This is a genomic window from Geodermatophilus sp. SYSU D00700, from assembly GCF_054050255.1.
This window is the reverse complement of the sequence record NZ_JBJGZA010000030.1, coordinates 1-56,567: the sequence shown is the minus strand read 5'-3', so window position 1 is coordinate 56,567 and position 56,567 is coordinate 1. Positions and strand designations below refer to the sequence as shown.

Annotated in this window: 49 protein-coding genes, 2 tRNA genes and 1 other RNA gene; 21 read left to right on the top strand and 31 right to left on the bottom strand. The window is 76.2% G+C overall.

Going from position 1 to position 56,567, the window contains the following annotated elements:
• Positions 1–139: 139 nt before the first annotated feature.
• On the bottom strand, positions 140–1,948 hold the full coding sequence (locus tag ACI79V_RS18520) for an ABC-F family ATP-binding cassette domain-containing protein (protein ID WP_456891535.1): 1,809 nt from the start codon (positions 1,946–1,948) through the stop codon (positions 140–142).
• A 163-nt stretch (positions 1,949–2,111) separates the two neighbouring features.
• Between ACI79V_RS18520 and ACI79V_RS18515 the strand changes: the two genes are divergently transcribed.
• The 5 genes from ACI79V_RS18515 to ACI79V_RS18495 all read left to right on the top strand — a co-directional run bounded on the left by ACI79V_RS18515 (position 2,112) and on the right by ACI79V_RS18495 (position 6,991).
• The gene (locus ACI79V_RS18515) at positions 2,112–2,900 is read left to right on the top strand and encodes a hypothetical protein (RefSeq protein WP_456891533.1); all 789 of its coding nucleotides are present in this window, start codon (positions 2,112–2,114) and stop codon (positions 2,898–2,900) included.
• A gap of 55 nt (positions 2,901–2,955) precedes the next feature.
• The gene (locus tag ACI79V_RS18510; RefSeq protein ID WP_456891532.1) at positions 2,956–4,494 is read left to right on the top strand and encodes a Mur ligase family protein; all 1,539 of its coding nucleotides are present in this window, start codon (positions 2,956–2,958) and stop codon (positions 4,492–4,494) included.
• Between the two features lie 82 nt (positions 4,495–4,576).
• Positions 4,577–5,584 carry a pirin family protein gene (locus tag ACI79V_RS18505; protein ID WP_456891530.1) on the top strand — a complete coding sequence of 336 codons (1,008 nt, stop codon included), beginning with the start codon at positions 4,577–4,579 and terminating at the stop codon, positions 5,582–5,584.
• A 10-nt stretch (positions 5,585–5,594) separates the two neighbouring features.
• Positions 5,595–6,566 carry a pirin family protein gene (locus tag ACI79V_RS18500; protein WP_456891528.1) on the top strand — a complete coding sequence of 324 codons (972 nt, stop codon included), beginning with the start codon at positions 5,595–5,597 and terminating at the stop codon, positions 6,564–6,566.
• Positions 6,563–6,991, top strand: coding sequence for a PPOX class F420-dependent oxidoreductase (locus tag ACI79V_RS18495; protein ID WP_456891526.1), 429 nt, complete (start codon positions 6,563–6,565; stop codon positions 6,989–6,991). Before ACI79V_RS18500 ends, ACI79V_RS18495 begins: the two co-directional genes overlap by 4 nt.
• Before the next feature lie 42 nt (positions 6,992–7,033).
• On the opposite strand, the gene ACI79V_RS18490 is transcribed toward ACI79V_RS18495, so the two are convergent.
• Together ACI79V_RS18490 and ACI79V_RS18485 are read right to left on the bottom strand one after the other, a co-directional pair.
• Positions 7,034–7,780 (bottom strand): VOC family protein, encoded by a 747-nt coding sequence (locus tag ACI79V_RS18490; protein WP_456891524.1) that lies wholly within the window; start codon positions 7,778–7,780, stop codon positions 7,034–7,036.
• Positions 7,781–7,878: 98 nt separating this feature from the next.
• Positions 7,879–9,957 (bottom strand): TPM domain-containing protein, encoded by a 2,079-nt coding sequence (locus ACI79V_RS18485; RefSeq protein WP_456891536.1) that lies wholly within the window; start codon positions 9,955–9,957, stop codon positions 7,879–7,881.
• A gap of 123 nt (positions 9,958–10,080) precedes the next feature.
• On the opposite strand from ACI79V_RS18485, the gene ACI79V_RS18480 reads away from it, so the two are divergent.
• Positions 10,081–10,437 carry a Rieske (2Fe-2S) protein gene (locus ACI79V_RS18480; protein ID WP_456891522.1) on the top strand — a complete coding sequence of 119 codons (357 nt, stop codon included), beginning with the start codon at positions 10,081–10,083 and terminating at the stop codon, positions 10,435–10,437.
• A 42-nt stretch (positions 10,438–10,479) separates the two neighbouring features.
• On the opposite strand, the gene ACI79V_RS18475 is transcribed toward ACI79V_RS18480, so the two are convergent.
• From ACI79V_RS18475 to ffs, 10 genes are all read right to left on the bottom strand, one after another.
• Positions 10,480–11,619, bottom strand: a complete 1,140-nt coding sequence (locus ACI79V_RS18475; protein WP_456891520.1) for an ABC transporter ATP-binding protein — start codon at positions 11,617–11,619, stop codon at positions 10,480–10,482.
• Positions 11,616–12,686 carry an ABC transporter ATP-binding protein gene (locus tag ACI79V_RS18470; RefSeq protein WP_456891518.1) on the bottom strand — a complete coding sequence of 357 codons (1,071 nt, stop codon included), beginning with the start codon at positions 12,684–12,686 and terminating at the stop codon, positions 11,616–11,618. Before ACI79V_RS18470 ends, ACI79V_RS18475 begins: the two co-directional genes overlap by 4 nt.
• Before the next feature lie 4 nt (positions 12,687–12,690).
• A complete protein-coding gene (locus ACI79V_RS18465) occupies positions 12,691–13,632 on the bottom strand; it encodes an ABC transporter permease (RefSeq protein WP_456891516.1) in 942 nt (313 codons plus the stop codon).
• Positions 13,629–14,633 carry an ABC transporter permease gene (locus ACI79V_RS18460; protein ID WP_456891515.1) on the bottom strand — a complete coding sequence of 335 codons (1,005 nt, stop codon included), beginning with the start codon at positions 14,631–14,633 and terminating at the stop codon, positions 13,629–13,631. Before ACI79V_RS18460 ends, ACI79V_RS18465 begins: the two co-directional genes overlap by 4 nt.
• 97 nt (positions 14,634–14,730) lie before the next feature.
• Positions 14,731–16,434 (bottom strand): ABC transporter substrate-binding protein, encoded by a 1,704-nt coding sequence (locus tag ACI79V_RS18455; RefSeq protein WP_456891513.1) that lies wholly within the window; start codon positions 16,432–16,434, stop codon positions 14,731–14,733.
• Between the two features lie 225 nt (positions 16,435–16,659).
• Positions 16,660–17,259, bottom strand: a complete 600-nt coding sequence (recR, locus tag ACI79V_RS18450) for a recombination mediator RecR (protein ID WP_110004524.1) — start codon at positions 17,257–17,259, stop codon at positions 16,660–16,662.
• 32 nt (positions 17,260–17,291) lie between these two features.
• Positions 17,292–17,630, bottom strand: a complete 339-nt coding sequence (locus ACI79V_RS18445) for a YbaB/EbfC family nucleoid-associated protein (protein WP_456876780.1) — start codon at positions 17,628–17,630, stop codon at positions 17,292–17,294.
• A gap of 60 nt (positions 17,631–17,690) precedes the next feature.
• Entirely contained in the window at positions 17,691–19,994 is a 2,304-nt protein-coding gene (locus ACI79V_RS18440) for a DNA polymerase III subunit gamma and tau (RefSeq protein WP_456891511.1), read from the bottom strand.
• A 64-nt stretch (positions 19,995–20,058) separates the two neighbouring features.
• Positions 20,059–20,736 carry a YceI family protein gene (locus ACI79V_RS18435; RefSeq protein ID WP_456891509.1) on the bottom strand — a complete coding sequence of 226 codons (678 nt, stop codon included), beginning with the start codon at positions 20,734–20,736 and terminating at the stop codon, positions 20,059–20,061.
• Between the two features lie 73 nt (positions 20,737–20,809).
• An RNA gene (ffs, locus tag ACI79V_RS18430) (signal recognition particle sRNA small type) lies at positions 20,810–20,905 on the bottom strand.
• Positions 20,906–21,092: 187 nt separating this feature from the next.
• Between ffs and ACI79V_RS18425 the strand changes: the two genes are divergently transcribed.
• The gene (locus tag ACI79V_RS18425; RefSeq protein WP_456891507.1) at positions 21,093–22,061 is read left to right on the top strand and encodes a DMT family transporter; all 969 of its coding nucleotides are present in this window, start codon (positions 21,093–21,095) and stop codon (positions 22,059–22,061) included.
• A gap of 45 nt (positions 22,062–22,106) precedes the next feature.
• Here the strand turns inward: ACI79V_RS18425 and ACI79V_RS18420 are convergent.
• Positions 22,107–22,191 (bottom strand) — tRNA-Ser (locus ACI79V_RS18420).
• A gap of 178 nt (positions 22,192–22,369) precedes the next feature.
• On the opposite strand from ACI79V_RS18420, the gene ACI79V_RS18415 reads away from it, so the two are divergent.
• Together ACI79V_RS18415 and ACI79V_RS18410 are read left to right on the top strand one after the other, a co-directional pair.
• Positions 22,370–22,717 (top strand): hypothetical protein, encoded by a 348-nt coding sequence (locus tag ACI79V_RS18415; protein WP_456891505.1) that lies wholly within the window; start codon positions 22,370–22,372, stop codon positions 22,715–22,717.
• A gap of 41 nt (positions 22,718–22,758) precedes the next feature.
• Entirely contained in the window at positions 22,759–24,480 is a 1,722-nt protein-coding gene (locus tag ACI79V_RS18410) for a protein kinase domain-containing protein (protein ID WP_456891503.1), read from the top strand.
• A 55-nt stretch (positions 24,481–24,535) separates the two neighbouring features.
• Here the strand turns inward: ACI79V_RS18410 and ACI79V_RS18405 are convergent.
• The 5 genes from ACI79V_RS18405 to ACI79V_RS18385 all read right to left on the bottom strand — a co-directional run bounded on the left by ACI79V_RS18405 (position 24,536) and on the right by ACI79V_RS18385 (position 26,996).
• Positions 24,536–24,623 (bottom strand) — tRNA-Ser (locus ACI79V_RS18405).
• A gap of 10 nt (positions 24,624–24,633) precedes the next feature.
• Entirely contained in the window at positions 24,634–25,110 is a 477-nt protein-coding gene (locus ACI79V_RS18400; protein WP_456891501.1) for a nucleoside deaminase, read from the bottom strand.
• A gap of 97 nt (positions 25,111–25,207) precedes the next feature.
• Entirely contained in the window at positions 25,208–25,852 is a 645-nt protein-coding gene (locus ACI79V_RS18395; protein ID WP_456891500.1) for an HAD-IA family hydrolase, read from the bottom strand.
• Complete coding sequence (locus tag ACI79V_RS18390; protein ID WP_456891498.1) at positions 25,849–26,337, bottom strand: tRNA adenosine deaminase-associated protein; 489 nt, start codon at positions 26,335–26,337, stop codon at positions 25,849–25,851. The genes ACI79V_RS18395 and ACI79V_RS18390 overlap by 4 nt, the downstream gene beginning before the upstream one ends.
• Positions 26,334–26,996, bottom strand: coding sequence for an O-methyltransferase (locus tag ACI79V_RS18385; protein WP_456891496.1), 663 nt, complete (start codon positions 26,994–26,996; stop codon positions 26,334–26,336). The genes ACI79V_RS18390 and ACI79V_RS18385 overlap by 4 nt, the downstream gene beginning before the upstream one ends.
• Positions 26,997–27,039: 43 nt before the next feature.
• Between ACI79V_RS18385 and ACI79V_RS18380 the strand changes: the two genes are divergently transcribed.
• From ACI79V_RS18380 to ACI79V_RS18370, 3 genes are read left to right on the top strand one after another with little or no spacing between them, the layout of a single operon-like run.
• A complete protein-coding gene (locus tag ACI79V_RS18380) occupies positions 27,040–27,498 on the top strand; it encodes a PaaI family thioesterase (protein WP_456876771.1) in 459 nt (152 codons plus the stop codon).
• On the top strand, positions 27,495–28,442 hold the full coding sequence (locus ACI79V_RS18375) for a prephenate dehydrogenase/arogenate dehydrogenase family protein (protein ID WP_456891494.1): 948 nt from the start codon (positions 27,495–27,497) through the stop codon (positions 28,440–28,442). The genes ACI79V_RS18380 and ACI79V_RS18375 overlap by 4 nt, the downstream gene beginning before the upstream one ends.
• Before the next feature lie 14 nt (positions 28,443–28,456).
• Positions 28,457–28,690, top strand: a complete 234-nt coding sequence (locus ACI79V_RS18370) for a DUF2630 family protein (protein ID WP_456891492.1) — start codon at positions 28,457–28,459, stop codon at positions 28,688–28,690.
• 79 nt (positions 28,691–28,769) lie between these two features.
• Here ACI79V_RS18370 and ACI79V_RS18365 read toward each other — a convergent pair whose 3' ends face one another.
• Positions 28,770–30,008: a PucR family transcriptional regulator gene (locus ACI79V_RS18365; RefSeq protein ID WP_456891490.1), complete on the bottom strand. Its 1,239-nt coding sequence runs from the start codon at positions 30,006–30,008 to the stop codon at positions 28,770–28,772.
• A 170-nt stretch (positions 30,009–30,178) separates the two neighbouring features.
• On the opposite strand from ACI79V_RS18365, the gene ACI79V_RS18360 reads away from it, so the two are divergent.
• The 7 genes from ACI79V_RS18360 to ACI79V_RS18330 all read left to right on the top strand — a co-directional run bounded on the left by ACI79V_RS18360 (position 30,179) and on the right by ACI79V_RS18330 (position 38,315).
• On the top strand, positions 30,179–31,057 hold the full coding sequence (locus tag ACI79V_RS18360) for an ABC transporter ATP-binding protein (RefSeq protein WP_456891488.1): 879 nt from the start codon (positions 30,179–30,181) through the stop codon (positions 31,055–31,057).
• A complete protein-coding gene (locus ACI79V_RS18355; RefSeq protein WP_456891486.1) occupies positions 31,050–31,856 on the top strand; it encodes an ABC transporter ATP-binding protein in 807 nt (268 codons plus the stop codon). Before ACI79V_RS18360 ends, ACI79V_RS18355 begins: the two co-directional genes overlap by 8 nt.
• A 39-nt stretch (positions 31,857–31,895) precedes the next feature.
• Complete coding sequence (locus ACI79V_RS18350) at positions 31,896–32,777, top strand: branched-chain amino acid ABC transporter permease (protein ID WP_456876765.1); 882 nt, start codon at positions 31,896–31,898, stop codon at positions 32,775–32,777.
• Complete coding sequence (locus tag ACI79V_RS18345) at positions 32,774–33,946, top strand: branched-chain amino acid ABC transporter permease (protein ID WP_456891484.1); 1,173 nt, start codon at positions 32,774–32,776, stop codon at positions 33,944–33,946. The genes ACI79V_RS18350 and ACI79V_RS18345 overlap by 4 nt, the downstream gene beginning before the upstream one ends.
• Positions 33,947–34,056: 110 nt before the next feature.
• Complete coding sequence (locus ACI79V_RS18340; RefSeq protein ID WP_456891482.1) at positions 34,057–35,397, top strand: ABC transporter substrate-binding protein; 1,341 nt, start codon at positions 34,057–34,059, stop codon at positions 35,395–35,397.
• A 179-nt stretch (positions 35,398–35,576) separates the two neighbouring features.
• Positions 35,577–36,554: a UDP-glucuronic acid decarboxylase family protein gene (locus ACI79V_RS18335; RefSeq protein WP_456891480.1), complete on the top strand. Its 978-nt coding sequence runs from the start codon at positions 35,577–35,579 to the stop codon at positions 36,552–36,554.
• Positions 36,555–36,674: 120 nt separating this feature from the next.
• Positions 36,675–38,315 carry a VWA domain-containing protein gene (locus tag ACI79V_RS18330; RefSeq protein ID WP_456891478.1) on the top strand — a complete coding sequence of 547 codons (1,641 nt, stop codon included), beginning with the start codon at positions 36,675–36,677 and terminating at the stop codon, positions 38,313–38,315.
• 28 nt (positions 38,316–38,343) lie between these two features.
• On the opposite strand, the gene ACI79V_RS18325 is transcribed toward ACI79V_RS18330, so the two are convergent.
• Positions 38,344–39,870: a flagellin N-terminal helical domain-containing protein gene (locus tag ACI79V_RS18325; RefSeq protein WP_456891476.1), complete on the bottom strand. Its 1,527-nt coding sequence runs from the start codon at positions 39,868–39,870 to the stop codon at positions 38,344–38,346.
• 300 nt (positions 39,871–40,170) lie between these two features.
• Here ACI79V_RS18325 and ACI79V_RS18320 point away from each other — a divergent pair, with 300 nt between their 5' ends.
• The gene (locus ACI79V_RS18320; protein ID WP_456891474.1) at positions 40,171–42,828 is read left to right on the top strand and encodes a S8 family serine peptidase; all 2,658 of its coding nucleotides are present in this window, start codon (positions 40,171–40,173) and stop codon (positions 42,826–42,828) included.
• 3 nt (positions 42,829–42,831) lie between these two features.
• On the opposite strand, the gene ACI79V_RS18315 is transcribed toward ACI79V_RS18320, so the two are convergent.
• From ACI79V_RS18315 to ACI79V_RS18275, 9 genes are all read right to left on the bottom strand, one after another.
• Positions 42,832–43,785, bottom strand: coding sequence for a glycosyltransferase family 9 protein (locus ACI79V_RS18315; protein ID WP_456891472.1), 954 nt, complete (start codon positions 43,783–43,785; stop codon positions 42,832–42,834).
• Between the two features lie 59 nt (positions 43,786–43,844).
• A complete protein-coding gene (gene rfaE2 / locus ACI79V_RS18310; RefSeq protein WP_456891471.1) occupies positions 43,845–45,221 on the bottom strand; it encodes a D-glycero-beta-D-manno-heptose 1-phosphate adenylyltransferase in 1,377 nt (458 codons plus the stop codon).
• On the bottom strand, positions 45,218–45,883 hold the full coding sequence (locus tag ACI79V_RS18305; protein ID WP_456891469.1) for a D-sedoheptulose-7-phosphate isomerase: 666 nt from the start codon (positions 45,881–45,883) through the stop codon (positions 45,218–45,220). The genes rfaE2 and ACI79V_RS18305 overlap by 4 nt, the downstream gene beginning before the upstream one ends.
• A 20-nt stretch (positions 45,884–45,903) precedes the next feature.
• Complete coding sequence (locus tag ACI79V_RS18300) at positions 45,904–47,148, bottom strand: glycosyltransferase (RefSeq protein ID WP_456891467.1); 1,245 nt, start codon at positions 47,146–47,148, stop codon at positions 45,904–45,906.
• Positions 47,145–48,125: a glycosyltransferase gene (locus tag ACI79V_RS18295; protein WP_456891465.1), complete on the bottom strand. Its 981-nt coding sequence runs from the start codon at positions 48,123–48,125 to the stop codon at positions 47,145–47,147. Before ACI79V_RS18295 ends, ACI79V_RS18300 begins: the two co-directional genes overlap by 4 nt.
• The gene (locus tag ACI79V_RS18290; protein ID WP_456891463.1) at positions 48,122–49,132 is read right to left on the bottom strand and encodes a glycosyltransferase family 9 protein; all 1,011 of its coding nucleotides are present in this window, start codon (positions 49,130–49,132) and stop codon (positions 48,122–48,124) included. Before ACI79V_RS18290 ends, ACI79V_RS18295 begins: the two co-directional genes overlap by 4 nt.
• Positions 49,129–50,619, bottom strand: coding sequence for an HAD-IIIA family hydrolase (locus tag ACI79V_RS18285; RefSeq protein WP_456891461.1), 1,491 nt, complete (start codon positions 50,617–50,619; stop codon positions 49,129–49,131). Before ACI79V_RS18285 ends, ACI79V_RS18290 begins: the two co-directional genes overlap by 4 nt.
• 192 nt (positions 50,620–50,811) lie before the next feature.
• Positions 50,812–51,309 carry a MarR family winged helix-turn-helix transcriptional regulator gene (locus ACI79V_RS18280; RefSeq protein WP_456891459.1) on the bottom strand — a complete coding sequence of 166 codons (498 nt, stop codon included), beginning with the start codon at positions 51,307–51,309 and terminating at the stop codon, positions 50,812–50,814.
• Positions 51,310–51,334: 25 nt separating this feature from the next.
• The gene (locus ACI79V_RS18275; RefSeq protein WP_456891457.1) at positions 51,335–52,429 is read right to left on the bottom strand and encodes a hypothetical protein; all 1,095 of its coding nucleotides are present in this window, start codon (positions 52,427–52,429) and stop codon (positions 51,335–51,337) included.
• A 190-nt stretch (positions 52,430–52,619) separates the two neighbouring features.
• Here ACI79V_RS18275 and ACI79V_RS18270 point away from each other — a divergent pair, with 190 nt between their 5' ends.
• Positions 52,620–53,936 carry an alpha-hydroxy-acid oxidizing protein gene (locus ACI79V_RS18270; protein WP_456891455.1) on the top strand — a complete coding sequence of 439 codons (1,317 nt, stop codon included), beginning with the start codon at positions 52,620–52,622 and terminating at the stop codon, positions 53,934–53,936.
• Between the two features lie 227 nt (positions 53,937–54,163).
• Here the strand turns inward: ACI79V_RS18270 and ACI79V_RS18265 are convergent, their stop codons facing one another.
• Positions 54,164–56,395, bottom strand: coding sequence for an MMPL family transporter (locus tag ACI79V_RS18265; RefSeq protein ID WP_456891453.1), 2,232 nt, complete (start codon positions 56,393–56,395; stop codon positions 54,164–54,166).
• Positions 56,396–56,567: the final 172 nt, after the last annotated feature.

The following is a 56,567-nucleotide window of genomic DNA, read 5'->3' as shown; positions in this document are numbered from 1 at the left end:
CCCCCCCCCCCCCCCCCCCCCCCCCCCCCCCCCCCCCCCCCCCCCCCCCCCCCCCCCCCCCCCCCCCCCCCCCCCCCCCCCCCCCCCCCCCCCCCCCCCCCCCCCCCCCCCCCCCCGCTGCGGTGAGGGAGGACGCGGGTCAGCCCTCGGCGAGCTCCGCGGCGGCCAGCCAGTCGGTCTCGACCTGCTCCTTCTCGGCGTGCAGCGCCCGCAGCCGGGCGTCGAGCTCCAGCACCCGCGCGTGGTCGGTGGCCGCGGCCGCGAGGTCGGCGTGCAGCCGCTCCTCCTCGGCGCCGAGCCGCTCCAGCCGGCGCTCGAGCCGGGCGGCCTCCTTGCGGGCGGCGCGCACCTCGGCCGCCGACGGGCCCGCGGGGGCGGGAGCCGCGGCCGGGGCGGGCCCGGCGGCCGCCGACGGCAGGGCCGCCTCGCCGGCGGCCCGGCGCGCGAGGTACTCCTCGACGCCGCCGGGGAGCGCGGCCAGGGAGCCGTCGCCCATCAGCGCCACCACCGAGTCGCACACCCGGTCGACGAAGTACCGGTCGTGACTGACGACGAGCACGGTGCCGGGGAAGCCGTCGAGCAGGTCCTCGAGCTGGGTGAGCGTGTCGATGTCGAGGTCGTTGGTGGGCTCGTCGAGCAGCAGCACGTTGGGCTCGGCCATGAGCAGCCGCAGCAGTTGCAGCCGCCGGCGCTCTCCGCCGGAGAGGTCGCCCACCGGCGTCCACTGCCGCGACGCCGGGAAGCCGAACCGCTCGGCCAGCGACGACGCCGACACCTCCTGCCGGCCGATCCGCGCGATCCGGGCGACCTCCTGGACCGCCTCGAGCACGCGCAGCCGGGCGGGCAGCTCGGTGACGTGCTGGGACAGGTAGGCCGGCGCCACGGTCTGCCCGCGCACCACCCGGCCGCGGTCGGGCTCCACCTCGCCGACCAGCATCCGCAGCAGCGAGGTCTTCCCCGCCCCGTTCACCCCGACCACGCCGATCCGGTCGCCGGGACCGACGTGCCAGGTCAGGTCGCGGAACAGCGGTCGCGGTCCGGCGTCGGAGGGCACGGCGAGGTCGACGTCCTCGACGTCGTACACCGTCCGCCCCAGTCGCCGGGCGGCGAAGCCCTCCAGCTGCACGGTCTCCCGCGGCGGCGGCTCGTCGGCGATGAGCGCCTCGGCGGCCTCGATCCGGAACCGCGGCTTGCTGGTGCGCGCGGGCGGGCCGCGGCGCAGCCAGGCCAGCTCCTTGCGCACGAGGTTGAGGCGTCGTTCCTCGGTGGCCGCCGCCACCCGGGCCCGCTCGGCGCGGGCCAGGGTGTAGGCCGCGTAGCCGCCCTCGTAGGAGTGCACCGCGCCGTCGGCGACCTCCCAGGTCTGCGTGCACACCTCGTCGAGGAACCACCGGTCGTGGGTGACGACCACCAGCGCGCCCACCCGCCGCGTGACGAAGTCGGCCAGCCACGCGACGCCCTCGACGTCGAGGTGGTTGGTCGGCTCGTCGAGGGCCAGCAGGTCCAGCGGGCGGATGAGCTGCGCGGCCAGCGCGACCCGGCGCCGCTCGCCACCCGACATCGGCGCCACCGGGCTGTCGAGGCCCAGCCGGTCGAGCTCCAGACCGGTCAGCACGCTGCGGACCCGCGCGTCGGCGGCCCACTCGTGCTCGGCGGCGAACAGACCGGCCGGCAGCACGACGTCGCGCACGGTCGTCCCCCGCGGGAGCGTGCCGGACTGGTCGAGGGTGCCGACGGCGAGGTCGCCGCGGCGGGTGACCCGCCCGCTGTCGGGCTCCTCGCGACCGGTGAGGACACCGAGCAGGGTGGACTTGCCGCTGCCGTTGCGCCCGACGACGCCGATCCGCTCCCCGGCCGCGACGCCGAGCGAGACGTCGTCGAGCAGCACGGTCGTGCCGTGGGCCTTGGACACCCGCTCGAGGTTGAGCAGGTTCAGCGGGGCGCTCACCGGCGGGTCCAGGTCATGAGGACCCCAGTATCGCCGGACCGCGACGGCGCCCGGCGACCGCCTGACACCGGCCGCTAGTGGACCCCAAGGCCGTCGCAAGTGGCGTCCGGAGAGTCGTCCCCAGCACACCCCGGGTGCCCGGGGCGGACGAGCGGAGGACGACATGAGCACGACGGCAGCGGCCCACTCTGCGGCCCACTACGCGACGGTCCCGGCGCCGGCGACCCCCCGCCTGCGGGCGGTCCCCCCGCTGGCCGCACCCCTGCTCCCCGTGCCCGCCGCCGAGACGACGGCGCTGTGGTGGGCGCGGCTGCTGCGCCGCGGCCCCGGCCCGGTCGAGTACTCGCTGGTCGCCGTCAACTCCGACCGCTTCCCCGACGGCACCCCGGTCGACATGACCGCGGTCGACGCCCGGGGCCGCCGTCCCGCCGGCTGGCAGGTCGACGTGCGACACCGCGCCGCCGACGGCCGGGTCGTCCGCATCGACGTCGCCGACGAGATCTCCGACCGCTGCCCGCCGATCTGGTTCGCCGAGGTGCACCACGCGTCCTCCCCGGTGCCCTGCACCTCGCTGCTGGCCTTCCGCGGCAACGCCTTCCGGCCCGGCTCGCTGGTGGGGGTGCACGAGGTGGCCGCCGTCGGCGTCGCCCCCACCGACCGCATCGCCGAGGTGCGCTGGTGGACCCGCTCCGGCCTGGTCGACACCGTCAGCGTGGAGCCGGTGTACCGCCGCCGCGGCGTGGCGCAGACACTGGTCACCGCCGCCGAGGGGCTGCGGTTCCTGCGCGGCTGGGCGCCGCTGCGCTCCGACGGCCGGCTGACCGACGCCGGCGCCGGCTGGCTGGAGCAGGCGCCCCCGGCGTGGCGGCCCCGGCTGGCCGAGCGCACCGAGGTGCTGCCCGACGCCGACGTCGAGGAGGGCCTGACCGGGGTCGCCCGCCTGCTCCGTTGACGGTGCGCCACCGGTCGACCTGCAAGAAGGTCGCGCCCCGCCTATCGTCCGGGTGGTGCACCTCCCCGCGGTGAGCTGGTCGGCCGTCGAGCACCGCGCACGGGGTGTCCCCGGCGGGCCGGTCACCCGGTCGGGCGGGGACGACGGCCTGCTCGTGCGCGGCCTGGTCACCGACTCCCGGCGGGTCGTCCCCGGCTCGCTGTTCGCCTGCGTCCGCGGCGCGGCCAGCGACGGGCACCGCTGGGCCGCGGCGGCCGCCCGGGCCGGCGCCGCGGCCCTGCTGGCCGACCGGCCGGTCGACGTCGCGCTGCCCACGCTGTCGGTGTCGTCGGTGCGGGCGCAGCTCGGACCGCTGGGCGCGCTGCTGGCTGGCGACCCCGCCGACGCGCTGGACCTGGTCGGCGTCACCGGCAGCAACGGCAAGACGACCACCAGCACGCTGGTCCGCGGCGTCCTCGAGGCGGGCGGGACCCCCACCGGCGTCGTCGGCACGCTCGGGGCGGCGGTGGGCCGCCGGACACGAGGCACGGCGCTGACCACGCCCGAGGCCCCCGAGCTGCACGAGCTGCTGCGGTGGATGGTCGAGGCCGGCGCCCGGCGGGCGGTCGTCGAGGCCTCCTCCATCGCGCTGGACATGGGCCGCATCGACGGCCTCCGCTTCGACGTCGCGGTGTTCACCGGGTTCGAGGAGGACCACCTCGACCACCACGGCACGATCGAGCACTACTGGTCGAGCAAGGCGCGGCTGTTCGAGCGGGACCGGTCGGCGGCCGGCGTCGTCGTCGTCGACGACCCCTGGGGACGGCGGCTGGCCGACCAGGCGCCGGTGCCGGTGACGCGGGTGGGGTCGGCCGCGGACGCCGACGTCCGGGTGCTCGGCTGGCGCACCGGCGCGGCCGGCACCGAGGTGCTGCTCGGCGACGACACCGGCGGGCACCGGGTGTCCAGCCCGCTGGTGGGGCGGGTGCACGTGACCAACCTGGCCGCGGCGTGGGCGGCCGGACGGGCGCTCGGCGTCCCGGCCGACGCCATCGCCGACGGGCTCGCGGGCGTCGCCGCGCCGCGCGGGCGCAACACCGTGCTCGGCGGGGCCGGGCGCCCGGTCGTCGTCGTCGACTACGCGCACACGCCGCGCGCCCTGGCCGCGGCGATCACCACCGCGCGCGACCTGCGCGGCCCCGGCGGGCGGCTGCACCTGGTGCTCGGCGCGCGGGGCCGCCGCGACCGCTCCAAGCGGCAGGGGCTCGGCGAGTCGGCCCGGGCCGCCGACGTCGTCTGGCTGACCAACGAGGGCAGCCACGGTGAGGACCCGGCCGCGATCATCGGCGAGCTGCGGATCGGACTGCTCGGCGGTGGAGCGGCCGTGCGGACGGTGCCCGACCGGCGCGCGGCGATCTCCGCAGCGGTCCGCGCCGCCGGCCCGGCCGACGTCGTCCTCGTCGTCGGCCGCGGGCACGAGACACGGCTGCTCGACACCACCGACCCGCGCGACGCCGTCCACCTCGACGACGCCGAGGTCGCCAACACCGCGCTCATCGTCGAGCACGGCCCGCCGGACGCCGCCGGCGCCGACCGCGGGGAACGCGCCTCCTGACCGGAGGCGGTCCGCGGGAAGACACGAGGGCGGTCCGGCGCTACAGTCGCCACCAGTTGAGCGCTCAACGAGGAGGCCGGCCATGCCCGCCGTGACCGTCGAGGACACCACCACACTCCCTCGGGTCCCGCTGCCCGCCCCGCGCACCGTCCGCCGCCGGACCCGCTCGGTGACGACGGCGCCCGCCGGCTTCGAGGGCGAGGGGTTCCCGGTGCGCCGCGCCTTCGCCGGTGTGGACCTGCGCGACCTCGACCCGTTCCTGCACATGGACCAGATGGGCGAGGTCGAGTACGCGCCCGGTGAGCCGAAGGGCACCTCCTGGCACCCGCACCGCGGCTTCGAGACCGTCACCTACATCATCGACGGCACCTTCGAGCACGCCGACTCGCACGGCGGCGGAGGGACGATCAGCAACGGCGACACCCAGTGGATGACCGCGGGTGGCGGGGTGCTGCACATCGAGCGGCCCCCGGAGGCGCTGGTGGCCAGCGGCGGGTTGTTCCACGGCCTGCAGCTGTGGGTGAACCTGCCGCGGGCGCAGAAGTGGGTCGAGCCGCGCTACCAGGACCTGCGCGCGCGGGAGTCGGTGCTGCTGGCCAGCCCCGACGCCGGCGCCCTGCTGCGGGTCATCGCCGGAGAGGTCGGCGGGCACACCGGCCCGGGCTCCACCTACACGCCGATGGCCATGGTGCACGCGACGATCGCGCCCGGCGCCACCCTCGACATCCCGTGGCGGCCGGACTTCAACGCGCTGGTCTACGTGCTCTCCGGCGCGGGCTCGGTGGGCATCGACGGGGCGCCAGTGCGCACCGGGCAGCTCGCCGTCCTCGGCCCCGGCGACACCGTCACCGTCCGCGGCGCGGTGCACCAGGAGTCGCGGACCCCGGCGCTCGACGTCGTCGTCCTGGGCGGCCGGCCGATCCGCGAGCCGATCGCCATGTACGGCCCGTTCGTCATGAACACCCGGCAGGAGCTCGTCGAGGCCTTCGACGACTTCCGCGCCGGGCGGCTCGGCTCGGTCCCCGCAGTGCGCTCCGCCGCCCCCACCGTCCCGCACGCGGGGGTCCACGGCGAGGCCGGACAGGAGTAGGAAGCCGGTCATGAGCGACACCGAACCGCGGCCGGTCCCGCGCGAGCTGGGCGGGCTCGACGGGACCCCCGCGGGCCCGGCCCTCGACCTGCTGCCCGGCCGCGAGGTCGTGCTCGGCCCCGGTACCCCGGTGCGGCGGCTGCTGCCCACCCTCGGCCGGCGGATGGTCGGCGCCTGGGCGTTCGTCGACCACTACGGCCCCGACGACGTGTCCGGCAGCGCCGGCATGCAGGTCACCCCGCACCCGCACACCGGGCTGCAGACGGTGTCCTGGCTGATCGAGGGCCGGGTCCACCACCGCGACTCCCTGGGCAGCGACGTCACGTTCGGCCCGCGCGAGCTGGCGCTGATGACCGCCGGGCACGGCATCGCGCACGCCGAGCAGTCGCCGGTGCCGCACCCCCGGTTCCTGCACGGCGCGCAGCTCTGGGTGGCGCTGCCCGACGCCACCCGCGACACCGCGCCGGCGTTCGAGCACCACACGACCCTGCCCGGCACGACCTCCGACGGGCTGACCACCACGGTGCTCCTGGGCTCCTTCGCCGGGGACACCTCGCCGGGCACCGCGCACACCCCGATCGTCGGCGTCGACCTCGACCTCGTCGCCGGGGCCGACGTCGAGGTGCCGCTCGAGCCGGCCTTCGAGCACGCCCTGCTCGGCGCCGCGGGCGGGGCCGACGTCGAGGGCGCGCCGCTGGGCCACGGGGCGATGCTCTACCTCGGCACCGGACGCCGGTCGGTGCGGATCCGGACCGACGCGCCCGCCCGGCTGCTGTTGCTCGGCGGCGAGCCGTTCGAGGAGCGGCTGGTCATGTGGTGGAACTTCGTCGGCCGCTCCGGCGAGGAGATCGTCGAGTACGCCGAGCGGTGGAACGCCGAGGACGAGCGGTTCGGGATCGTCCCGGGGTTCACCGACGACGAGCGCCAGCTCTCGCCGGCGCTGCCGTCGGTGCCGCTCAAGGCCCGCGGGAGGGTGCGATGACCGTCGACGACCGCATGCTCGACTTCGTGGCCGGGCGCCGCTGGGGGGTCCTCGCCACGGTCAAGCGCGACGGCCGGCCGCAGGTGTCCAACGTCGGCTACGCCTACGACGCCGGGCAGCGGCTGTTCCGGGTGTCGGTGACCGCCGACCGTGCCAAGACCCGCAACCTCCAGGCCGACCCGCGGGTGACCCTGCACGTCTCGTCGGACGACTTCTGGACCTGGGTGGCCGTGGAGGGCACCGCGGAGCTCACCCCGGTGGCGGCCGACCCGCACGACGCCACCGTGGAGGAGCTGATCACCTACTACCGCGGCGCCTCCGGCGAGCACGGGGACTGGGACGACTACCGCCGGGCGATGGTGGCCGACCGCCGCCTGGTGGTCCGCTTCCGTCCCGAGCACACCTACGGCCAGGTCCGCGGCTGAGGGAGGACCTCCGGCAGCGGGTCCTCCCTCAGCACGACGACGTCACTGCATCACAGAGAAGGCCGCGCCCCATGGGTCGGTGACGACGGCGAACCGGCCGAACTCGGTGTCCTGCGCGGCCATGGTGACCTTCCCACCGGCGGCCTCGACGGCGGCGACCGTCTCGTCGGTGGACGCGACGGAGAAGCAGGTGGTCCAGCCCTTCGGCGCCCCCGGGGTCACGCCGCCGAGCCCGCCCAGCGGGCGCTCGTCGGTGGCGAAGGTCGCGTAGCCGCCCATGCCCTCGAGCTCGTCGAAGCGGAAGCCGAACACCGCGGAGTAGAAGGCCTGCGCGGCGGCCGGGTCGTCGACGGCGGCGTCGTTCCACGCCAGCGAGCCGGGCTCGTTGTGGACCTCGGCGCCGGTGTGGGTGCCGGCCTGCCACAGGCCGAACTGGTTCCCCTGCGGGTCGCGCGCCACGACCATCGTGCCCATCGGCCCGACCTCCATCGGCTCGACGACGACGGTGCCGCCGGCCGCGCGGATGCGGTCGCAGGTGGCCGCGGCGTCGCTCGCGGCGAAGTACGTCGTCCACGAGGGCGAGGCGCCCGGCTCCATCAGCGGACCGAGGCCGGCGGCCTGGCGCCCGTCCTTGAGCGCGTTGACGTAGCCGCCGAACTCCGGCGAGTCCGCCGTCCACTCCCAGCCCAGCAACGAGCCGTAGAAGGACTTGGCGGCCTCGACGTCGGCAGCGCCGTAGTCGACCCAGCAGGGAGTGCCGTCGGGCCAGGGGGTGTTCCGGGTGGGCATGGTTCCTCCTCGGGGTGGGGAGGGCACCGTCCCACCGGGCACCGACACTCCGGCAGACCCCTCGTGTGCACTTCCGCGGAAGTGCACACGAACGGGCGTCAGAAGCGGCCGCCGCCGGACCGGCCGCGGCTGCGGGAACCGCCGAAGCCGCCGCCGCGCGGCCGGCCCCCGCCGCCGAACCCGCCACCGCGCCCGCCACCGAGCCCCCCGCCGAACCCGCCGCCGTAGCCGCCGAACCCGCCGCCGCGCATGCCCCCGGCGAGGATGCCGCCGAGCACGAGACTGCCCAGGTCCACCCCACCGCGGCCGCCGTACTCCCCGCCGTGGCCGGGCCCGTGGCCGGGCCCGTAGCCGGGCCCGTAGCCGCCGCCGTACCCACCGCCGTAGCCCGACGACCAGGCCGACACGTCGGACTGCGCGTACTGCAGCGCCTGCTGGGCGAGCTGGTCGGCCAGCTGCGCCTCCTGCAACGCGGCCTGGGGATCCGAGCCGCCGATCCCCACCGCGGCGTCGAGGTGGCGCTGGGCCTCGGCCAGCCGGGTGCGTGCCTCGGGCCCGACCGCGCCGCGCCGGGTGGCGACGAAGTCGGCGGCCGCGGCCACCGTCGACCGGGCGCGCAGCAGGGTCTGGTCCAGCGCGGCGGCCGCCCGGCGGGCACGGGTCTGCGCGTCGCGCGCCACGGCCAGCGCCTGCTCCAGCGCGAGGTCGGCCTCCTCGAGCCGGCGCAGCGCGGTGAGCGGGTCGGGCAGCGCTCCCCCGACGGCGGCCATCGCCTCGTCGGCGGTGGCCAGCCCGGCCTCGGCGCGGGCGACCTGCGGCCGCAGCCCGCCGGCGTCCCCGGCGGCCACCAGCGCGCGGGCCTCGGCGAGGTCCTCCTCGGTCTCGGCGCGGACGGCGGGCAGGCGGGCGGCCGCGTCCTCCAGGTCGCGCTCGAGCCGGCCCACGGCGTCGAGCAGCGTGCCCACCTGGGCGGCGGCGTCCTCGGCCGCGCGCAGGTCGCCCACCGCCTCCCCGGACCGTCCGGCGTCCAGCGCGGCGCGGGCCTCCGCCGCCTCGTGCTCGGCAGCGGCCAGCCGGGCCCGGGCCTGCTCGACGTTGTCCGCGACCGGCGCCAGCGCGGCGGCCGCGTAGCGCTGCCGCAGCCGGGCCAGCCGCTGCTCGTCCTGGGGGAGCCGGCCGTGCAGCGCGGTGATCCGCGCGGCGAGCCCCTCCAGGACCTGGGGCGCGGTCCGCTCGAGGTCGCGCAGCTGCTCGAAGGCCTGGGCCTGCTCGTCGAGCCGGGCGTCGGCGGTCGAGGTCAGCTGCAGGATCTCGGCCAGCAGCGCCCGCCGCGTCGGCTCGTCCTCCGGCACCTCGTCGTCGAGCCGCTGACGGAGCGAGAACGCCCGGGTCAGCTCCTGCCGCGACTGCCCCAGCGCCTCGGTGAACCCGGCCACCGCCGCCTCGCCGTACTGCAGCCTGGCGAAGTCGAGGTCGAGCTGCGAGGTCTTCACCGCCTCGTCGAGGTCGAGCAGCGCGGCACTGGCCCGGCCCTGCAGCTCCTCGGTGGGCACGCCGGCGTGCGGGTCGGGCCGCTCCAGCCGGGTGGCCGGCGGTGGCTGTGTCCCGCGCCGGCGCCGCGAGCGGGACACCAGGTAGGCACCGGTGCCGACGACCGCGACCCCGCCGAGCACCGCCGCGGTCACCGCGCCGGACCCGCTCCCCGACCCGCTGTCCGACCCGCCCGCGCCGGAGGAGCCGCCGATGCCCTCGGCGAAGGCCACCGCCGCCCCGCCCCAGTCGTCGGCGGCGAGCTCGGGCTCGACGTCGGTGGCGAGGAACGAGTCGATCTCGTCGGTGTTCTGCGGGAACGCGTCGTCGACCCAGTAGCCGTACTGCCGGTCGCCGACGGCCACGGCGAGCAGCACGTCGGTCCGGCCCAGACCCGAGGCCTCCGCCGTCTGCAGGGCCCAGTCGCCGGAGCGGATGCCGTCGAAGGAGGACACGTAGACGACGAAGACCTGCGTGCCGTCGTCGGCCTGCCGGTCGTCGACGGCCTGTTGGACCCGGGCGGCGTCCCCGCCGAGCACGCCGGCGACGTCGGTCACCTCACCGGGCACGGAGAACGGCTGCTCGGCCAGCGCCGGGCCGCCGCCGGCGAGCACGAGGGCCGCCGCGACCGCGAGGACTCCCACCATCCGGCGCACGGACCGACCCTAGGTCGGGCACGAGGGAGTCGCCGCCGGAGCGGCCGCCCAGGGTAGGACGCGCACCACCGGGTAGTGGGCTCCCGACCGCGCCCCGAGCCCAGGAGGACCCCCGTGAGCCAGTCCGACCGCATCCCCGCCGACCGGCTGCCCCCGGGGACGGTGGGCCGGGCCGGGAAGTGGGCCGTCGTCAACCGCGACGGGGAGTACTCCGCCCTCTCCCGCCGCTGCCGCCACCAGCTCGCCGACCTGTCGGAGGGGTCACTGGACGCCGACGGCTGCCTGGTCTGCCCGTGGCACCAGGCGCGCTACGACGTCCGCACCGGGGACATGGTCGAGGGCCCGCGCGGCTTCCTCGGCTACCACGGGCCGACCCCGGGCTACACCCAGCTCGTCCGCGGCTACGCGCACCTCCTGCGGCTGCGGGTCAGGAAGGCCCTGCGCCGCGGCGACGACGTCGTCGTGGAGTGAGGCCTCGCGGGCACCTGCCGCGCGCCCGCAGGAGTGGTGCGCTCAGCGCCACTCGATCGGCTCGTCGACGCCCTGCACCAGCGCGTCGGACTCCGGGTTGGCCACCCCCGTCGGGCGCACGCTGACGCCCTGGGTGGCGGCCACCTCCTCGGCCGACCGGGGCTGCAGCAGGCCGTCGCGGATCTCCTCGGCCCAGTGGCAGGCCACCAGGTGCCCCGTGCCCAGCTCGCGCAGCGCCGGGACCTCGTCGTCGCAGCGGGTCTCCTGCCGCCAGGGGCACCGGGTGTGGAACCGGCAGCCGCTGGGCGGGTTGGCCGGTGAGGGGAGGTCGCCGGCCAGCAGGATGCGCTCGCGGCTCTCCTCGACCACCGGGTCGGGCACCGGGACGGCGCTCAGCAGCGCCCGGCTGTAGGGGTGCAGCGGCTCGGTGTACAGGACGTCGGAGGGCGCCTGCTCGACCAGCGACCCCAGGTACATGACGCCGACGACGTCGCTGATGTGCCGCACCACGGCGAGGTCGTGCGCGATGACCAGGTAGGTCAGACCGAGCCGCTCCTGCAGCTCCTCGAGCAGGTTGACCACCTGCGCCTGGACGCTGACGTCGAGCGCGGAGACCGGCTCGTCGGCGATGAGCAGGTCGGGCTCGAGCGCGATGGCGCGGGCGATGCCGATGCGCTGGCGCTGGCCGCCGGAGAACTCGTGCGGGTAGCGGCGCAGCGCCGCCGAGGGCAGCCCGACGGCGTCGAGCAGGGTGCGGATCCGCTCGGCGATGCCGCGCCTGCCGCCGCCCAGGCCGTGCGCGTGCAGCGGCTCGGACAGCAGCGACTCGACGTTCTGCCGGGGGTCGAGGCTGCCCAGCGGGTCCTGGAACACCATCTGCATCCGGCGGCGCATCGTCCGCAGCGGCTCACCCTGGAGCGAGGCGACGTCGGTGCCGTCGAAGACGACCTTCCCCGCGGTGGGCTCGACCAGGCGCAGGACGGCGCGGCCGAGCGTGGACTTGCCGCAGCCGGACTCCCCCACCAGCCCGTAGGTGGTGCCGCGGTCGATACTCAGGTCGACGCCGTCGACGGCGCGGACGTGGCCCACGGTGCGGTCGACGACCAGGCCGCGCTTGATCGGGAAGTACACCTGCAGGCCCTCGACCCGCAGGAGGGGGTCGGCGGCGGGGACGGCGGTCATCGGGCGGCTCCGGACGCGGTGGCCCCGGCCGGGGACCTCGGGTGCTGCAGGGGGTGGCGGCAGCGCAGCTCGCGGCCGGGACCGTCGTCCTCGAGCGCCACGGTGCTGCCGGCGACCTCGGTGAGGCAGTCGTCCTGGGCGTTGTCGCACCGCGGGGCGAACGCGCACCCCTCGGCCCAGGGGATGACGTCGCGGGCGGAGCCGCGGATCGGGTGCAGCGGTGCGCCGCGGGCCCCGTCGAGCCGTGGCACCGAGGCGAGCAGCCCGCCGGTGTAGGGGTGGCGGGGCCGCGCGAACAGTTCGTGACGGTCGGCGGACTCGATGATCCGGCCGGAGTACATGACGTGCACCCGGTCGCAGAGCCCGGCGACCACGCCGAGGTCGTGGGTGATCATCACCAGCGCTGTGCCCGAGTCGACCACCAGCTCGCGGAGCAGCTCGAGGATCTGCGCCTGGATGGTGACGTCGAGGGCGGTGGTCGGCTCGTCGGCGATGAGCAGGCGCGGGGCGCACGCCAGCGCCATCGCGATGAGCGCCCGTTGGCGCATGCCGCCGGAGAGCTGGTGCGGGTACTCCTTGAGCCGGCGGCCGGGGTCGGGGATGCCGACGCGGTCGAGCAGGCGGGTGGCCTCGTCGGCCGCCTCCTTCTTCGACATCTCCCGGTGCTCGAGCAGGACCTCGGTGACCTGGGTGCCGATGGGCACCGTGGGGTTCAACGACGACAGCGGGTCCTGGAACACCATGGCCATGTCCGCGCCGCGCAGCCGGCGCAGCGTCCGGTCCGGGGCGCCGATCAACTCCTGGCCGTCCAGCCGCACCGAGCCGCCGACCTGAACGCCGCGGCTGGGCAGCAGCCCCATGACCGCCAGCGAGGTCACCGACTTGCCGCAGCCGGACTCCCCGACCAGGCCCACGGTCTCCCCCGGCGCGACGGAGAAGCTGACCCCGTCGACGGCGCGGGTGGACTGCTCGCCCCTGCGCGTGAAGGTGACGGTGAGCCCGTCGACGTCGAGGACGGGGGCACCGGGGGCGCCCGCGTCGCGGGACGGCATCGACTCGATGGTCACCCGGTCACCTCCGGAACTTCGGGTCGAGGGCCTCGCGCAGTGATTCGCCCAGCAGCGTGAAGCCCAGGGCGACGACGACGATGCACAGGGCCGGGTAGATGGCCAGCTCCGGCCGGATGGACAGGAACGCCTGGGCGTTGGACAGCATGGCGCCCCACTCGGGACGGGCGAGATCGGGGTCGCCCAGGCCGAGGAAGGACAGCGCGGCCGCCTCGATGATCGCCGTCGCCAGCGACAGCGTCGCCTGGACGATCACCGGCGACAGCGAGTTGGGCAGCACGTGGCCGAAGACGATGCGGCCGCGGCGGACGCCCAGGGCCCGCGCGGCGAGAGCGTAGTCGCTGTCGCGCTGGGCGAGCATCGACCCGCGCAGCAGCCGGGCGAAGACCGGCACCTGGGTGACCGCGATGGCGATCATCAGCGCCCACTGGTTCGCCCCGAGGAGCACCGAGATGCTGATGGCCATCAGCAGGCTGGGCAGCGACAGCAGGATGTCGACGAACCGCATGACGACGGTGTCCACCCAGCCGCCGAACGCACCCGCCAGCACGCCGAGCGCCATGCCGACTGCGGCGCCGAGCAGCGTGGAGACCACGCCGATGAGCAGCGACTGCCGGGACCCGACGATCAGCCGGCTGAGCAGGTCGCGGCCGAGGTTGTCCACGCCCAGCGGGAAGCCCTCGCGGCTGCCGGGTATGGAACCCGGCCGGATCTCGCTGAGCAGGTACTGCGTCAGGGGGTCGCGCGGGGCCAGGAGCGGGGCGAAGGCCGCGACCAGCAGGAAGACGACGACGATGATCGCGCCGGCGATGGCCACGGGGTCGCGCCGCAGCCGGCGGAAGGCGCTGCGGGTCAGCGAGAGGCCGCCCTCGCCCTCGGGCACCTGACCCGCGCGGGCGGCGAGCTCGTCGATGCGCCGCCGCCGGACGTCGCCGACCGCGGTCATCGGACGCGCACCCGCGGGTCGAGCAGGCCGTACGAGATGTCGACGAGCAGGTTGATCAGCACATACATCACCGACAGCATGAGGATGAAGCCCTGGAGGACGGCGAAGTCCCGGGCGAATATCGAGTCGAAGATGGCCGAGCCGACGCCGCCGAACGCGAACACGGTCTCGGTGAGCACTGCACCGGAGAGCAGGAGCCCGGTCTGCAGGCCGATCGTCGTCGACACCGGCAGCAGCGCGTTGCGCAGGACGTGCCGCCGCCGGACGGTCGCCGTCGCCAGCCCCTTGGCGTTGGCCGTGCGCACGTAGTCCTCGTTCACCACGTCGAGGACCGAGGCCCGGGTGATCCGCACGATGATCGCCAGCGGGATGGTGCCCAGCGCGATGCCCGGCAGCACCAGGTGCAGGAAGGCGTCCCAGGCGGCGTCCCACTCCCGGGTGAGCAGGCCGTCGAGGACGTAGAAGTTCGTGACGCGGGTGGCGTCGATGCGCACCTCCTGGCGTCCCGAGCCGGGCAGCCAGCCCAGCTCCACGGCGAACAGCAGGCGCAGCAGGTAGGCGAGGAAGAAGACCGGGATCGCGACGCCGAGCAGCGAGCCGATGACCGACGCCGAGTCCAGCCAGCTGCCGTGCTTGCGGGCGGCCAGGTAGCCCAGCGGGATGCCGACGCCGATCGCGAACACCATCGCGAAGACCGTGAGCTCGATGGTGCCGGGCATCCGCTCGAGGAACTCCTCGGTGACCGGGCGCCCGGTGCGGGAGGAGTTGCCGAAGTCGAGCTGGACGGCGCGGCCGAGGAAGCGCAGGTACTGGACGTAGAGCGGCTGGTCGAGCCCGAACAGCTCGTTGTAGCGGGCGATCGCCTCGGGCGTCGCGCGCTCACCCAGGGCGGCCTGGGCCGGCCCCCCGGGCAGGGCGCGCAGCCAGGCGAAGAGCAGCACGGACAGCCCCAGCAGGATCGGGATCAGCTGGAGGAGCCGCCGGACGATGAAGCGGAGCACGCGCTCGGGTCACCTCTCCACGACGGGGCACGACCGGACACGGGACCGGCCGCGCCGGGACAGGACGGGCCTGCCCCGGCGCGGCCGGCGGTGGAGCTCAGTCGCTGATCGACACCGTCGAGAAGACCTCGGCGGTCAGCGGGCTGGGCTCGAGGCCCTGCACGTTCTCGGCGACCGCCAGTGCCGGCGGGGAGTGCGAGATCGGGACACCCGGCAGGTAGTCCATGATCAGCCGGTTGGCCTCCTGGTAGAGCTCGGTGCGGCGGCTCGCCTCGGGCTCCTGGTCGGCCTCGGCCAGGGTCTGGAAGATCTCCGGGTTGTTGAAGGCCCCGAACTCCGCCTTCGCCAGGCCGTCGGCCTTCGCGGCGAAGAACGTGCCGATGAAGTTGTAGGCGTCGTTGTAGTCGCCCGTCCAGCCGAGCAGGTGGATGTCAGCGCCGCCGGCCTGCGCGACGTTGAGGTAGTCCGGGCTCCACGGCAGCGCGGTCGGCTCGATGGTGAACCCAGCGTCGGTGAGGTTCTGGTTGATCACCTGGAACATCGCGGCCGGGTCCGGCAGGTAGGGCCGGCTGACCTCGGTCGGGTAGAAGAACCGCAGCGTCGTCCCCTCGGCACCGGCCTCCTGGAGCAGCTGGCGAGCGCGGTCGGGGTCGTAGTCGTAGGTGGTGACGTCCTCGGTCCACCCGTCGACGGTCGGCGGCATGAACTGGGTGGCCGCCTCGGCGCCCTCGGGCAGCAGCGAGTTCACGATCGTCTCGCGGTCGATGGCGTGTGCGATCGCCTGGCGCACCCGGATGTCCTGCAGCGCCGGGTTGGCGCCCGAGTCCGGGATGCCCCCGCCGTTGATCCCCAGGTAGAGGACGTTGAACGGGTCACGGACCAGGATCTGCAGGCCCTCGTCCTCGAGGGTCTGGTAGTCCGCCGGGGCCACGAAGTCGTAGGCGTCGATCGAGCCGGCCTGCAGCTCCTGCCGCCGGGCGTTCCCGTCGGGGATGGCGCGGAAGATGATCTCGTCGAGCAGCGCGGCGTCGCCCCAGTAGTCCTCGTTGCGGACGATGGTGACCTCGCCGTTGCCGCGGTCCCAGCTCTCGAACCGGAACGGACCGGTGCCCACCGGGTGCTCCAGGGCGTAGGCCGGATAGGTGAGCGCGTCCTCGCTGCCGGAGAGGTTGTCGGCGTCGTACTCCTGGAGCGCGGTCGGACTCGCGATCGAGAAGGCGGGCAGGGACAGGGCGGCCGGGAACTTGCTCGTCACCCGGTTGAGTCGGATCACCGCGGTGGTCTCGTCGGACGCCTCGCACCCGGCATAGATGTTGGGGGTCTCCGGCGTGCTGGCGAAGCCCCCGAAGACGTCCTGGTAGTAGGTCGAGGCGCTGGGGCTCTGCGCCAGCCCCTCGAAGTTGAACCAGCGCTCGAAGTTGAAGCAGACCGCCTCGGCGTTGAAGTCGGTGCCGTCGTGGAACTGCACGCCCTCGCGCAGGCTGAAGGTGTACTCGAGCCCGTCCTCGCTGGCCTCCCAGTCCTCGGCGAGAGCCGGAACGGGGTCCGTGCCTCCGGGCTCGTTGGTCAGCAGCCCCTCGTAGATCTGCCGGATGACCCGGAAGGTCTCACCGTCGCTGGCGAAGGCCGGGTCCAGCATCACGGGGTCGGAGGTGGCACCGAAGACGAGGGTGCCGCCGGACTGTGCCTCGCCGCCCTCCCCGCCGCCGGAGTCCCGGTCGCTGGAGGCACATGCGGCCAGGGTGACGGCCGTCAGTGCGGCCGCCGAGGCGGCCAGCACTCGCTGTGGTCGACGCTGCATCGCGGGAGACCTGCCTTCTCGGCCCGGTGCTGGGCCGGATGAGATCCGGAGTGGTCGGCCGTCCGGAGCAGGACCTCCGGACGGCGTGCACAGGGACCCTAGGTCCGGGCTGTGACCGCGATGACAGAGGGAGGGGTTTCGACACCGATTCGAGACCTGACGCCGTTCCCCCGCAGGTCACCCGCCGTTCACGACGAGTCAGGTGACGTGCCGGCGGGGTCCCCCTCAGGCGTCGATGCGGCGGCGCCCCTCGAACGCGCGGCCCAGCGTGATCTCGTCGGCGTACTCGAGGTCACCGCCCACGGGCAGACCGCTGGCCAGCCGGGACACGGCCAGGCCCAGCGGGCCGACGAGCCGCGCGAGGTAGGCCGCGGTGGCCTCGCCCTCGAGGTTGGGGTCGGTGGCGATGATCAGCTCGGTGACGGTGCCGTCCATGAGCCGGGTCATGAGCTCCTTGACCCGCAGGTCGTCGGGGCCGACGCCCTCGATCGGGCTGATCGCCCCGCCGAGGACGTGGTAGCGGCCGCGGAACTCGCGGGTGCGCTCGATGGCGACGACGTCCTTGGGCTCCTCGACGACGCAGATGACGTCGTCGGAGCGGCGCGGGTCGCGGCAGATCCGGCACTGCTCGCCCTCGGCGACGTTGTAGCAGGTCACGCAGAAGCGGACCTCGGCCTGCACGCGCTGCAGCGCCGCGACCAGCCGGCCGACGTCGGCGGACTCGGCGGCCAGCAGGTGGAAGGCGATGCGCTGCGCGCTCTTGGGCCCGACGCCGGGCAGGCGGCCGAGCTCGTCGATGAGGTCCTGGACGGCCCCCTCGTACACGGTGCTCCTCGGGGAGAGACGGGAGGCGCCGGTCAGGCGCCGGGCAGCCCGGGCATGCCGGGCATGCCGCCGGCCAGCGGGCCCATGCGGTCGGCGGTCAGCTGGTCGACCAGGCGGGAGGCGTCGCGGACCGCGGCGACGACGAGGTCCTGCAGCGTCTCGAGGTCGTCGGGGTCGACGGCCGCGGGGGCGATGGTGACGGCGGTCAGCTCGCCGCTGCCGGTCATCGTGGCCGTGACCAGCCCGCCCCCGGCCGACCCGGTGACCTCCTCGCTCGCCAGCTGCTCCTGCGCGGCGGCCAGCGCCTGCTGCATCTGCTGGGCCTGCGCGAGGATCGCCTGCAGGTCGGGCTGACCACCACCGGGGAACATGACCCGAGCGTAGGCCGGGGAGCCGACATCCGGCGGGACGTGCGGTGGGCGGCCCGGCGCTCAGGAGTCGACCGGGCGCGCCCCCAGCTCGGAGCGCAGCAGCGCCAGGGCCGCCTGCTCCGGGTCGACGGCGGGCACGTGCTCGCGCTCGCCGCCGCCCTCGGACTCCTCGGCGGCTCGCTGGGCCAGCAGCTCGCGCGCCTCGGCGGCCTCGGCGGCGCGCGCGGCCTCACGGGCGGCCTCGCGGGCGCCCTCCGGGGTCGCGCCCGGCGACGGTGACCGGCCCGCCGCGCCCTCGACGACCGCCTCGACCTTCCACCGCACGCCGAGCAGCTCGTTGAGCGCCTCGCGCAGCACGTCCTTGTTGAGGTCGTCGCCGATGCGCCGGGCCAGCGCCGGGGACGCCGTGGACAGCGTCAGCACCCCGTTGGCCAGGTCGTGCACCTGCGCGTTCTTCAGCAGCGCCTCGGTCGTGCGCTTGTGCCGCTTGACGACGGCGAGCAGCTCGGGCCACACCCGGCGGACGTCGCTGGTGGTCAGCGTCCCGTCGCCCCCGGTGCCCGCCCCGGGCGGGTTCGCGGACACGACCGGGGTGGGCTCGCCGCCGCGCGGGGCGGGTGCCGACTCGGCCGCCGCGCGCGGCGGTGCGGCGGGCGGCCGCGGCTCGGCCACCCGGGCGGCGGCGGCCCGGGCCGCGGCCGGCTGCGCCGGGTGCGGCCAGTCCTCGTCGTCGGTGGGCTCGGGCGGCAGCGGGATGTCCGGCTCGCCCTGGGCGACGCGCGGGCCGGGCCGGGCCGCCGCCGGGGCCTGCCCGGGCCCGGCTGCCGGTGCGGGCGCGGGACCGGCCGAGCCGGGCGGCGTGGTCTCCGGCCAGTCGTCGGCCGCGGGCGACGGCGCGGCCGGGGCCGGACGGGACCCGCCGGAGCCCGGCGGGGTGGTCGCCGGCCAGTCGTCACCGGCGGCCGGCGCCGTGGCCGCGGGCGCGGACGGCGTCGACGACTGCGGCGCGGGAGGCGCCGCGGGCTGGGGACCGGACGGCGCCGCGCCCGCCGGGGCGGCCTGCGCCCGCTGGGAGGGCCGGACGTACTCCCGCCGCGCCCCTCCGCCCCGCTCGGCCGGCGCCGGCTCCTCCCGGACGGGCGCCGGGCGCGGCGCCTCGCGCACCGGGACGTCGGCGGCCGCGGGGGCTCCGCCGTCGCCGGCGATCGACAGCCGCCGCTCGAGGCGCTCGAGCCGCTGCAACGTGGCGACGGCCGAGTCGTCGGTGGCCGGCAGCAGCATCCGGGCGCACACGAGCTCCAGCAGCAGCCGCGGTGCGGTCGTGCCGCGCATCTCGGTGAGCCCGGCGTGCACGGTGTCGGCCAGCCGGGACAGCGTCGCCGACCCCAGTGCCCGCGCCTGCTGGGCCATCAGGTCCAGCCGGTCGGGCGGGCAGTCGAGCAGGCCGTTGCCGCCGGCCTCGGGCACGGCGTCGAGGACGATGAGGTCGCGCAGCCGGTCGAGCAGGTCGGTGGCGAAGCGGCGGGGGTCGTGCCCGGCCTCGACGACGCGGTCGACGGCACGGAAGACGCCGGGCGCGTCGGAGGCGGCCAGCGCGTCGATGGCCTCGTCGAGCAGGGCGTCATCGGTGACGCCGAGCAGGCCGACCGCGTCGGTATAGGTGACGCCCTCGGACCCGGCGCCGGCCAGCAGCTGGTCGAGGATCGACAGCGAGTCGCGCACCGAGCCGCCACCGGCGCGTACGACCAGCGGGAACACCGTGGGCTCGACCTGCACGCCCTCGGCGGCGCAGGTCTTCTCGAGCAGGCCGCGCAGCGTGGTGGGCGGCACCAGCCGGAACGGGTAGTGGTGGGTGCGCGAGCGGATCGTCGGCAGCACCTTGTCCGGCTCGGTCGTGGCGAAGACGAAGACCAGGAACTCCGGCGGCTCCTCGACCACCTTGAGCAGGGCGTTGAAGCCCTGCGTGGTGACCATGTGCGCCTCGTCGACGATGTAGACCTTGTAGCGGCTGCTCACCGGGGCGAAGAAGGCGCGCTCGCGCAGGTCGCGGGCGTCGTCGACGCCGCCGTGACTGGCCGCGTCGATCTCGATGACGTCGAGCGAGCCCGGGCCGTCGGGCGCCAGCGCGACGCAGGACCCGCACACCCCGCAGGGTGTCGACGTCGGCCCCTGCTCGCAGTTCAGCGACCGGGCGAGGATGCGCGCCGACGACGTCTTGCCGCAGCCGCGCGGGCCGCTGAACAGGTAGGCGTGGTTGACCCGGCCGCCGTCGACCGCGTTGACCAGCGGCGTCGTCACGTGCTCCTGGCCGACCACCTCGGCGAAGGTCGCCGGGCGGTACTTCCGGTAGAGCGCCAGAGCCACGCGGCGAGGTTACGTGGCGGGGACGACGTCCCGGGGACACCGGGACGCCGCCCGTGTCACCGGGTCAGGGCGACATGGCCAGCCGGAGCAGGAACTCGACCTGCCCGCGGTCCTCGACGCGCACGAAGCCCAGGTCGGGCGCGGTGATGCCGTGGTCGGCGAAGACCACCGGCACGGCGCCGGAGACCTCCACCCCCTCGGCGGTGCGGACGACGGCGAGGTCGGTCTGCACCTGCCGGGTCTGCCCGCGCAGGGTCAGGTCGCCGGTCACCGGGACGGTCACCGGCGTGCCGGAGAGCTCGGGCAGGTCGACCGGGCCGCGGACGGTGAACGTCCCCGTCGGGTGGGTGTCGGCGTCCATGACGTTGCCGCGGAAGTAGGAGTCCCGCTGACCGATGTCGGTGCGGATGCTCGCGACGTCGACCGAGACCTCCGCCGACGCCAGGTCCCCGCCCTGGATGACGACGGACCCGGTGACCTGGTCGGTGGTGCCGGCGACGGTGACGTTCGCGCCGTTGAGGACCTCGTCGACGCGGTAGCCGGCCGAGGACCCCGGGGTGACCGTCCAGGTGCCGTCGGTGTCGGGGACCAGCTCGACGTCGGAGGGCTGTGCCTGCACGGTCGGCGCGGCGGCGGCGTCCTCCCGGGACGCGGCGTAGAGCAGGGGCCCGATGCCGAGCCCGAGGGCGAGGAGGGCGAGGACGCCCCCGACGATCCACCAGGTGCGACGACGATGGGCCATGACCGCTCCTCTCCTTGACGGTTCAAGGATGCTGGCCCGTCAACCTGGGAACCGGCTGTGAGTCGCCCGGGAAAGAAGGGACCCCCCGCGCACCCGCCAGAGCCCGCTTATCCTTGCTGCCTTCCGGCCCTGGGGAGGTTCACAGGGTGACGCCACACGAGGGGTCTGCCCACCACTGTAGAGGACGCCGGCCGCTACGCTCCCAGGGCATGACGCCCCGGCGCGCCCTCGTGCTGCCCCCGCCCCGCTCCTGACCCGGAGCACCGCGGGCTGATCCCCGTGGCCGGTACGCGCCGGCCGCCGCTGCGCCGTGCTCCGGACCGCTGCCCCGTCCGGAACCAGCGCCCAGGAGCGTCATGTCCTCCCTCCCGTCCTCCCGCAGTTCGTCCTCGTCGTCCCGGCGTGGGTCCTCGTCGTCCCGGCGTGGGTTCGTCTTCGTCGTCCTCGCGGCCCTCTGCTGGGGCACCGCCGGCCTGTCCGGCCGCGTGGTCGCCGACCGCACCGGCCTGTCCGCGCTCGACATCGCCTGGTACCGCCTCGCGATCGGTGCGGTCGCCCTGCTCGCGGCGTGGGCGGCCACGACCCGTCGCCGCGGGCCCGCCGTCCCGCTGAGCCGGCCGCTCGCGGCCCGCCTCGTCCTCATCGGGGCCGGCCTCGCCGCCTACCAGCTCGCCTACTTCAGCGCCGTCGAGCGGGCGGGCGTGAGCATCGCCACCCTGGTCGCCCTGGGTCTGGCACCGCTGCTCGTCGCCGTCGGCGGCGTCCTGCTCGGCGCCGGGCGGCCCAACCGGTCGACGCTCACCGCGCTGGGGGTCGCCCTGGTCGGGCTCACCCTGCTGGTCGGGGTCTCCGCGGGCGCCGACACCGGGACGACGGTGCTGCTCGGCGCGCTCACGGCCACCGGCTCGGCGCTCGGCTACGCCGTCGTCACGCTGGCCGGCGGCGGGGTGCCCGCCGGCGTCCCGGTCACCCTCGCCGGGTTCGGCGGCGGCGCGCTGCTGCTCACCCCCGTGGTGCTCGCCGAGGGGCTGGCCGTGCCCTCCGACGGCGTCGCGCTGGCCGTGCTGCTCTACCTCGGGCTGGTGCCGAGCGCTCTGGCCTACGGCCTGTTCTTCACCGGCGTGCGGACGGTCCCGGGCGCGGTGGCCTCGATCGTGACGCTGCTCGAGCCGCTCACGGCGACGGTCCTGGCGACGGCGCTGCTCGGCGAGCGACTCGAGCCGGCCGCCGTCGCCGGCGGGGTGCTGCTGCTCGCCGCGGTCGCGGGGTTGTACCTGCGCGAGCTGGGCCGCCGGGCCCGGCCGGTCCCGGCGACCGGCGCGTGAACGGCGACGGGCCCCGGCGGTCTGCCGGGGCCCGTCGTCGCGGTGCGGAGGATGGGAGATTCGAACTCCCGAGGGGTTGCCCCCAACCCGCTTTCCAAGCGAGCGCCATAGGCCACTAGGCGAATCCTCCCGTGCCCCGATGGTAGCGGGCGGCGCCGCAGGGGTCAGCCGGCGGGCCGCGGGGCGCGGCGCGCCGCCCCGGGTGGTCACCTGCGGCGGTACGGGGCAGGCTGACGAGGTCGGGGAGGCCGGAGCCGGCGCACGGGAGCCGGCACAGCGGGTGAGTGCACAGACCGAGGAGCAGGACGATGAGCGAGCCGGGCCAGGTCCGACCGGAGGTGGTGGACGAGATCGTGGCCGTCCTGCGCGGCGCGGACCCCGCTGGGCTGCCGCCCTCGGCGACGGCGGAGGAGAAGGCGGCGGCCAAGGACCGCTACCTGTCGGAGTTCGCCGCCGAGCGCAGCAAGCGCGACCGCCAGGCCCAGGCCTGGGAGCTGCTGCTCACCCGCAGCTACGACGAGCCCCCGACGTGGGAGCGGCTCTTCGACGACCTGCCCCCCGGCGCCGTCGAGGAGCTCGGCGGGCTCTACGACGTCCTGCCCTCCGGCGCCCAGGAGGAGTACGCCCGCCGGTACGGCGTCCCCAGCAGCGTCTGAGGCAGGAGTGCCGGAGCGCCCGGCTGGGGTAGGGAGCGCCGGTGACCTCGACCGTTCCCGGCCGCCTGGTGGCCGGCCGCTACCGCCTGGTGTCGCGGGTGGGCACCGGCAGCATGGGCGCGGTGTGGCTCGGGCGTGACGAGCTGCTCGGTCGCGAGGTGGCCGTCAAGCAGGTGCTGCTGCCGGCCGGGACCGACCGCGCGGTGGCCGACCAGCAGCGCCAGCGCGCGCTGCGCGAGGGCCGCATCGCCGCCCGGCTGACCCACCCGCACGCGATCTCGGTCTTCGACGTCGCGCTCGAGGACGGCGTCCCGTGGCTGGTCATGGAGTACCTGCCCTCCCGCAGCCTCGCCGAGGTGCTGCACCAGGACGGCGTGCTGCGCCCGGACCAGGTGGCCCAGGTGGGCGCCCAGCTGGCCGACGCGCTGGTCGCGGTGCACGAGGCCGGGATCGTGCACCGCGACGTCAAGCCGGGCAACGTGCTGGTCGGCCGGGGCCCGCGGGTCGACGGCCTGGTGAAGATCACCGACTTCGGCATCTCGCACGCCAGCGGCGACGTCACGCTCACCCAGACCGGCCAGATCACCGGGACGCCGGCGTTCCTGGCGCCCGAGGTGGCCCAGGGCAGCGAGATGACCGCGGCCAGCGACGTCTTCTCGCTGGGCGCGACGCTCTACACCTGTCTGGAGGGCGAGCCGCCGTTCGGGATGGACGACAACGCGCTGCGCCTGCTGCACCGCGTGGCCGGCGGCGAGGTCCGCCCGCCGCGGCGTGCGGGGTCGCTGGACCGGCCGCTGCGGCGGATGCTCGAGGCCGACCCGGCGCGGCGTCCCTCGATGGGCGAGGTCCGCGACGAGCTCGCCCGGCTGGCCGCCGGGCGCGACGGCGACCCGACGACGGTCCTGCTGGCCCGCACCGCCCTGGGCGCCTCCCCGAGCCGCACCCGCACCGCGCAGCTGTCGCCCGACCCGCCGCTGCCGGTCGGCCCGCCCCCGGAGGTCGTCGACCCGCCGACCCCCGTCTCGCCGGCGACGCTCGTGGGGTCCCCGGCCACGGACCCCCCCACCGTCGAGCCCTCCCCCGCGGCGCCCCCGGCCGCGGACCCGCCCCGGCCGGAGCGGTCGGGACCGCTCGTGGGCCCGCGGCGGAGACGGCGCCGTCCGCTGCTCGTCGTCCTGGCTGTCGCGCTGGTCGCCCTCGCCGCCTCGGTGGGCACCTGGCTGGCGACCGGCGGGAACGACGACCCCGGCGGGACGTCGGCCGGCGCCGACGGTTCCTCGTCGGCCCCGGCGAGCGGGACGGAGGAGCCGGCCGCGGACCCGTCATCGGGATCCGCGCCGACGGCGGGGGGGCCGCCGGCCACGGAGGCCTCCCCCACGTCGGAGAGCGAGCCGGTCTCCGAGAGCCCGGCCGAGGACCCGGGGCAGGAGAGCCCGGCGCCGGCGAACCCGGCCACCGAGGCCCGGGAGACCCTCGAGCAGTACTACGCGCTGCTGCCCGATGACGCGGCCGGCGCCTACGAGCTCACCGGGCCGACCCTGCAGTCCCGCGCGAGCCTGGGGTACTACGAGGACTTCTTCGGCCGCTGGTCGGAGGTCAACCTGCTCGAGGTGCGCGACGTCACCGACGCGGGCGACCGCATCACCGCCACGACGCGGGTCGAGTTCCTCAACCCCGGCGAACGGCTGGTCGAGACCCACGCGGTGACCTTCGTCCGCGGGGAGGACGGCCGGCTGCTCATCGACCTCGACGTGGTCGCCTGAGCCCGGACGCGACGACGGCGGCGCCCCGGGGAGGACGCCGCCGTCGTCGCGCTGCTGGCGGTGGCGGTGGGATTTGAACCCACGGAGGCTTGCACCTCACACGCTTTCGAGGCGTGCTCCTTCGGCCGCTCGGACACGCCACCGTCGGACAGACTACAGGCCCCGCTGACGGCGGAAGAACGCGCGTAGGAGCGCGGCGCTCTCCTCGGCCCGCACACCCCCGGTCACCTGCGGCCGGTGGTTGAGCCGGCGGTCGCGGACGACGTCCCACAGCGACCCGGCGGCCCCGGCCTTGGGGTCGTCGGCGCCGTAGACGACGTGCGCGACCCGGGCCAGGACGCTCGCACCGGCGCACATCGTGCAGGGCTCGAGGGTGACCACCAGCGTGGCGCCGGTCAGCCGCCAGCCGTCGCCGTGCACGCGCGCCGCCGCGCGCAGCGCCAGCACCTCGGCGTGGGCGGTGGGGTCACCCAGCCGCTCCCGCTCGTTGGCCGCCTCGGCGAGCACCCCGCCGCCGGGTCCGAGGACGACGGCGCCGATCGGCGTGTCACCCCACTCCTGCGCGGCGGCGGCGAGCTCCAGCGCCCGCGCCATCGCCGCGTCGAGGTCGTCCGGTCCCGGGGCCGTCACGGCCCGCCGTCCCGGGGAGGTGTCCCGCCGACAGTCGTGCTCTGCACACAGTGGTGTGCAGAGTACGACTGCCCGCGGAGGAGATCGTGCCCGGCGCTCACGTCAGCGGGAACCCGACCAGCGCGGACAACTCGGCCAGCGCGGCCGCGGGGTCGGTCACCTTGACGGTGTGCATCCCCAGCGCCCGGGCGGGCTTGAGGTTGATGCCGAGGTCGTCGAGGTAGGCGCAGTCGGCGAACGCCAGGTCCCGCCCGACCGCCTCGTTCAGCCGCGCCAGCGCCCGCCGGTAGATCTCCGGCTCGGGCTTGCGCACCCCCTCGATCGAGCTCTCGACGACGGCGTCGAACAGGTCGAGCAGTTCGGCCAGCCGCCCGGTGCGCTCCATCGGTGCCACGTTGTTCGACAGCATCCCCAGCGGCAGGCCCGCTGTCCGCAGCCGCCGCACGGCCTCGACCATCTCCGGGCGGATCTCGCCCGACAGCGCGGCCAGCACCCGGCGGGCGTCCACCCGGTGCCCGGCGGCCAGCGCCTCGGCCTCGAAGGTGTCGACGAACCCCTCGACGTCGAGCTCGTTGCGCTCGAACCGCGCCCAGGCGTTGCTGTCGGGGTCGGTGCTGTTGAGCCGGCGGATGAGGCCCTCGGGCAACCCGGCCTCGGCCTCGTAGGCGGCGAAGGCCAGCATCGGGCTCTCGGTGATCACCCCGCCGAGGTCGAAGACGACGGCGGAGACGCGAGCGGTCACCGTCCCACCGCGGCGGCCAGCTCGTCGGCGAACCCCAGCCGGGCGGCGATCTTGGCGACCATCTCGTCGGCCCACAGGTCGTCGGCGGTCACGATCGGCCGCAGCACGTCGGCGGGCAGCCCGTCGTCGGCGAACACGTCGAGGTCACCTCCGGGCCAGCCGGTCTCGTCGTCGTCGAAGGCGCCGTCCTCGTCCACGGCGATCCCGTAGCGCTCGACCACCTCGGCGCCGAGCACCCACTCCTGCATCGTCGCGTCCGAGATCAGCGCCCGGACCATCCCGCCCGGGCCGTGCCGCAGCACGACGAAGTACAGGCGCGAGTCGACGACGACCACGAACGGTGCCGGCCAGGGGCCCGGCTCCCCCAGCGCCCGCTCGAGCACGGGCAGCTCGGCACCGGCGTCGGCGGCGAGCAGCTCGACCTGCCAGCGGTCCGCGGCGCGGCTGACCCGCACCGCCCAGCTCCCGCCCTCCGCGCCGCTCATCGCCGGCGCAGCAGGGTCAGGCCGTCGGCCACCGGCAGCAGCACGGTCTCCCAGCGCGGGTCGCCGGCCAGCGCCGCGTTGAGCGCCACCACCGCGTGGTCGTCGTCGGAGCGGGGGTCGAGCACCCGGCCGCCGCGCAGCGTGTTGTCCAGCAGGACCAGCCCGTTGGGCCGCATCCGCGGGTGGAGCTCGTCGACGTAGGCCTGGTAGCCGGTCTTGTCGGCGTCGACGAAGGCGAGGTCGAACACGGGCTCACCGGGGAGGGCGCGCAGGGTGTCCAGCGCCTCGCCCAGCCGGACCTCGATCCGGCCGGCGACCCCGGCCCGCTGCCAGTACCGCCGCGCGATCGCCGTCCACTCCGCGTTGCGGTCCAGGCAGAGCAGCGAGCCGTCGTCGGGCAGGCCGCGGGCGATGCACAGCGCCGAGAGGCCGGTGAAGGTGCCGATCTCGATCGCCCGGCGGGCAGCCACGGCCCGGGTGAGCAGCTGCATGAAGACGCCCTGCTCCGGGGCGATCTGGAAGGTCGGTGACACCTCGCCGCGCTCGGCCAGGGCCGCGGTCTCGGCGACGAGGTCGGCCACCACCTCGTCGACCGGCTCGGAGCTGGCCCGCACGTGGTCGGCGAGCTCCGGCGTGAGGAGGAACGAGCGCGGCGTCATGCCACGCGCCTGGGGCACGGGGAGTGCGGCATAGCCTCTGATCATGGCCGATCCCGCCCCGGACCACGGTGCCCAGGTCGACGGCGCCCGGGTCGATCCCGCGCTGGCCGCCCGGCTCGCCGCCGACCCGCTCGCGGACCTGCTGGGCATCGTCCTCGAGGAGGTCCGCCCCGGGTACGCCCGTGCGGGCATGACCGTGGGCCCGCGCCTGCTCAACGCCGTCGGGACCGCGCACGGCGGCGCGACGATGGCGCTGCTCGACGTCGTCCACGCCGCGGTGGGCAACAGCCACGGCGTCGTCGCGGTCGCGCAGGACGTGCACACCGAGTTCCTCGCCCCCGGCCGGCCCGGCGAGCGGCTGGTGGCCGAGGGCACCGAGCTGCACCGCAGCCGGCGCACCGCCGTCTACCGGATCGACGCCCGCGGCGAGGACGGCCGGCTGGTGGCCACCGCTCTGGCCCGGGTCTTCCGCACCGACCGCACCTGGGGGACGCCGGAGTGAGCCTGCCGGTCCCGACGATGCCGCGTCCGCCGGTCGGCGTCGTCGGCCTGGGGCAGCTGGGCGGCTCGCTGGCCGCCGCCCTGGTCGCGGCCGGCCGCGAGGTCCGCGGGTGGGACGTCGACCCCGATGCCCGGGAGGCCGCCGCGGCGCGCGGTGTGCAGGTGACCCGGGAGCTGACCGGCGTCGTCGTCCTCGCCGTCCCGCTGCCGGTGCTGGCCACGGCACTCGACGGGCTCGACGTCGACCCGGCCGCCACCGTCACCGACCTCGGCTCGGTGAAGGCGCCGGTGCTGGCCTCGGTGGGTGCCGCGCTGGGCGGACGGTTCGTCGGCGGGCACCCGATGGCCGGGACCGAGCGCTCCGGTCACGCCGCCACCGACCCGGCGCTGTTCCGCGGCGCCCGGTGGGCGCTGTGCCTGGAGCCGGGCACCGAGCTGCCCCGCTGGCTGCGCGCTGCCGAGGTGGCCCTCGACGCCGGCGCCGAGGTGGTGCCGGTGACCGCCGCCGACCACGACGCCGCCGTCGCCGCCGTCAGCCACGTGCCGCACCTGCTCGCCGCGGCGCTCGCCGCCGCCGCCGGTGCGGCCGGGCCGCTCGCCCTGGCGCTGGCCGCCGGCAGCTTCCGCGACGGCACCCGGGTCGCCGGGAGCGACCCGGCGTTCGTCACCGCGATGGTCGAGGGCAACGCCGGGCCGACGGCGGCCGCGCTGCAGCGGGTCCTCGACCAGCTCGAGCGCCCGTGGCCGGAGCTGGTGGCCGCCGGACACGCGGTGCGCGCCGGGCTCCCGGGTGGCGACGCCGGCCGGCGGACCGTCCGGGTGCCGCTGGACCGGGCGGCGCTGCTGGCCCTGGGCCGGGCCGGCGGGGCGGTCACCCGCCGGCTGGCCGCCTTCGTGGAGGGCTGGGTGCCGGAGAGCCGGCCGGGTTACGCCGCGGAGACGTAGGGCAAGGTGCGGGCATGGACGACGACGAGATCCGCCACCGCATCGACGCACTCGCCGACGAGGAGCGCCTGCTGAGGGAGAGCGGGGAACACACGGCCGAGCAGCGGGCCCGGCTCCGGCAGATCGAGGAGGAGCGGGACCAGCTCTGGGACCTGCGCCGTCAGCGAGACGCCAAGCGGCAGTACGACGAGGACCCCGACACCGCCGAGGTGCGGCCGAGGTCCGAGGTCGAGGGCTACCTCCAGTAGCAGCAGGAGGACCCCCTCGCCCCCCACCCCTCGCGAGCTCGGGGCGGGGCCCCTGCGAGGGGGCCGTTCCCGTCCCCAGCTATGCGGAGTCGCGGACCGGCCGGCGGCCTCCCGCGTCGTGGTGGCCGGTGCCCAGCAGCGCCAGCTGCCAGAGCAGCCGCGCCCGCGGGTCGGTGGGCTTGCGGCCGGTCACCGACTCGATCCGCCGCAGCCGGTGCATGACCGTGTTGCGGTGGCAGTACAGGAGGTCGGCGGCGCGGGTGGGTGAGCCGTCGGCGTCGAGGAAGGCCGACAGCGTCTCCAGCAGCACCTCGCGCTCGTCGCCGGGCAGCTCCAGCAGCCGGCCCAGGGTCTGCCCGACCAGGCGCTCGGTGATCTCCGGCGAGTTGGACAGCAGCGCCTCGGGCAGCCGCTCGTCGATGGGGACGACCCGGGCGGCGCCGGCGGGCAGCGTGCGCGCGGCGGTCTCCGCCAGCCGGTAGGCGCCGGCCACGCCCGCCGCGCCGTCGACGACGGCCGACACCCCCACCGGGCCGGTGGCCAGTCCCCCCAGCCAGCCCAGCAGCTCCGGGAGCCGGCGGGCGCCCAGGGCCACGACGCCCACCAGCGCCTGCGACCGCGTGGCCCAGGCCGAGCGGATGCCGCGCTTGAGCAGCGCCGACACCGCGTCGGGCAGCGGGCACGACCCGTCCTCCGCCGCGGGCGCGACGACGACGGCGAGCCGGCCGGACAGCGGGACGGCGAGCAGCTCGGACGCCGTCCGGACGAAGGCCGGGTCCCCGCCGCGGCCGTCGAGCAGGCCGTGGACGAGCCGCTGCTGCTCGGCGGCGTCGAGGCCGGTGCGCCGGCGCTCCTCGGCGCGGTAGCCCGCGGCCACGGCGCTGCACTCGCGGTCGTTGGTGCGCCAGAGGGACCCGGCCACCTCGAGCAGCAGGCCGTCGTCGTGGCCGGCGCACTGGCGCGAGGCCGCGACCAGCGCCTCCCAGAGCACCTGCCCGCCCAGCCGGTAGCCGCGCAGCACCGCCTCGAGCGGAACGCCCTGGGTGGCCCGCAGCCGGCCGACCTCGGCGGCCGCGGCGGCACCGGCCTCGCGCTCGGCGACCGAGCCCTCCGAGAGCAGCGCGCGGACGCCGACGGCGAGGTTGCCCTTCAGGGAGGCGTGCATCGCCGCGGGGTCGGCCTGCAGCGCCTCGCGGTAGGCCGGCTCGGTGCGCACGAGGATGTCGACCATCCGGTCGGTCATCCGGTCGAGCTCGGTGAGCAGCACCGGCGCGAGCTCCGCCAGGCGGCCGGCCACCGCACGCTGGGTCGCCTGCACGTGATCACCTCCGGTAACGCACTGCTGACAGCACAACAGCTGGCACCGATCACTGTGCGGTCAGCCCATTGTGACGCCCCCCACCGGTCGGCAGGCTCATCGGGACGGACCCGTGACCCATTCGCCACCGTGCGCTGCGGTCGCGGTCACCTCCCCGACGCAGAGGAGACGTGGGCCCCTTGGCGCACCCGCCGGACACCACGGGCAGCACCCCCCACGCGGAGAGACGGCCCACCGCCCGGCTGGAGATGACCGGGATCAGCGTCGCCTTCGGTGGGGTCAAGGCCCTCACGGACGTGTCGCTGACCGTGGAGCCGGGGCAGGTCCACGGTCTCATCGGCCCCAACGGCGCCGGCAAGACGACGCTGTTCAACGTGGCCTGCGGCCTGGTCCGCCCGACCGCGGGCCGCATCGCCTGGCGCGGTCAGGAGCTGCGGCGGCTGCGGCCGAACGAGCTGGCGGAGCTCGGCATCGCGCGCACCCTGCAGGGCGTGGGCCTGTTCCCCGGGCTGACGGTGCTCGAGAACGTCATGGTCGGGGCGCACAAGCACGCGAAGGCGGGGTTCCTCTCCGCGCTGTTCGCCCTCCCGACCTCGGACAAGGACGACGCCCGGCTGCGCGAGCGCGCCCTGGGCGCCCTCTCCGAGCTCGACGCCGAGGGCTACGCCGCCCGCTACCCCGGCAGCCTCCCCTACCCCGTGCAGAAGCGGGTGGCGCTGGCCCGCGCCCTGGTGTCCGAGCCGGAGCTGCTGCTCCTCGACGAGCCGGCCAGCGGCCTGTCCGAGGACGAGATGCACGAGCTGGGCACCACCATCGGCCACCTGTCGGGGCGGATGAGCGTCCTGCTCGTCGAGCACCACATGGACCTGGTCATGCGCGTGTGCGACCGGATCACCGTCCTCGACTCCGGGCAGCAGATCGCCGCCGGGACCCCCGAGCAGGTGCAGAACGACCCGGCGGTCACCGAGGCCTACCTCGGCGACGCCGTCGACGACACGGTCGACGCCAGCGAGCTGGCGGCGACGGACGGGGGCACGCAGCGTGGCTGAGACGCACGGCAGCACCGCCTCGGGCGCCGGCGGCCCCTCCACCGGCCTGACCAAGGGCGTCCCGTCGGGCGGCTCCGCCACGGTGACCGCCGACGCCGTCCTCTCCGTCGAGGGCCTGTCGGCCGCCTACGGCCCGGTCCGGGCGCTCGACGGCGTGACGCTGCGCGCCGAGCAGGGCCGGATCACCGCCGTGCTCGGCGCCAACGGCGCGGGCAAGACGACGCTGCTGCGGACCGTCAGCGGCCTGGTCCGCCCGACCGCCGGCCGGGTGGTCCTGAACGGCGAGGACGTCACGCGGGCACCGGTCGAGGCCATGGTCACCAAGGGCATGTCGCACGTGCCGGAGGGCCGCGGCGTCATCGCCGAGCTGACCGTCGACGAGAACCTGCGGGTCGGCTCGCTGTTCCGCGGCAAGGTCGCGCAGGAGGAGTTCGACCGGGTCTACGACCTGTTCCCGCGGATCAGGGAGCGCCGCAACCAGACGGCGCACACGCTCTCGGGCGGCGAGCGGCAGATGCTGGTCATCGGCCGCGCGCTCCTGGCCCGGCCGAAGGTGCTGCTCCTCGACGAGCCGTCGCTGGGCCTGGCCCCGCGGATCGTGGCGCAGATCTTCGCGCTGCTGCGCCAGCTCGTCGACACCGAGGGTCTGTCGGTGCTGCTGGTCGAGCAGAACGCCCGCAGCGCGCTGTCGGTGGCCGACACCGGCGTGGTCCTCAACCTCGGCCGCGTCGTCGTCACCGACGACGCCGCGCGACTCGCCGGCGACGAGGACCTCCGGCACGCCTACCTCGGCTTCTAGCCCCCCGCTCCTCCGCACCGCCTGGAAGGCAGCCTCCTCGTGCAGGAATTCGTCAACCTCACCCTCGGCGGGGTGATCACCGGCTCGGTCTACGCCGCGTTCGCCCTGGCCCTGGTGCTGATCTGGCGGTCCACCCGGATCGTCAACTTCGCGCAGGGCGCCATGGCGGCGCTCACCACGTTCATCGCCCTGTCCCTCATCGAGTCGGGCCAGTCCTACTGGGTCGGCCTCGTCGTCGCGCTGCTCGCGGGGCTGGTCCTCGGCGCGGTGGTCGAGCGGGTGGTGATCCGGCCGGTGGAGGGCGGGCCGGAGCTCAACGCGGTCATCGTCACGCTGGGTCTGTTCATCGCCATCCAGGCGCTGATCTCGGTGCTCTTCGGCGTCAACCAGCGCGCCTTCGTCCCGCCGTTCTCCAACATCGGCTTCGAGGTCGGCGACTTCACCCTGGCGCTGAGCCCCAACACCGTCTACACGCTCCTCGCGGTCCTGCTCGTGATGGTCGGGCTCACCGCGCTGTTCCGCTTCACCCGCGTCGGCCTGGCCATGCGCGCCTCGGCCTTCGGGCAGGAGGTCGCCCGGCTGCTCGGGGTCCGGGTCGGCCGGATGCTCACCCTCGGCTGGGCGCTGGCCGCCGTCGTCGGGTCGCTGGCCGGCATGCTCATCGCCGCCGAGACGTCCTTCGTGTCGCCGACCTTCATGGACTCGCTGATCGTCTTCGGCTTCGTCGCCGCGGTCCTCGGCGGCCTGGACTCCCCCATCGGCGCGGTCGTCGGCGGGCTGCTGCTGGGCCTGGCGCTCAGCTACGTCCGCGGGTACGTCGACGAGACCCTCGTCGGCATCGCCGCCCTGGTCATCCTCGTGGTGGTCCTGCTGGTGCGGCCCGGTGGCCTCTTCTCGACGACCCAGACACGGAGGGCGTGACCGCCGTGAGCGACCTGCAGACCCCGGCCTCGTCCCCCGGCGCCGGCGCGGCGACCTCCGACGCGCCGACGACGGCCACCGCGGCCAGCAACGCCAGTTCCGCGCAGGCCTCCGGCGGGCGCTCGTTCCTGCCGCGCAACACGCTCCTGCGCCACCTGCTCGTCGTGCTCCTGTCCGCCGTCGGCGCGGTCGTCCTGCTCGAGGCGACCGACCTCGGCTTCAACGCGCAGATCAGCTACGTCGCCTACTACGCGATCGCCGCCGGCGGGCTGACCCTGCTCACCGGGCTCAACGGGCAGATCTCGCTGGGTCACGGCGCCCTGATGGCGGTGGGCGGCTACACCACCGCGCTGCTGCTCGACACCGAGGAGCCGCTGCCGCTGGCCGTCGTCTTCCTCATCGCGGTCGCGCTGACCTCGGTCGTCGGAGCGATCGTCGGCGTCGCCGCCGCCCGGCTGCACGGCCCCTACCTGGCCGGCGCGACGCTCGCGCTGGCCGTCGGCCTGCCCGGCCTGGCGCTGTTCTACGACGAGCTGCTCGGCGGCGAGCAGGGCCTGACGGTCTCCAGCCCGGACCGCCCCGACTGGTTCGTCGAGACGATCCGCACCCTGTCGGGCAACTCGGCCTCGGGCGTCAAGTGGATCGCCTACATCGCCGTCGCGTGCCTGATCATCACCTACTTCCTGCTGGCCAACCTCATGCGCAGCCGGATCGGGCGCACCTGGCGCGCGGTGCGCGACCAGGAGGTGGCCGCCGAGCTCGCGGGCATCAACCTCGGCGCGTGGCGGGTGACGGCCTTCGTGGTCAGCGCCGCCTGCGCGGGCCTGGCCGGCGCCGTCCTCGCCCTCGTCGTCCGGCTGACCGCACCGACCGCCTTCACCATCGTCCTGTCGCTGTCGCTGCTGACCGCCATCGTCATCGGCGGTCTGGGCAGCCTGTTCGGGGCGCTCATCGGCTCGGCGCTGCTGGTCTTCCTGCCGCGCTACCTGCGCGACGCCGGGGAGTCGCTGGACATGGACGCCGCCCAGGCCGCCGAGATCTCCTACGTCGTCTACGGCGTGATCCTCGTGCTGGTCATGCTGTTCGCCCCCGCCGGCCTGGTCGGGTCGATCCGGCTGGCCTGGATGAGGCAGCGCGGGCGGCGGGCCGCCGCCCGCGCCAGGGGGTGAGGAGCCCGGACCCCGTCGGCTGTCCCCCGGCCCGGCCACCGGCCACCTCGACACTCCCCCACCCAGACCTCCCGGGCACCGGTGCCCGGGTCCCCCTCAGAGGAGAACCCTTGACCAGTTCCTCACGACGCCTCGTCAGCTTCGTGGCCGCGGCGACCGTCGCCACCACCCTCGCCGCCTGTGGCGGCGGGGACTCCGGTGGAGGTGGCGGCGGAGGCAGCGAGGACAACGAGGCCTCGGACATCGGCATCACCGAGGACAGCATCAAGCTCGGCGCGCACTACCCGCTGACCGGTCCGGCCGCGCCCGGCTACAGCGAGATCCCCTCCGGTGTGACGGCGTACTTCGACTACGTCAACGACAACGGTGGCGTGAACGGCCGCCAGCTCGAGTTCGTCTACCGCGACGACGCCTACAACCCGACCAACACCAGCCAGATCGTCAACCAGCTCGTCCTCGAGGACGAGGTGTTCGCGATCATGTCGGGCCTCGGGACGCCGACCCACAACGCGGTCACCGACTTCCTCAACAGCGAGGGCGTGCCCGACCTGTTCGTGTCGTCGGGCTCGCGGCTCTGGGACGACCCGGAGGAGAAGCCGTACACCTTCGGCTGGCAGCCGGACTACGAGATCGAGGGCAAGATCATCGGCCAGTACGTGGCCGAGAACTTCCCCGACGCCAAGGTCGGCCTGTTCCTGCAGGGTGACGACTTCGGCGAGGACGGCTCGGCCGGTGCCCGCCAGTTCCTCGAGGACCAGATCGTCGCCGAGGAGACCTACGTCCCCGGCGCCACCGACCTCCGTCCGCAGATCTCCGCCCTGCAGGCCGCCGGCGCGGACCTCGTCCTCGGCTTCAACGTGCCGACCTACACCGCGCTCTCGCAGCTGACCGCGCTCCAGCTGGGCTACGACCCGCAGTGGTTCTACTCGAACGTCGGGTCGGACCCGTTGCTGGTCGGCACTCTGCTGGCCCGCTTCTCCGAGGGGCAGGTCAGCGACGCCAGCCTGCTCGACGGAGCCCTCACCACCGAGTACATGCCCACCCTGGACTCCCCCGACAACGAGTGGGTGCAGCTGTGGCAGCGGATCTGGGACGAGTACGGCGAGGAGGGCGAGCTCACCAACACCCGGATCTTCGGGATGGCGCAGGCGTACACGATGGTCCAGGCCCTGCAGTCCGCAGGGCAGAACCCCACCCGTGACGACCTGGTCGCCGCTGTCGAGCAGGCCGGCTCCGAGTGGGAGGGACCGGGCTTCACGCAGTTCCGCTACTCGGAGGACAAGCACGCCGGCTACAGCGGCATGCTGGTCAGCCGGATCACGGGCGACGTCTCCGAGGACCTGACGCCGGTGCTCGTCACCGACAACGGCGACGCGGAGATCACCGAGTCCGACTACGAGCCCGTCAGCCCGCCGGAGAACGGCATCCCGGAGGAGGAGCCGATCAACTGAGGTAGCCGTTCCAGCACCTCACCGGCGGGCCGCCGGTCTCCTGCAGGAGGCCGGCGGCCCGTCGGCGTTCCCGGCCGCGTAACCCGGGCGGTGGACACTCAGCTGTCGAAGTGTCGGGTCGTGGTCTCCGGGTAGGAGCCGCGGTGGTCGGCACGGGCAGGACCGGGACGGGAGCGTGGATGGTGCAGGCGGCACGGACGATCCGGCGGGCGGTGGTGACCGGCGGCGCCGGGTTCCTCGGCTCCCACCTCTGCGAGCACCTCCTCGACCGCGGCGTCGAGGTGGTCTGCCTCGACAACTTCCTCACCGGCTCCCCGGAGAACGTCGTCCACCTGCTCGAGCACCCCGGCTTCCGGCTGGTGCGCTGCGACGTCACCGACTTCGTGCACGTGCCCGGCGACGTCGACCTGGTGCTGCACTTCGCCTCGCCGGCCAGCCCGCTGGACTACCTCCGGATGCCGATCGAGACGCTGAAGGTCGGCAGCCTCGGCACGCTGCACACCCTCGGCCTGGCGCACGAGAAGGGCGCCCGGTACGTGCTGGCCTCGACGTCGGAGGTCTACGGCGACCCGCTGGTGCACCCGCAGCCCGAGGAGTACTGGGGCAACGTCAACCCGGTCGGCCCGCGCGGGGTGTACGACGAGGCCAAGCGGTTCAGCGAGGCGATGACCACCGCGTACCGGACGTCGAAGGGCACCGACACCGGCATCGTGCGGATCTTCAACACCTACGGCCCGCGCATGCGCGCCGACGACGGCCGCGCCATCCCCGCCTTCGTCGGCCAGGCGCTGACCGGCCGGCCGCTGACGGTCGCGGGCGACGGCTCGCAGACCCGCTCCATCTGCTACGTCGACGACACGGTCCGCGGCATCCTCGCGCTGGCCTTCTCCGACCAGCCCGGCCCGGTCAACATCGGCAACCCCGACGAGCTCTCCATGCTGCGGCTGGCCGAGTGGGTCATCGAGCTGACCGGCTCCTCCTCGGGCATCGAGTACATCGACCTGCCCGTCGACGACCCGAAGGTCCGCCGTCCCGACACCCGCCGCGCGGAGAGCCTCCTCGGGTGGCGGCCGACCGTGCCCTCGGAGGAGGGGCTGCGGCGGACGGTCGCCTGGTTCGCCGAGCGGCAGCGGACCCTCGCGCTGCAGGCCGGCTGACGCGGGGCCGAAAGACCTTCGTCCGGCGGCCCGTGGACACTGTGGCCGACTTCGCATCTACATTGGTGACCGGCGGTCGTAGAACACGCCTAGGAACCGGACACTGACGGAGAGCGATCAATGGGCCGCCACGCCGACACGAGCAGCCTGCGCCGCAGCCAGCGTCCCGCCCCCGTCGCCCTGGTGGTCGCCCTCGTGGTGGTCGCGGTGGTGGCCGGGGGCGTGGTCTGGTACCTGGCCTCCGGGTCGGGCGCGAGCGGCTGCGAGGACACCCGCACCGTGCGGGTCACCGTCGCCCCCGAGATGGGCGCCGTCGCACAGGACCTCCTCGACGAGCCGCAGGACCTCGGCGGCGGCGCCTGCGCCGTCGGCGAGGTGACCGCCCAGGAGCCACTGCAGACCGTCGGCGACCTCTCCGCCCTCGAGCGCAGCGCACTGCCCCAGGTCTGGGTGCCCGACAGCTCGCTGTGGACCGTCCGCGCCGGGGACGCCGACCTCGACGCGTCCGGCTCGATGGCCACCTCCCCCGTGGTCCTGGGCACCAGCCGCGCCGCCGCCGACGAGCTCGGCTGGAGTGCGCAGGCCCCGGACTGGCGGGCGGCCCTCAGCGGCGCGCGGCCGGTCGCCGTGCCCGACCTGGCCGCCAGCGCCGAGGGCGTCGCCGCGCTCGCCGCCGTCCAGACCTCGCTGGGTGGCGGCGAGGAGGCCGACAACGCCGTGGTGCAGGCCGTCCTCGCCGCCCGCCGTGGCCCGGCCATCGCCCCGGCCGACGCGCTCGCCGCCGCGGCCGCCGACGACGTCGAGGCCCCCCTCGTGCCGGTCAGCGAGCAGGAGGTCATCACGGTCAACCGGGAGACGCCGGAGTCCGCGCTCGTCGCGGTCTACCCGGCCGAGGGCTCCCCGCAGCTGGACTACCCGGTGCTGCGCGTGGGTGCCCCGGCCGACGAGGAGCGTGCCGCCGTCGACGCCGTCGTGCGGACGCTGACCTCCGGGGCGGCGCGCACCGCCGTCCTGGACGCCGGGTTCCGCGACGCCGAGGGGACCCCGCCGAGCGAGCCCGGCCCGGGGGTGCAGGAAGAGGCGCCGGAGGTCCTCGAGGTCGACCCGGAGCGGGTGCAGACCCTGCTGACCGAGCTCAGCCGGCTCGCGGCGCCCTCGCGGCTGCTCACGGTCATCGACGTGTCCGCCTCGATGGAGGCCCCCGCCGGTGACGGCACCCGCGCCACCCTCGCCCGCGACGCCGCCCGGAGCGCGCTGACGCTCATCCCGGGGTCGTCGTCGATCGGGCTGTGGGTGTTCGCGCACCAGCTGGAGGGCGAGCAGGACTGGGTGGAGCTCGCGCCCATCCGCACGCTCAGCGACGAGGTCGACGGCACGACCCAGCGCGAGCTGCTCGACCGGGAGCTCGACACCATCCCCGACCGGCTCGACCCCGGTGGCACGGGCCTGTACGACACCACGCTGGACGCGTTCCGCGCGGCTCAGCAGCAGTACGACCCCGAGGCCGTCAGCAGCGTCGTGATCGTCACCGACGGCACCAACGAGGACTCGGCGGGCATCGACCTCGACACGCTGCTGCGGACCCTGGGCGAGGAGGCCGACCCGCAGCGCCCGGTCAAGGTCATCGGCATCGCGCTCGGCCCGGACGCCGACGTCGCCGCGCTCGAGCAGATCGCGCAGGCCACCGGCGGCGCGGCCTACAACGCCGTCGACCCCAACGACCTGCAGGACGTCCTCTTCGACGCGCTGCGCCAGCGCTGACCGGCCGCCGCCGCGCGGCCTCGGCCGGTCAGCGCAGCAGCTCGAGGACGACGTTCGCGGACCGGGTGGCCTGGGCCAGCACCGCCGTCCCTGCCTGCGCCACGAGCTGGCTGCGCACGAGGGCGGTCGCCTCCGCGGCCGTGTCGGCGTCGCGGATCCGTGACCCGGACGCGATCGCGTTCTCGATGGCGACGCCGAGCCGGTCGATCCGGTGCGAGAGGCGGTTGTCGACGGCGCCCAGTTCGGCGCGCAACGACGAGACCCGGCCGATGGCGCGGTCGAGCGCCCGAAGGGTCCCTGCGGTCCCGGCGTCGCCACGGTAGGACGGGGTGACCGCGGCCGCGTCCGCTGCGGTCGAGGCCGGGCCGGGGGTCTCCCCGGTGAACACCAGACCCGAGACCGTCGCGACGAACGGCGTGGACCCGGTGCCGAGAGCGGCCACCGCGGCCGCGTTGAGCCGGTCGACGCGGTCCTGCACCGTCACGGCGCCCGTGTAGTCGACCGACCCCAGGTCGAACGACCGCCCGCCGTAGCCCACGGTGCCGACGAGGGCGTCGAAGCCGTCCGCGTACGCGTCCGCCGAGACGTGGTCGCCGGCCAGGACCAGCCGCCCGGGAGCCGCGGTGCCACGGGCGGCGGGGTCGGCGGCGTCGACCGTGGCGGGGACCGGCCCGGTGTACCGCGGGGTCAGCCCGGCGGCGTCGGCCGGCAGCGAGGCCGGGCCCGGGGTGGCTCCGGTGAGGACCAGGCCCGCGGTGGTCGGGGTGAACGGGCCGGCGCCGAGAGTGGCCGTCACCGCGGCGTCCAGCCGGTCGAGGTGGTCCTGCGCGGTCACCGCTCCGGTGCGGTCGACCGACGCGAGGTCGAGCACCCGTCCGTCGTACTCCACGGTCCCGGTCAGTGCGGCGAGAGCGGCGGCCGAGGTGGAGTCCACGGCGAGGGTCAGCCGCCCGGGCGCGGGCGTGCTCGGTTCGACGGCGACGGCCGGCGTGAGCGTGTGCGGGAGACCGAGCCCGCCGGTCGGGTCGACCCGCGACAGCCCGAGGCCGGCCGTGTCCACCGCCCGGCCAGACACGGCGATGACGACGCGGAGGGTGTCGCCGGCGTCGGCGCCGACCTGCAGCAGCCGGTCGTAGGTGCCGTCCAGGAGCCGGATGCCGCCGAACGCAGTCGTGTCGGCGATGTCGTCGAGTTCCGTCCTGAGCTGCTCGAACTCGGTGCGGACGGCGTCCGCCGCCGACGCGTCGACGGCACCGGCGTTCCCGGCCCGGACCGCCAGGTCGCGCATCCGCCGCAGGATGGCCTGGATCCCGTCGAGCGCGCCGTCCGCGGTGCGGACGACGCCGATGCCGTCCTGGGCGTTGCGGACCGCGACGGCCGTGCCGCGGGACCGGGCACGCAGGCCCTCGGCGACGGCCAGCCCCGTCGCGTCGTCGGCCGCTCCGGCGATCCGGACCCCTGAGGACAGCCGCCGCAGCGACGTCGTCACCGATCGGTCCGACCACTCCAGGGCGGCGTGGGCGTGGAGCGCCGCCACGTGGGTGGCGATCCTCATCCCCGCGCCTCCGTCGTGTCCGCGGTCCGGCTGCGCCCGTGCGCAGGGACCCCTCCCGTCACTTCGGCACCGCCCGAGCAGCCCTTGACCCGAGAACGGATCGTCCGGGAACGCCCCCCCTCGGGGGGATCTCCCGGTCCCTCGGGTGCAGGCGACAGCCGCAGGCGCCGACGTCCGGCACGGGCCCGCGCCGGGCCGTCGAGCTTCCGAGGGGACGGGACACACATGCACACGGGGTCAGGACACGCCAGGGGCGTCAGGTCCGGGCCGGCCTCCCGGGGGAAGCGGGCGATCTGCGCGGTGCTCGGCATCGCGCTCGGTTTCGGCGGAGCGGCGGCGATCGACACCGCGCTGGCCGGCCCGGCGATCTCGGAGGCGAGCGACTTCGGTCCGGCCGGCGACGGGCGCACGCGCCTGCTCGTCGACGCCCCCGCGGGCATCGACGCCACGACGCTCGCGGCGCTGGAGGACCTGCCCGCGGTCGACACCGCGCAGCTGCTCTTCGACGGCTCGGCGTTGGTCGCCGGGTTCGACATCACCCCCGACACCATCCGGGCGGCGCTGCCCGACGCGCAGGTCGAGGTCTCGGTGTCCGGCGAGATCGCCGCCGACCCGATCAGCGACCCGATGTGGGCGTCCTACGGCTGGAACCTGTCCAACACCGGCAGCAACTCCTACGGCCAGACCGGCGTCGCCGGCGCCGACGTCGCCGCGCCCACCGGCTGGCGGGCGGGCACGGGCCGCGGCGTGACGGTCGCGGTCATCGACACCGGCGTGATGACCGACCACCCGGACCTGGCCGGCGCCTTCTGGCGGAACACCGACGAGGTCTGCGGCAGCCCGGCGGACAACGACGGCAACGGCAAGCCCGGCGACTGCGCCGGGTGGAACTACTACGCCAACAGTGCGAACGTCGTCGATGCCGACAACGCGCACGGCACCAACGTCGCCGGGGTGCTCGGCGCCCGCGCCGGCAACGGTGAGGGTTCGGCCGGCGTCGCCCCCGACGTGACGATCATGCCGCTGGTCATCGGCCGCGGCTCGGGGGTCGACCTGCTGCTGGGCGCGGAGGCGATCCGCTACGCCGCCGACAACGGCGCCGACGTCGTCAACGCCTCCTGGGGCGGCCCGGGCGCCGCCCAGCAGCTGGCCGACGCCATCGACTACGCGGTGAGCAAGGGCGTGGTCGTGGTGGCCGCCGCTGGCAACGACGCCGCCAACCGCGACACCTCCATGTTCTACCCGGCCAGCCTCAACCGGCCAGGCATGGTCACCGTCGGCAGCAGCACCGCCGCGGACACCGCGAGCAGCTCCTCGGCGTACGGCGCCGGCACGGTCGACCTGTTCGCCCCGGGCAACCTGGTCCTCGCGCCGTGGAACGACGGCAGTTACAAGCTGGTCTCCGGCACCTCGATCGCCGCCCCGAACGTCGCCGGCGCCTTCGCCCTGTACCGGGCGCAGGACCGGTCGGCGGGCGCCACCGCGCTGGTCGACCGGCTGCTCGGTGACCTGCAGCCGCGGGCGGCGTTCACCGGCAGGTCGGTCACCGGCGGCCGGCTGTCGTTGACCGAGCTCGGCCAGACCGCCGCCGGGGTGTCCTACACCTTCACCGGGATGAGCGCGGACCCGGGCACGGTCACCCCGACCATCGTCACCAGCGGCAGCGCCCCCGCCGGGGCGTACGCCGTCCGGCTGCGCCTGGGCATGGAGCACGAGGGTCAGCTGTACGCGCTCACCCAGCAGCAGGTCACCGTCGGCGGGGTCACCGCGACCACCGACGACACCGGCGCGGTCACCGTCGACCTGGGCAGCCGCCCCAGCCCGTCGGCGACGGTCACCCCGAGCATGGAGCTGGCCCAGGGCCGGTACGTGCTCACCGCCCAGCTGGTCCTCGACGGAGCCGACGTCGGCACGGCGTACGCCGCGCCGCTGCTGGTCGGTGTGACGTACCAGGCGCCCGATACAGGCTCACAGCCCGGCAACCCGACGCCGTCGCCCGGTGGCAGCAGTCCCCCGGCTCCGGGCGGCTCCACACCGCCGTCGACCACGCAGCCCGGCACCAGCACGCCGGGCACGCCGGCACCCGGCGGCTCGACGCCGCCGTCGGCCACGCAGCCCGGCACCAGCACGCCGGGCGGCACCCCGGCACCGGGCGGCTCGACCCCGCCGGGCAGTACTCCCCCGGCTCCGGGAAGCCCGACCCCGCCGTCGGCCACGCAGCCGGGCACCAGCACGCCGGGCACCAGCACGCCGGGCACCAGCACGCCGGGCACGCCGGCACCCGGCGGCTCGACGCCGCCGTCGACCTCCCAGCCCGGCACCAGCACGCCGGGCGGCTCCCCGGCACCCGGCGGTAGCCAGCCCGGCACCCCGGCGCCCGGCGGCAGCACGCCGCCGAGCTCGCCGGTGCCGGGTGGGTCGACCCCGGCGCCCGGCGGCAGCTCGCCGGAGCCGGGCGGGCAGCAGACCTACCCGGGCGTGGGGCCGTTCGGCCTGACCTCGATCAACCCGACCCGGGTGAGCACCGCCGGTGGCACGGGCGTGACCATCACCGGCCGGGCGGTCCCGGCCGGGGCGCGGGTCCGCGTCGGGTCCAGCGCCCAGGCCACGGTGACCGCGGTGTCGGCCACCAGCGTCACGTTCACCACGCCCGCTCGGGCGGCCGGCACCTACGACGTGTACGTGTTCGCCCCCGACGGCACCTCCTCGGTGCTCGCCGGCGGTCTCACCTACCTCGACGGCACGGGGGGCGTCTCGCCGACCCCGACGCCCGCCCCCGGCACGCCACAGCCCGGCACCCAGCAGCCGGGCGCCGGCGGTGGCACCCGACCGCCGGGCGACGGTCCGGTCACCGGGCCGCGGGGTGAGCGGCTGGTGTCCTCGGCGCTGTTCACCGCGCTGGGCCCCTCGATCTGGCGCCTCGACTGCTCCAGGGCCTGTTCGGGACTGGCCGTCTGACGGTCAGCGGGCGAGCGGCCCCGTCGTGCACGGCACGGCGGGGCCGCTCCCGTCGTGTCCGAGCAGGCCGTCCAGGGCCGCGGTCACCTCGGCGACGGTGATCCGCGCCAGCGCCGGGTCGAGCTCGGTTCCCCAGGGGTCGCCGGTGCCGTCCCCGTGCCAGAGCACGACGTGCTGCGGTCGCGGCGGCGGCCCCCACAGCGCCGGCGACACCGGCCCGAACAGCACGACCGACGGACGGCGGTACGCCGTCGCCAGGTGCGCCACCCCGGTGTCTCCGCTGACCACCACCCGGGCGGCGGCGACGGTGGCGGCGAGCTCGAGGGTCGAGGTGCGCCCGGCGAGCACGGCCTCGTCGGGCAGGCCCGCGCCGCGCGCCACGGCGGCGGCCAGGTCGCGCTCGGCCGGGCCGCCGGTGACCCGCACGTCGTGCCCGGCGTCGGCCAGCCACCGGGCGACGGTGGCGAACCGCTCGGCCGGCCAGCGGCGGCCGGGGAAGGCGGCGCCGGGGTGCACCAGCGCCGCCCCGGTCACCGGCGGGGGCACGGCGGGGACGGCGAGGTCGAGCGCGTCGGGGTCGGCGGGGACCCCCAGCCCCTCGGAGACCAGGCGACACCAGCGGGCGACCTCGTGCTCGTCGGGGTACCAGGCCGGGCCGGGGTAGCCGGGGCTGGCGAAGGTCAGCAGCCGCGCCGGGCGCAGGCCGGCGACGACGACGTGCGACGCCGGGCCCTTGCCGTGCAGGTCGACGGCCAGCTCCGGCGGCGGCCCGGCCCAGTCCAGCGGCTCGAGCTCGCGCGCGGGCAGCACCTCGTCGACGGCGTCGACCAGCCCGGCCAGCGGTGCCAGCGCGGACGTCGTCGCCAGGACCAGCCGGTGGCCGGGCACCGCGGCGCGCACGGCCCGGATGGCCGGGACCCCGGTCAGCAGGTCCCCGAGCCCGAGGGGCCGCAGCACGACCGCCACCGGCCGCCCGTCCCGTGCACTACCGCGGAAGGCCACGGGAGGAGGACCACTCACACCCGGGAGCGTTCGACCAGGGCGGTGGTCGAGTGGCCGTCGAGGTAGGGCAGGACGACGGCCTGCCCGCCCCACTGCCGGAGCACCGCTGCCTCGGGCAGGTCCGCCCCGGCGTAGTCGCCGCCCTTGGCCCAGACGTCGGGCCGCAGCCGGTCGAGCACCTCGGCGGGGGTGTCCTCGTCGAAGACCACGACGGCGTCGACGAACTCCAGGGCCTCGAGCACCCGCGCCCGGTCGGCGGCGGTGACCAGCGGCCGGGACGGGCCCTTGAGCCGGCGCACCGAGTCGTCGGAGTTGATGCACACGACCAGGCAGTCGCCGAGACCGCGGGCGGCGCGCAGCGTCGCGACGTGCCCGGGGTGCAGCAGGTCGAAGCAACCGCCGGTGGCGACCACGGTGCCGCCGGTCGCGCGCACCTGGGCCAGCAGCGCCGAGACGCCGTCGTCCGCGGCGACGTTCGGTTCGCGGGTCGCCGGGGTGTCCCACGCCGACGCCCCGCCCGCGGCGACGAAGCGCCCGGCGAAGGCGACCGCCGCGGCCACCGCCTCCCCGGTCACCGCGCCGTCGGCCAGCGCCAGCGCGGCCGCGGCGGCGAAGGAGTCGCCGGCGCCGCAGGGATCGCCGCCGGTCACCGGCACGGCGGGCACGACCATGGGCGCGCCCTCGCCGTAGGACAGCAGCGCGCCGCGGGCACCGAGGGTGACCGCGACCGCGCCCACCCCCCAGTGCCGGATCAGCGCCTCGGCCCGCGCGCCGACCGCGGCCAGCCCGTCGCCGCCGGGCGTCGTGCCCGCGGCCGCGGCGACCCGCGCGGCCTCCGCGGCGTTGGGCGTGACCAGCCGCACGGAGGGCACCGGGTCGGCGCCGCGCGGGTGCGGGTCCCAGACCACCGGCCCGCGCGCCTCCGCCAGCGCGGCCCGGACGGCGGGGTCGGCCGTGGTGCCGCGACCGTAGTCGGCGACGAGGACGGCGGCGGCGCCGCGGATGACCTCGACGGCCTCCGCGGGCAGCTCGCCGAGGATGGCCGCGGGCGCTCCGCTGTCCAGCCGCACCACCGAGTGGTCGCCCACCCGCACCCGCTGCTTGACGGCGGTGCCGCCGGCGGCCGGGACCGCGACCAGCCGCACCCGCCCGGCCAGCAGCGCCCGCAGCCGCGCCGCGCCCTCGTCGTCGTCGATCGGCGCGACCAGCACGACCTCGCGCCCGGTGGCCTGCGCCGCGACGACCGCGGCCAGCGCGGCGCCGCCGGGGCGCTCACGGATCTCCACGTCCTCGACCACGGGGACCGGCGCGTCGGGGCTCAGCCGCGACGCGGTGCCGACCAGGTCGACGTCGAGCAGCGCGTCGCCGACGACCACCAGCGGCCGGGTCACCGCGCCACCCCGAGCCGGGACTGCGGCACCCGGGCTGGCTCGGCGAGCACCGCGGCGTCGAAGGCCGCGCACAGCAGGTGCAGCGCGACCAGGTGGCACTCCTGCACGGTCGCCGTCCACGGGGAGTCGATGCACACCGCCTCGTCGGAGGCGGCCGCGAGCGGGTTGGGCGCCGGGCCGGTGATCGACAGGACGGTGATGCTGCACTCCCGGGCCCGCCGGGCCGCGGCGACGGCGTTGGGCGAGCGGCCCGACGTCGACAGCAGCACCAGGACGTCGCCGGCGCGGCCGTGCGCCTCCACCTGGCGGGCGAACAGCTCGTCGGCCGGGTAGTCGTTGGCGATGGCGGTCAGCGACGAGGTCTCCGCCGTCAGGCAGATCGCCGAGAACGGCGGCCGGTCGGCGCGGTAGCGGCCCACCAGCTCGGCGGTGAGGTGCTGCGCCTGCGCGGCGCTGCCGCCGTTCCCCGCCGCCAGCAGCCGCCCGCGCGACTCGCCGCACAGCACGTCGGCCAGCAGCCGCCCCCACCGGTCGAGGGTGTCGACCGAGGCGTCGAGGCTGCGCATGGCCGCGTGCAGCGACGCGACGTGGTCGCGGCCGGTCAGGTGCGTGCACGAGTCGGGCGAGACGACCTCGCCGGCCGAGTGGGGAGCGACACTCACGGGGCGACCTCCAGGGGCGCTCATCGGACGGCCTCGACGGGACGCCGGGTGGACAGGACCTGCCGGTAGACGGCCTCGGTGTCGGCGGCCACGCGGGCCCACCGGTAGCGGGCGCGGGCCCGCCGGACCCCGGCCGACCCGTAGGCGGCGCGCCGGGCGTCGTCGGCCAGCAGCGCGGCGAGCACCTCGCCGAGGCGGGCCGGGTCGCGGGGCGGCACCAGGTCGCCGGTGACGCCGTCGGCGACGGAGTCCTGCAGCCCGCCGACGGCGGTGGCGACCACCGGCCGGCCGCAGGCCATCGCCTCGAGCGGGGTGATGCCGAACGGCTCGTACCAGGGCACCGCCAGGACGACGTCGGCCGAGCGGACCCACGCGGGCACGTCGGCGCGGGCCACCGACCCGGCGAAGCACAGCCGGTCGGCGACCCCCACCTCGGCGGCGACCGCGCGCAGCCGGCGGACCTCGGGGTCGGCGTCGACCGCGCCGGCCGGCGGCCCGCCCACGACCACCAGCTCGGCGCCGGGGACGGCGGCCAGCGCGCGGACGGCGTCCTCCTGGCCCTTGCGCTCCACCAGCCGGCCCAGCACCAGCAGCCGCGGCCGGCCCGAGCGGGGCGCGACCGGGCCGCGCGGGGTGAACTCCGTGGTGTCGACGCCGCAGGGCACGATCGAGACGCGGTCGCGGGACAGGCCCAGGCGGCGCAGCTCGAAGACCTCGTCGCTGCAGGTGGCCACCACGTGGTCCACCGCCCGGCACAGGCTCCGCTCGAGCTCGACCCGCTGCGCCGGTGAGGTGTCGGCGTCGCCCTGGTGCCGGCGCTTGACCGAGCCCAGGGCGTGGAAGGTCTGCAGCACCGGCACCGGGGTGAGCAGGCTGCCGGCGGCCTCGACGCAGGCCAGCCCGCTCATCCAGAAGTGCGCGTGCACGACGTCCGGCGGCGCGACCGACCAGCGGGCGCGCAGCGCGGCGGCCAGCGCCGGCATGTGGCCGAGCAGGTCGTCCTTGGGCAGCACCGCGGCCGGCCCCGCCGTGAGGTGGCTGACCACGTAGCCGTCGGTGGTGGGCACCTCGTCGGGCAGGCCGGGGTCGTCGCGGCGGGTGTGCACGGTGACCTCGTGGCCGCGTGCGGCCAGGCCCGCGGCGAGCGCCGCGACGTGCACGTTCTGCCCGCCGGCGTCCACCCCGCCGATGGCGGCCAGCGGCGAGGCGTGCTCGCTGACCAGGTCGATGCGCAGCGGGCCGCCGGCGGTCCGGAGCGTCCTCATCGGGTGACCTCCTCGAGGAGCGCATCCCAAGCACGGAGAAAGCGAGGGAGCCCGTACCGCTCCAGCGCGGCGGCGCGCGCCGCCTTGCCGGCCAGCCGGGCGGCGTCCTCGTCGTGCAGGTACGTGGCGACGGCGTCCCAGAGCACCTCGGGCCGGGTGGAGACCACCCCGGCGCCGGCGGGGACCGCCTCGACGACCTCGGTGGTGGCCAGCGCGACCACCGGCATGCCCAGGTGCATCGCCTCGAGCAGCGACAGCCCCAGCGACGTCCACCGCACGGGGTGCACGTACACGCGGCGACGGGCCAGCTCGGCGTGCATCGCGGCCTGCGGCGGGTCGTCGTGCAGGGTCACCCGCGCGGGGTCGAGCCCGTGCCGCTCGTGCAGGCCGGCAAGGCCCATGCCGAACACGTCGACCGGCGCCACCGCGGCCAGCCCGGGCAGCAGGTCGGCGCCCACCGTGCGGCCCCGGCGCACCGGCTCGTTGGTGACGACGGCGGCCCGCGCCAGCTCGCCGGTCCAGCGCTCGCCCGGGTCGACGATGCCGTGCTCGATCACCGTCGTCGGGGCCCGGCCGTTGTCGTAGAAGAGCCGGTTGAAGTGGGTGACGTGCGCGATCGGGACGTCGTCGCGGTCGGCCAGCGGGTGCCGGGTGTGGGGCACCGGGCCGTCGCCGGGCTCGAGGCCGGGCGCGTTGTGCTCGAGGAACACCGCCGGCAGGTCGCGCCCGGGCTCGCGGCCCAGCCACTCCCGGACCAGCTCCAGGTCGCGCACCCGCTGCAGCACCACGACGTCGACGTGCTCGTCGCGCAGCTGCCGAGGGGTCACCTCGCGCGCCGAGGCCGGCCAGTCCCAGGTGCGGGCGCGGCCCAGCCCGTCGGGGCCCCGGTCCGGGACCACCGGCAGCAGGTACTCGTGCGGGCCCTGGACGAACGCCGTCGTCCACGAGCCGTGCACGTGCCAGAGCAGGACCTTCACGCGGCGATCACCTTCTCCACGGCGGCGACGACGTCGGCGGCGGTCACCGAGGTCAGGCAGGGGTGGCCCGGGACCGGGCAGACGCGGGCACGCGTGTCGCGGCAGGGGGCGTCCTGGTCGCCCAGCAGCACGGTGGGGACGCCGTAGGGCGCCCACCGGACCGCGGGGACGACGGGGCTGAACAGCGAGACGACCGGGGTGCCGACGGCGGCGGCCAGGTGCGCCGGCCCGGTGTTGCCCACGACGACGGCCGCGGCGCGGTCGAGGACGGCGGCCATCTCGGCGAGGGTCAGCGCACCACCGAGGTCGACGCCGCGGGTGCCGGCGACGGCGGCGGTCAGCTCCCGTTCCCCCGGTCCGCCGGTGACCAGCACCCGGTGTCCCGCGTCGGCGAGCGCCTCGACCGCCTCGGCGCAGCGCTCCGCGGGCCAGGCGCGGGCGGGCACCGAGGCGCCGGGGTGCACGACGACGGCGCCGGGCGGGTGGGCGACCGGGGGCAGGGGTCGTCGCACCGCGAGTCGGCCGTCGTCGCCGGCCGGCAGCTCGAACCCGGCGGCGCGGGCGAGGGACAGGGCCCGCTCGGGTTCGGGCAGGTCGTCGTCCACCCGGTGGCGGACGTCGAGCAGCGAGCCCGGGTAGTCGACGCTGGTGGCGGAGATGCGGGGCACCCCGGCCACGCGCAGCACCAGCGCCAGGGGCAGCGGCGACTGGTGGAACGACGTGCTGACCACCGCCTCGTCGGGAGCCAGCGCCCGCACCCGCGCGGCGAGCGCGGCGAGGTCGGCGGCGTCGACCGGCGGCGGGTCGCCGAGGATCCACGGGCAGGCCCAGGTCCAGACCTCGTCGACGTCGGGCAGCAGCGCGGCGGCCTCGGCCCCGGCCGGGCCGGCCAGGAAGACCACCCGCTCGGCGCTCGCGGCCACGGCGCGGACCAGCGGACCCTGCAGGAGGACGTCGCCGGCGTTGTCGAGCCGGGCGACGAGGACGGTGCCCCGGCGGCGGCTCACCACCGGCCGGCCAGGACGTCGTCGACGGCGGCGGTGAGCGTCGCTGCGCGGTGCGGCGCGGCGTCGACCTCCTGCCTCCGCGTGACCGGCGTGGGCACCAGGACGGCGCGGGCGCCCGCGGCCGCGGCGGCCTCGACGTCGGCGCCGATGTCGCCGACCACCACGGTGCGCGCGGGCTCGACGCCGAGCTCGGCGCAGGCGGCCTTCACCATGCCCGGCGCGGGCTTGCGGCAGCTGCAGCCGTCGTCGGGGCCGTGCGGGCAGACCTGCACGGTCCCGAACGGGCCGAGCAGCTCGTCGAGCCGGGCCATGCAGGCGTCGACCTGCTCGCGGGTGATGATCCCGCGGGCCACGCCGGACTGGTTGCTCACGACCCCGACCTGCACGCCGCGGGCCCGCAGCCGGTCGAGTGCCTCGCGGGCGCCGTCGACCGGGCGGACCCAGGCGGGGTCGCCGTTGTAGGGGAAGTCGTGCACGAGCGTGCCGTCGCGGTCGAAGAGCACGAGGTCGGGCAGGCCGCGCCAGGGCGTCACCCGGCGGTGCCGCACCACGCCACGCAGCCAGTGCCAGGTGGCCAGCGGCGGGATGACGGCGCTGGTGAGGGCCATGGTGCCGACCTCGGCCCGGTCGCGCGGGCCGGGGGCGATCCGCGCCCAGGCGAACTCCGCGGTGCCGCCCGCCCAGGCCAGCGCGGCGGCGAGCGCGGCGCGGGGCCGGCGGGCGGCGGCCAGGCCCACCGCGGCGAGCCCGGCCGCGGTGACGGCGAGGTGCTGCGGGCGGCGGCCCAGCGCGGCCTGCGCCCGCTCGCGCCAGCCGGGACCGTGCAGCCGGCGCATGAGGACGTCGTCGGCGTTGCCGGCCTGCACGCGGACGCTGACCCAGCGGTCGACCGGGCGGACCGGGTGGGTGATCGCGCGCTCGCCGCGGACCAACCGGGCGCCGGTGCCCATGACGCGCAGGGCCAGGTCGGAGTCCTCGCGGAAGGCGCGGGGGAAGCGCTCGTCGAACCCGCCGACGGCGGCCAGCGCGGCCCGGCGGTAGGCGAGGTCGGCGGTGATCCAGGCGCTGGTGGCCAGGCCCGCGGTGCCGCGCTCCCAGTCGGTGGGCCGCCGGTCGGCCGGCAGCGGCACCCGCACCCGGCCCTGGCTGCCGGCGACGTCGGCCGGCAGGCCCTCGAGGTCGGCGGTCAGCCGCTCGTACCAGTCGGGATCGGGGACGACGTCGTCGTCGAGGAAGGCGATCCACTCCGTGCGGGCGGTGCGCCAGCCGAGGTTACGGGCGCGGGCCGGGCCGCCGCCGCCGGTGCGCACCACCCGGACCGGCGGCAGACCGGGGCGCTCGACGGCCAGCGGGGGTCCGGCGGGCCGGTCGTCGACCACCACGAGTTCGGCCGGGCGGGGGCCGGGAGCGGCGGCCAGGGCGTCGAGCAGCACGTCGAGCGACGGCCGGCCGATGGTCGGCACGACGACGGTGCAGCTCACGGACATGATCGCGCCCTGCCCGGTCGTGCCCGTCCGCAAACACTACGGGCTTGAAGTTCCCCCGCCCGGCGCCCTCCGGCCCCGCCTGCGAGGCCCGCCCTCGTGACCCGAGTGGGCGGTCGTGGTCGGCGACACCGGCAGCCACGCCGCATCGGGCAGCACCCACTGCGCACTCGGCAGTGCGGGGTGGGGGACTCCTCAGCGGCGGATGCGGGTGGCCGCGGACACCCGCGCCAGCGCGTCGGTGACCACGGCGGCGTCGTCACCCAGCAGGGTGAGCAGGCGGGCGACGAGCTCGTCGTGGGTGACCGCGGCGGCGCGCACCCGCTCCCGGCCGGCGTCGGTCAGCCGGGCGTGCAGCAGCCGGCGGTCCCCCGGGCGCCGCTCGCGCACGACCAGCCCCTGCTCGACCAGCCGGCCGACCGTGCTGGTGACGCCGGCCCGCGACAACCCGAGCGCCTCGGCGACCTCGCCCATCGTCACCCGCTCGCCCGGTGCCTCGGCGATCCGCCGCAGCGCCTCGAACGCGGTGAGGGACAGGTCGTGCTGGCGGTGCAGCGCGGAGTCGACCCGGTGGGTGATCCGGTCGTGCACCTGGACGATCCGCAGCCAGGTCTCCGCGGCGCGCGGTGCGACCCCGGCCAGCTCTGCGGGGTGGGACGGGACGCCGGGAGCCAGCACGTCCTCGGAGCCCATCGCACCATCGTGACCGAAGTCGGCGTCAGGCGCTCCCGGTCGGGCCGGTCGGCCAGGAGGGTCCGGCCGGCCAGGACGGCGCGGACGGCTCACGACGGCGGCCGGCGCTCAGGACGAGACCGGTGGCGGTGACGACCAGCGCCAGCCCGGCGAGCACCAGGGGGACGGGCACCGGGTCCGGGTCGACCGGGCGGGCCGCGGCGGCCACGCGCAGCTCGACCACGGCGGTGACCTCGGAATCGGTGCCGACCAGCGCGAGCGTCGTCGTGCCGGCGGCGCCCGGGACGCGCACGGTGGCCTCCACCTCGCCGTCGGGACCGGCCGCGACCGAGGCCAGGACCCTGCCGCCGGCCACCTGCACGGTGACCACCTCGCCGGGCGTGAAGCCCGCCCCCATCAGGATGACCGCGTCGCCGGCGGTGACCTGCCCCGCGGAGGCCACCACCGCGCCGCCGGGCGAGACGCCGCCGTCGCCCGGGACACCGGGAGCGGGGTCCGGCGCGGGCGGGTCGGGCACCGGCAGCGGCGCCACCTCGGGGGCCGGGGCCACGTCCCCCTTCGGGACCGGGACCTGCTCGGGCGCGGAGTCCGGGGCGGGCGGCACCGCCGGGGCGCCCGCGACCGGCGGCACCTCACCGCCGCCGGGCGGGACGGCGATCGCCGCGCAGTCCTCCTCGGCGGGCCGGGTGAACACGAAGCCCTCGAGCTCGTCGACGTAGGTGGTGCCCGAGCCGTCCAGGGCGGTGAACTCCAGCCGGCTGTCGACCGTCTCACCCCAGGCCACCTCCGCCGTGCGCAGCACGGCGACCTGTCCCGGCTGCAGCTCGGCGGAGGCCTCGCCCTCGGGGGCGCGGGTGGTGGCCAGCGTGACGGCGTAGGCGACCGTCCCCGCGGTCACCTCGACCACGACGCCGCCGGGACGGCAGCTGGGCCCGTGCGTGACGCGGGAGTCGGGGCGGGCGGGGTCGTCGGCGGCCGTGGCGGGAGCGGCGAGCGCCACGGCACCGGCCAGCAGCGCGGTCAGCAGGCCCGTCGTGGCGGCCAGGCCGGAGAGCCCCGTCGCCAGGACGGGGCGGAACGCGCGCCCCGGCCTGGGCCTGGGCAGGGTCCCGACCGGCACGGTGTCCCCCTCGAGCGGTCGCGCACGCCGGCCCGGTGGATCCGGGACGGCGCCCTGCCATTGTGCGGCGCGTGACCACGTGGGGACGAACGGTCGACCGCGCGTCGCGACCTGGCGCGGCGTGTCGGCGCCCGGGCGTGTCGCTGAGGGGGGTCGGGAGCGGGTGAGCCGGGTCACTACGGTGATCGCCGTGGACTCCGCCGCCGGGACCGGCCGCCGCCGACAGAACGAGGTCTACCGCGCCGGGGTGTACGGGCGCTCCCCGCTCGTCCCGACCACCGCCCGGCCGCTGCAGCGCCGGGCCCGCGAGCGGCTGACCGCCCGGGCCTACGCCTACGTCGCGGGGGGCGCCGGCGAGGAGCACACCCAGCGGGCCAACCGCGCGGCCTTCGACCGGTGGGCCGTCGTCCCGCGGGTGCTGCGCGACGTGAGCGCGCGGGACACCTCCGTGGAGCTGTTCGGCCGGCGGATCCCCGCGCCGCTGCTGCTCGGCCCGGTCGGCGCCCTGGAGCTGGTGCACCGGGAGGCCGACCTGGCGGTGGCCCGCGCCGCGGCGTCGCTGGGCGTGCCGTTCGTCTTCTCCAACCAGGCGTCGGTGCCGATGGAGGCCTGCGCGACGGCGATGGGCGACGCGCCGCGCTGGTTCCAGCTGTACTGGTCGACCTCCGACGAGCTGGTCGAGAGCCTGGTCGCCCGCGCGGAGGCGGCCGGCTGCGAGGCGCTGGTCGTCACGCTCGACACCACGATGCTCGGCTGGCGGCCGCGCGACCTCGACCTCGGGCACCTGCCCTTCGCGCTGGGCAAGGGGATCGCGCAGTACACCTCCGACCCCGTCTTCCGGCGGCTGGTCGAGGCCCGGGTGGCCGAGGCCGGCGACGCCGCGCCCGCGCAGGCCGGTGCGGCCGCCGGGCGCGACCGCCAGCCGCGGCCGACGCTGGCGGCGGTCCTCGCGATGGTCGGCATGGCGCGCGCCTGGCCCGGCCCGCTGCGGGAGAACCTGCGCTCGCCGCTGCCGCGTGCCGCCGTCGAGACCTTCCAGGCCATCTACTCGCGCCCGTCGATCACCTGGGCCGACCTCGCCTGGCTCCGGTCCCGCACCCGGCTGCCGGTCCTGCTCAAGGGCGTGCTGCACCCCGACGACGCCCGCCGGGCGCTGGACGAGGGCGTCGACGGGATCGTGGTGAGCACCCACGGCGGGCGGCAGGTCGACCGGTCGGTCTCCGCGCTCGACGCGCTGCCCGACGTGGTCGCCGCGGTCGGCGACCGGGCGCCGGTCCTGCTCGACAGCGGCATCCGCAGCGGCGCCGACGTGCTGGTCGCCGTCGCCCTGGGGGCGCGCGCGGTGCTGCTGGGCCGGCCCTACGCGTGGGGGCTGGGCCTGGCCGGGGAGGCGGGCGTGCGGCAGGTCGTCTCTGACGTCCTCGGCGAGTTCGACCTCACCCTCGGCCTGACCGGGCACACCTCGGTCGCCGAGCTCTCGCCGGAGGCCCTCCGCCGGGTCGGCTAGGTCCGCAGGCGCGTCGTCCCGAGCCACGCGGAGGCCCCGTCCCGACACGCCGGGCCGGGGTTGACTCCGACTGTGACGGCGCTCACAGTGGAGGTCGGGCGGGGGCCACCGGTAGACGATTGGCCCCCCACTGCTGGGGGGATCGACCCACGCGGCCAGACCGCCAGCACCGGCCCCCCGCCCCACGACGACGCCGGCCCCGGATCCCCCGGGGCCGGCGTCGTCGTTCAGTCGCGGGTGCCGGCCAGGGTGGGCTCCTCGCCGGCCGCCGGCCGCGGAACGGGCACCGCGGCCCCGGGCAGCGGCTCGTGCCGCAGGTCGGGCAGCCACCGCAGCCAGCGGGGCAGGTACCAGTTCGCCTCGCCCAGCAGCCGCATCGCCGCCGGCAGCAGCACCGCCCGGACCACGGTGGCGTCGAGCAGCACCGCCACCGCCAGCCCCAGCCCGATCTGCTTCATGCTGGTCAGCGACAGCGTCACGAAGGTCAGGAAGACGAACACCATGATCACCGCGGCGCTGGTGACCACGCCCGCCGACGAGGTGATGCCCTGCGCGACCGCCGTCCGCGTCGGCAGGCCACGGTCGTGACCCTCGCGGATCCGGCTGAGGATGAACACGTGGTAGTCCATCGACAGGCCGAAGAGGACCACGAAGAGGAACAGCGGGATCCAGTTGACGATCGCACCGGTCCGGTCGAGCCCGATCAGGCCGGCCCCCACGCCCTCCTGGAAGACCAGCACCATCGCGCCGTAGGCGGCGGCGACGCTGAGCAGGTTGAGCACGATCGCGGTGACCGCCACGGTGACCGAGCGGAACGACACCAGCAGCAGCACGAACGCCAGCACCAGCACGAACCCGAACACCCAAGGCGTGCGGTCGGCCATGAGCTCGTCGAAGGCCACCGAGTAGGCGGTGTCGCCGGTGACCACCGCGGTCACGCCGTCGAGCTCCCCCAGCGTGGCGGGGACGACGTCGTCGGCGAGGGTGGCCAGCGCGTCGCGTGAGGCCTGCTCCTCCCCGTCGCCGACCAGCGGCACGGAGACGACGGCCACCGTGGCGGCCTCGTTGGTCTCGACCCCGATCGGCTCGTTCACCTGCCCGGTGGCCAGAGCCCGCTCGCGCAGGTCGGCCAGGGCCGCCTGGACCTCGGGGGCGGTGACGTCGGGCGCCGCGACCACCACCTCCGCCGGCACCGGCCCGCCGGGGAACGCCTCGGTGATCCGGTCGAACGTCCGGATGACGGCGAGGTCCTGCGGGAGGTCCTCGACGCCCTCGCCGCGCAGGTCCATCGCCAGGGCCGGGACGGCGAGCGCGACCAGGGCGGCGCCGGCGGTCAGGGCGGCGACCAGCGGGCGGCGCAGCACGGCGCCGAGCACGGCCGGCCAGAACCGGCCCGGGCCGGCGTCGCGCCGGTGCAGGTACGGGATCCGCCCCCTCTCCACCCGGTCGCCGAGCCAGGCCATGGTGGCCGGCAGCACGGTGAGCGAGCCGAGCACCGAGATCGCGACGACGAGGATCGTGGCCGAGGCGACGCCGGTGAAGACGGAGAACCCGGTGAGGAACATCCCGGCCATCGCCACCACGACGGTGACACCCGAGACGAGCACCGAGCGGCCCGACGTGGCGGCGGCGACGTCGAGCGCGTCGACCGGACCGGCGCCCCTGGCCCGCTCCTCGCGTTCGCGCTTGAGGTAGAAGAGCGAGTAGTCGACGCCGACGGCCAGCCCGATGAGCAGCATGACGATCTGCGCGTTCTGGTCGACGTGCCAGACCTGGCTGGTGAGGCTGAGCAGCCCCAGCGCGGCGACGAACGCCGTGAGTGCGAAGACGAGCGGCACGAGCGCGGCCACCACGGCGCCGAAGGTCACCAGCAGCACGACGAGGGTGATCGGGATCGACAGCAGCTCGGCGCGCCGGAAGTCGGCGTCGAGGACCTCGCCCAGCGCGAGGTCGGCGCTGGTGTCGCCGAACTGCTCGACGCGCACGTCCTCGTGCCGGTCGGCGACGGCGGCCAGCGCGCCGGCGATCGCGGGCAGCTGCTCCGCGGCGTCCTCGCGGTCCCCGGCGACGTCGAAGGTCACCAGCGCCGAGCGGGCGTCGGCGGACACCAGCGGGGCGCCGTCGAGCGGGCTGACCACGCCGGTCACCTCGGGGGTCCGCCGGAGCGTCTCGACGACGTCGGTCAGCGCCGCGGTGGCGGCGGCCTCCCCGACCTCGGCGTCCCGCTGGACGAGGACCATCTCCGAGGCCGGTTCCTCCCAGCCGTTGTCGTCGAGGATCTGCTGCGCCCGGGCCGGCGCCCCGACGCGCTGCTCGGCCGCGGTCAGCTCCCCCTGCGGGACCAGCTGCCCCACCAGGAGGGCCAGGGCCACGAAGGCCAGCCAGCCGCCCACCGCGGCCCTGCGGTGCCGCGCGCTCCACCGCCCCACCCGGCCCGCCAGGTTGCCGGACACGTCCACGTCGGTCTCCCGCCTGCTCGTTCGACGGGCCCGACTCTGCTGGCCGGGGTCGGGCCGGCCGATCCCGCCAGCCGGGGGGGGGGGGGGGGGGGGGGGGGGGGGGGGGGGCGGGGGGGGGGGGGGGGGGGGGGGGGGGGGGGGGGGGGGGGGGGGGGGGGGGGGGGGGGGGGGG

Bases quoted from the DNA above. Each gene is read 5' to 3' on its own strand.
- ACI79V_RS18300 (WP_456891467.1), bottom strand. From the start codon at position 47,148: ATGAGGACGCTCCGGACCGCCGGCGGCCCGCTGCGCATCGACCTGGTC.
- ACI79V_RS18465 (WP_456891516.1), bottom strand. From the start codon at position 13,632: ATGACCGCGGTCGGCGACGTCCGGCGGCGGCGCATCGACGAGCTCGCC.
- ACI79V_RS18330 (WP_456891478.1), top strand. From the start codon at position 36,675: ATGGGCCGCCACGCCGACACGAGCAGCCTGCGCCGCAGCCAGCGTCCC.
- ACI79V_RS18325 (WP_456891476.1), bottom strand. From the start codon at position 39,870: ATGAGGATCGCCACCCACGTGGCGGCGCTCCACGCCCACGCCGCCCTG.
- ACI79V_RS18280 (WP_456891459.1), bottom strand. From the start codon at position 51,309: ATGGGCTCCGAGGACGTGCTGGCTCCCGGCGTCCCGTCCCACCCCGCA.
- ACI79V_RS18380 (WP_456876771.1), top strand. From the start codon at position 27,040: ATGGCCGATCCCGCCCCGGACCACGGTGCCCAGGTCGACGGCGCCCGG.
- ACI79V_RS18370 (WP_456891492.1), top strand. From the start codon at position 28,457: ATGGACGACGACGAGATCCGCCACCGCATCGACGCACTCGCCGACGAG.
- ACI79V_RS18285 (WP_456891461.1), bottom strand. From the start codon at position 50,619: ATGTCCGTGAGCTGCACCGTCGTCGTGCCGACCATCGGCCGGCCGTCG.
- ACI79V_RS18515 (WP_456891533.1), top strand. From the start codon at position 2,112: ATGAGCACGACGGCAGCGGCCCACTCTGCGGCCCACTACGCGACGGTC.
- ACI79V_RS18500 (WP_456891528.1), top strand. From the start codon at position 5,595: ATGAGCGACACCGAACCGCGGCCGGTCCCGCGCGAGCTGGGCGGGCTC.
- ACI79V_RS18505 (WP_456891530.1), top strand. From the start codon at position 4,577: ATGCCCGCCGTGACCGTCGAGGACACCACCACACTCCCTCGGGTCCCG.
- ACI79V_RS18485 (WP_456891536.1), bottom strand. From the start codon at position 9,957: ATGGTGGGAGTCCTCGCGGTCGCGGCGGCCCTCGTGCTCGCCGGCGGC.
- ACI79V_RS18415 (WP_456891505.1), top strand. From the start codon at position 22,370: ATGAGCGAGCCGGGCCAGGTCCGACCGGAGGTGGTGGACGAGATCGTG.
- ACI79V_RS18385 (WP_456891496.1), bottom strand. From the start codon at position 26,996: ATGACGCCGCGCTCGTTCCTCCTCACGCCGGAGCTCGCCGACCACGTG.
- ACI79V_RS18455 (WP_456891513.1), bottom strand. From the start codon at position 16,434: ATGCAGCGTCGACCACAGCGAGTGCTGGCCGCCTCGGCGGCCGCACTG.
- ACI79V_RS18475 (WP_456891520.1), bottom strand. From the start codon at position 11,619: ATGACCGCCGTCCCCGCCGCCGACCCCCTCCTGCGGGTCGAGGGCCTG.
- ACI79V_RS18490 (WP_456891524.1), bottom strand. From the start codon at position 7,780: ATGCCCACCCGGAACACCCCCTGGCCCGACGGCACTCCCTGCTGGGTC.
- ACI79V_RS18390 (WP_456891498.1), bottom strand. From the start codon at position 26,337: ATGAGCGGCGCGGAGGGCGGGAGCTGGGCGGTGCGGGTCAGCCGCGCC.
- ACI79V_RS18335 (WP_456891480.1), top strand. From the start codon at position 35,577: ATGGTGCAGGCGGCACGGACGATCCGGCGGGCGGTGGTGACCGGCGGC.
- ACI79V_RS18435 (WP_456891509.1), bottom strand. From the start codon at position 20,736: ATGGCCCATCGTCGTCGCACCTGGTGGATCGTCGGGGGCGTCCTCGCC.
- ACI79V_RS18445 (WP_456876780.1), bottom strand. From the start codon at position 17,630: ATGTTCCCCGGTGGTGGTCAGCCCGACCTGCAGGCGATCCTCGCGCAG.
- ACI79V_RS18425 (WP_456891507.1), top strand. From the start codon at position 21,093: ATGTCCTCCCTCCCGTCCTCCCGCAGTTCGTCCTCGTCGTCCCGGCGT.
- ACI79V_RS18495 (WP_456891526.1), top strand. From the start codon at position 6,563: ATGACCGTCGACGACCGCATGCTCGACTTCGTGGCCGGGCGCCGCTGG.